This is a genomic window from Lysinibacillus sp. AR18-8 (genome assembly GCF_001705465.1).
In the GTDB taxonomy this organism is placed as follows: Bacteria; Bacillota; Bacilli; order Bacillales_A; family Planococcaceae; genus Lysinibacillus; species Lysinibacillus capsici.
Window position 1 is genome coordinate 1 of sequence record NZ_MDGU01000015.1, and the last position, 57671, is coordinate 57671.

Consider the following 57671-nt stretch of genomic DNA (forward strand, 5'->3'; position numbering starts at 1 on the left):
GTTGAAAACTTCTGTATAGAATTTTACACAATAATTAGGACTTGACTCCAAAGGTAGAGGGAACCCGCTCTTAAAGAGGAGAGAGTCGCTCTAAAGTAGAGGAAATCCGCTCCTAAAGAGGAGAGAGTCGCTCCAAAGTAGAGGGAACCTGCTCTTAAAAGTGTGAGAGCCGCTCCAAAGTAGAGGGAACCCGCTCATAAAGAGGAGAGAGCCGCTCCAAAGTAGAGGGAATCCGCTCCTAAAAGAGTGAGAGCCGCTCAAAGATGGAGGGAACCCGCTCCTAAAAGAGTGAGAGCCGCTCAAAGATGGAGGGAACCCGCTCATAAAAAGGTAAGCTCCGCTCTAAAGTAGTGAGAACCCGCTCAAATAGGGGAAAACTCGCTCCTAATCAGGTGAAAAAATTTTAAAGCAGAAAGACCTATGTTCGAGAAAAGCGAACATAGGTCTTTTTTGATCACTTGGTAGGTAAAAGGGGAGATTTGTAAATATATAATGTTTTATTTTGGTAAATTTGTTATGGTTAAATTAGGGAAGTTATCACATGATACATAGTATTCAAGGAGAAATTGTAATGAAAAAAAGAAGGCGTATGTTATTTTTAATCGCACCCATAATGATGTTAGCTTCTTGTAGTAGTGAGGGTGAGAGTGTTACTGCTAATGAGAAAATGTATATTTCATCGGTTCAAAAAAAGGAAGTTTATGAAATTCAACAGCCTGCAAAAGTCAATATTGCTAGAGGTTTAATCGTCAAAAAAATGAACAATGCTCTAAATATCAATGAAATCGAGAGAGGACTCATGGATTTGTCAGTGAGTCATTTTTCAACAGACAAGTTTTATATGCAGGAAGGTCAGTATTTGGATGAAAATACGATTACCCAATGGTTAAGCAGAAAAAAAGATGAAGGTATTGGTTTAAACCCAGCTATTGAAAAGAGAAGTGGCAATGTGCTGGAGGATGAAAAAAAGTATCCTTTGATTCTCTCTCATGTATTAGAACAAAACTTTATTAATAAAGAGAATAACAAAGTTGAGGGCATATCGATCGCGATCTCGTTAAATGAATTTTATGACATACGAGTTTCCGATGAAAATGGCTTAATTTACACGGGCCAAGTGAAAGTAGACCAAAATGATGATGAAATCAATGATGTTGAAAAATACGGTAAAGAAGTAGCTAAAAAGATTGTTGAGGATATAAGAAAAAATGAAAAGTATCCGAGAGTTCCTATTTATTTAACTTTATATCAAGAATCTAATATAAACGATATTATACCAGGCATATTTTTAGCTGAAACCTTTATTTCGAAAGATACAGATACCATCTCAAAATGGTCTAAGGTTAATAAAAAGTATTATACATTCCCTTCAGATGCCTTATATAGTTTAGACCAAAATATGTATAATAAAATATTAATTTTTAAAGAGGATATTCAAGCTGGATTTAAACATTTAAACCCTAAAATTATAGGGAAACTGCGTTATGAGGATGGCAAACTAACAGATATTAACATGGATTTACATATTCCTCTGATAAATGATGTAGAATTGATTGGCTTGCTACAGTTAACTAGTACCAAGTTAAATACAATTTTATTTGATTATATTCCCATTACAGTTCGAGTAATCGACCACAATGGGGATGTAGGAATTGTCCTTTGGGACCCAATAGAAAAACAAATTTTTGCATCGCCTATTTAAGTCGTAAATGGAAATCTAAAGGGGTCAGCTCCTATTTCAAATTTCGTAGCTTGTGTCTATATCTACTGAAATTGAAGAACCATCACTATTATCAAATTTCATGAACCATTCACCTGCTAGGCTCGCATCCACCTTGTAATTTGTCGTAAATGATTGCCCAGGCTTAATGATCTCTCCTTCTATCCAAGCCGTTCCATTAGGTGCAGTTAATATAAACCTAATAGATTGTGTGCTGTTATTTTTCACATAAATTCGAATTGCATCAGTGCTATTACTAGTTGCTTGATAATTAAAGCTCATTGAACCCTGACCTGTTGGAAAGGTAGTAGATGTTGAAAGAAGAATGGGCGAACCGTCACCCATTTCATCACTTTGTTCAGCTATGATAGTAGAATGAGGTTCTTCAGCAGTAGCAGCTAGAGTCGGCAGACGAGATGAACTGTGTGTATGATTAGCTATATAAGATGCTCCACCAAGTGGAAATATAAAAAGAGTCACTGTTAATAAAAAGGCAAATTTTCTCATGGTTCCTCCGCTTAAATATATTTTGAAATCATCTTAATAATACCTTTATTTAACTGTATAGTAAATATTAGTTTAGGTGCTCATTAAAACGGAGCACCTATTTTTATAGGTGAAGGCGTTCTAAAACATAAAAGTATTTCTTTGCAATCTTTGAAATGAATGTTTATTATGAAAATGATAATCATTTTCAATTATTGAAAGGGGAGTAACAATGAAAAGACATCTTATTATTGGGATGCATTTAGCTGTTCACGGTAATCATGGCAAGCAAGGTGCGTTGATAGATGAACATATTGCATTTGCGCAGCGTGCTGAGGCAGCAAAATTGGATTTTGTATTTAAGGCTGATTATTTAATAGCTCATCCAGAATTAATGGCTAAAATGAAAGGAACGGTTGGCTTAGATCCTAGCTTTTTAATGGCGATGGTGGCAAGAGAAACCAAACAGATTGGCTTAGTGACAACGATCTCCACATCATTTACGCCACCTTATCTGATTGCGCGTCAATTGCAATCCTTAAATTGGATTAGTGATGGGCGAGTTGGATGGAATATTGTGACCTCCATAGATGGTGCCCATAATTTCAGCAATGAATCTATGCCTTCTTCAGAAGAGCGTTATGCTAAAGCTACAGAATGTACAGAGGTGGTCAAGCAGCTGTGGCATAGTCAACCCTACGAAACATTAGAAACGGATGGGAATATAGAAAAAATAAAAGAGCTTGTCAAGCCAATTGAACATGAGGGCGAGTTTTTCCATATTAAAGGTCCCCTAAATCTCCCTATGCATCCAGCAGGAGAGATTCCGCTCTTCCAAGCAGGCGCGTCGGATGTTGGGCGACAATTTGCAGCTACTGTTTCCAATGCTATTTTCGCAGCTACACCAGCTATGGAGGTGGGCATTGAGATGCGTAATGATTTGCGTCAACGTGCCATTGAAGTAGGTCGTTCTGCTGACGATATTCGCTTATTACCTGGGCTGTTTTTCTTTATAGGTGATACATATGAAGAAGCACTCGAAATGCACCGACAAGCGCATGCACATTTAACGCTTGAACGACGCTACAGTGCTTTAGAATCTGTGATTGGTATGGATGTTCGTCATTTGTCAATTGAAGATCAGGTGACCGTTGATATGTTGCCACCAAAAGATCAAAAAGTACGTAGTAAAACACATGCAGATTTGGTGCGTCGTTATATTATAGAAAATGAACCAACTGTTGAGGTATTGTTAGCACGCCCCGAGGTAATTGGCTCAGCCCATCTTGTAGCAATCGGCACACCACAGGATATTGTCGATCAAATCGTTACTTTTTATGAGGAGGGCGCATTGGATGGCTTTATTGCTGTACCAGGTGGCCCTGTGAAATCTTTAGATTTATTCTTTAGCGACGTTATTCCCATGTTAGTAGAGCGGGGGTTATTCCGAGCTGAATATGAAGGTAGCACATTACGTTCCCATTTAGGCTTAGATGTGCGATCTCCAATTAATAGCTGAAAAAGGGCAAGCCATAAGCTTTGCCCTTTTATTGCTAGAAACTCATTCGAATATTAATCGGATAAAGATAAGGTGATTCGGGTTGTTCGATTGTCACCCAATCATCAATATGGATAACAGGTAAGCTTGCACCCTCATATGTTGTTTGACTAATTGTACCGACCACTTCAATCCATGTATCTTCTGTGAGTGTTGGAGCGTCTGGAAACTCTGTCAGAAAGCCGACGATACTGGCATCGGCGACACAATGCGTAATAAGAAATCTTGAAATAACTAGTTGCTTTTCTGTAAAGCTTTCTTCTTTTAAAACAAAGCCCTTCAACTGTATTTTCTTCCCCAAATAGTTTTCTAAATTTTGATTAATTTCCTCGTAATAGATCGTATAGTCCTCATCGGTCATTTTCAGCATCGATTGTTGGGATAACTGTTGCTTTAATTGGTCATATTGCTTTTTTGTCATTTCCTGTTTTTCTTCCATCAGTCGCGGATCAGCATCATGCTCATCATAGATGTTTTCATCAATCGTTTCATTTGAAGTGAGATAATCCTCTATTTTAGATGATTGCCTTTGCTGGGTGAGAATAAAGGCACCACCTTTTTTATCAGCGATGGCAGCATCTAAAATTTTAGCTGGCACGAAAAAGCCTGTCATTATCGGTGTCATGATAATGAGGTAGGCAATCATTTTTTTTCGTGTAAAGGCTGAGTGACCATGGTCGTGATGGGAACAGCAAGCTTGTCCAATAGGATCACATGAGTGGGGAGCCTTTGAAAATGATATAACTCTAGTCAATTGAACAAGAAATAGTATAAAAAATAAGATGGCGGCTGTTTTACTCAGGCTTTCATATTTAGGGTTGATGAATTTTGTTAGTTCTCCGGTCCAATGCAAGTTGGCTATCATAGCCGAAAAGGCAAGTAACATTAAGGCTCTTAACGCTTGTTGAACGTTAAATTTCATGGTTTTCCCCCTTAGAGATACGCTGAAAGAATCCATATACTAATGTAGACAACTGTAGCCACTAAGGCGATTAACCAAAAGACAAATTTTAAGCGAAATATGCTCATCAACATAATGGTATTTTTCAAATCGATCATAGGGCCAAAAATAAGAAAGGCCAGAATGGATGGAGTGGAGAAAATAGCACTAAAGGATGCGCCAATAAAGGCATCTGCCTCAGAGCAAAGTGACAGAATGAAGGCTAAGCTCATCATAACTAGAATGGAGGAGGATTCACCGTCTCCAATTGCTACGAGTGTTTTGGTTGATACATAGGTTTGTACAAAGGCAGCTAAAAATGCCCCGATAATTAAGTATTTGCCCATATCAAAAAATTCATCGATGGCATGCTTGACCATATTTAATAGTTTTGTGACGAAAGATGTTTGTTGACTAGTGGTTGTCAATGAGTAGGGCTGTAAAGAGCTCTTAAATTGTGAGCCTTTAAAAAATAAGCTGATGAGTAATGCTACGACAATGGCGATGACAAAGCCAACAAGCATTCGAAGGCTCGCTATTCTTAAATCATTGCCAAATGCCATATAGGTAGAAAGAATAACAACGGGATTAATAAGTGGACCAGTTAACATAAAGCCTATAGCTGCATGTATAGGTACGCCTTTGGCAATTAATCTTCTAACAATCGGAACAATTCCACATTCGCAGGCTGGAAATAATGCACCTACAAGACAACTCATGATAACGGCCATCACAGGGTTTCGAGGAATCCACCTTTGGATATGTTCCTCTGTTATAAATATCTGAATAAAGCCAGCAATCAGTATTCCAATTAAGACAAATGGTAATGCTTCAATTAAAATACTTAAAAATATCGTATTTAAATTGAGTAGAGAGGAACTAAGGTCGTTTAGTGCTGAGACGTTGAATAACAGTAGTGGTAGCATGCCTATGAATAAAATGAAGAGGAACCAAAAATTCAATACATATTTAGAAAAATGGAGACGTTCCACATAGACCTCCTTAAAGTGTAATGGTTACGTTTTAATGTAAGATATGACATAGATGATATTGTTATTACTTCAAAAAAGGAAAGAGAAAGTAAAAATTGGTTCCTACCATCTTTTTACTTTCCCTCTCTATCGAATTATTTAGGAGAATACTTAGTTCTATATTGTTTAGGGGTGATACCCGTAAATTTTTTGAAAACTTTAATGAAATAGCTTTGATCTGTGAAATTAAGTAATGAACCGATGTCTAGAATTGGATAGTTGGTAAATGTTAAGAGTTTTTTCGCCTCATCAATCCTTTGCTGCTGAATATATTCACTAAAGGAAATCCCTACTTCCTTTTTAAATAAGGAGGAAAGATAGTTGGGGCTTAGGTGGCAAATAGCTGAAAGTTGGTCGAGTGTTAGATCCCCATATAATTGATTTTCAATAAAATGGATACAGGTAGTAATGGGTGCTGAATATTTCCTTGTATTAGCTTGCGATACACGGCTTGTAAAGTCGTAAATAGCTTCCTCCATTAACGAAAGAATATCGATTAAACTGGTTTGATCCTCTAGCTTTTGAATGTAAAAATCATTTAATGTAAAGGCTGTTTCTTCATTTAAACCACCCTCAATCGCTGCACGGCAAATTAGGGCAATTCCTGTAATCATCAAATATTGAACACTTCTTACATTATTGCGTTTTGAAAGTATTCCCAGTTCTTCCTGCTCGACAATGGAATAATTCAAAACTTCATTTAATTTCTCCATACGTCCATTTTTCACATTGTCTAACAATATTTTTTCATAATAAAGATTTGTATGAACAATATCATTTCTTCTAGCGTATGAGAGCTCAAGCGCAGTATTTTCCTCATGACGAATTAGAGGTCTTAATGCTTGGTTATGATAAATGACAGCAGTTTTATTTAATTTCTTTTGATAGATCGAGTAATAAACAAACAAACTAATGGCCAAACACTGCTGATAATGAAGAATAGGAATTAGCTCTTGATTAACATTTGTCTTAATGTCTCCCACTTCTGGAGAAAGGGAAGGACCAACTACAATCGCCCCTAAATATTGATCCTCTAACTGCACGTTGATATAGAAGAAATTAAATTCAGCATAAGAGAAAAAAATCGGATAATCATTTGTATCCTTATGATAAGGATATGTTTTCAATTGTTCCTTTAAAGAAATGTAAGATGGATTATTGGTTGATGAATAGTCAAAAATTATGTCTCCCAACGAATTAATATAAGTGACTGGAAGATGATGTGTTTCGTATATTAATTGACTTATGTATTGAAGGTCGATCGTGGTAATTTTCATGTTCCTACACTCCAGTTCGTAATGATGCTTTCAAAATGAAAGCAGTTACAATTTTTATTGTATAGACATTGAGAAAGTACTATTTTGTGTAGAATAATACAATAAATGATGGGGAAGTAGCAATAAAATAGACAGTGACTTCAAAATGTTAGGGAGGAATAGAAGATGGATCTTTTGAATAAAATTGCAGTTGTAACGGGCGCAGGAAGCGGTATTGGAAGAGCCAGCAGTTTGAAACTTGCTAGCAATGGTGCAAAAGTGGTAGTTGTGGATTTCAACAAAGAAACAGGGGAAGAAACAGTAAGCTTGATTAAAGAGCAAGGTGGAGAAGGTATCTTCGTTCAGGCTGACGTTTCAAAAAGTGAAGACGTTCAGAAATATGTCAATACGGCTGTTGATACGTATGGACGCATTGATGTATTTTTCAATAATGCTGGAGTTATTCAAAAAATCTCTCCATTAACAGAGATTGAAGATGCAGAATATGAGCGCATTATGTCGATCAATGTGAAGGGTGTATTCCTTGGCTTAAAACATGTTTTAAAAGTAATGGAAGGACAAGGAAGCGGCTCTATTATTAATACAGCTTCTACAGCGGGTGTTCGCAGTGAGCACAGTATGGCTGTCTATTCTGCAAGTAAGCATGCAGTAGTTGGTTTAACAAAATCTGCTTCTTTGGAGTATGTAAAAAAAGGTATCCGTATCAATGGTATTTGTCCAGGTGGAGTAGAAACGGCATTAACAAACAGTGTAACTGCCATGTTTGAAACAGGTGGCTATGTGCCAGAGGAAATTCCAAACATGAGAATGGGTCGCTATGCGAAACCAGAAGAATTAGCAGAAATGGTTGTGTTCCTAGCATCGGACAAAGCAAGCTATATGACAGGCTCCATCGTGTTAGTTGATGGTGGCTTAACTTTATAATGAAAGAAGAAATCCAGTGAATCATTTCACTGGATTTCTTACGGTAATGAACCGAATCGCTATAGGGTGAATTTTTTGAGCTCATTCATCAACGTATCAGTCATAGCTTGAAGTTCGTCTATTTTAGCACTAATTTTTTGGAAGGATAGTAGCTGTTCTTGCGTTGATGCAGATATTTCTTCTGTACCGGCAGCCGTTTCTTCCGTAATAGCAGAAATATTTTCAATGGTACTATTTACTTGCTGGCTCATTTCATTGGTTTGCACCATTTCTTTTGTGAGGTTTTGTAAATCGCGATGGATAGCTGTTATATGCATGGTAATAACGGCAAATGATTGTTCCGTTTCAACCATGGATTGTGATTGCTCATTTGATAGCTGATAACCTCGTTCAGCCGTAGTAAGGATGTGCGTAATGCCATCTTGAATATGCGTAACCATAGAAGTGATTAAATTCGTTGCATTCTCCGTTTCTGAAGAGAGCTTTTTAACCTCCTCGGCAACAATGGCAAACCCTTTACCTGCTTCTCCCGCTCGTGCAGCCTCGATGGCAGCATTTAAGGCTAATAAATTGGTTTGGCTGGCAATCGTGTGGACAGCATTGGCTGCTCCTTCAATCTCTGAAGTAAATTGAGAGAATTGGGTAACAGCCTCTTTAATATCAAGTGATGTGGTTGAAATATCCTGCGCAATGGCCGATTGTTTTTCCAATGAATACTGACCATTTTGAACAGCCTCCAGAGCCTGTTTACCAGTGTCAGCCGATTGCTCACTTGTACGCATTACAGCCTTAAATTGATCTGCCATATTATTCATTTGGAGTGCCACTGATTGAATGTCTTCAGACATCGTATAGCTGCCTTTTGCTAATTCGTCGGTAGAAGTAGCGACTTGATTGCTACTTTCATGAATAGTATTCATATGGCTCGTCACTTCTTGTGTAAACAAATTAACGTCCTTTCCAATATAATCGATGGATTGTACGGTACTTTTTAAATTATTCATCATCTCTGAAAAGCTTTTTGTTAATTGATCAATCTCATATCGACTGTTTGCCTGATAGGAAAGGGTAGAGGTATCAATGGTTAGGTTTCCTGTTGCTGCGGCTTGTGCGCAATCTACAATCTGATTAATTGGTTTGGTAATTCTTTTCGCAGCTACATAGGAATAAAGTATCGTAGCAATAATTAATAGCACACTACCTATGATGGTAGAGGTTGTAATGAAACCTATTTTTTGCTTCGTTACTTGTATCATTTCTTGATACCATTCGTTCGTTTCTTTTTTGAGCAAATACATATCGTTTAAAATCCCTTTAATTCTGATGGACTGCTTTTTAATTTCAGAGCGATTGTTTTCTTGAAACCCGCTTTCAGTCGCTTTTTCTAGATTTTCAAATTTACTAGCTATTTTTTCGACGATTGTCTGATGCTCAGGTATTCTCGTTAGAGAGGCTAATGCCCCTAAATTACTTTTTGTTTCTTGTAAAATAGCGAGCGCTTCGTTTTTATTGGCTTCACTATCTAAGTAGGTAAAATTATTTAAAGATTGACTGGCAACAACTAAACTTTGCTCTAGTTCTTTCACTGCAAGTAAAAGTTTCGTATCATCCTGTGCTGTGGTCTGGATCGTGAATGTTTGAATGATAATAAAGCCAATCATCGCCATAGCCAGTACGATTGGAATCAGTGTGTTCATAAATAATTTCTTACGTAGTGTCACTGGCCATTCCCCTTTTCTGCAGTAACTTTTATCGTTCCTGAAATAATGGCTTCTTGGGCTTTTTCGATGGCAGTTTGTTGCTCAGCTGTTAGTTGTATTACACGAATATCTGCTAGTCCCACGCCTTGATCCGCCAAACCTAATGCAAACGATTTTTCAGTAATTTTCCCATCTTCTACTAATGCTTTAGCAAGTTGATAGACAGCTAGGTCAACATTTTTCAGCATGGATGTGACAACTGTTTTTTCGGCAACAAAAAACTGATCGATATCAACACCTGCTGCATAGATCCCCATTTCCTCTGCCTTTTTTATCGCCCCAAAGCCAGTAAAGCCTGCTGCATGGTAAATAAAATCAACGTTATTTTTGATATACTTTTCTGCTATTGCTGCACCAGCCTGGGTATCGTCAAAGGTACCAGCATAGTCACTCATAATTTCAATCGATGGCTGTACATAACGTGCCCCTTCGATAAAACCATTTTCAAAGTGATGGATAACAGGAGCATCTGCTCCACCAATAAAGCCAACTTTTCCTGTTTTACTTGTCATAGCGGCAATCATGCCAACTAAAAAGCTACCTTCTTGTTCTTTAAAGGTAATCGAAATGATGTTGTTAATATCAGATTGCCCGTCAATCAGTATAAATTGCTGAGAGGGATTTTGTTTTGCAGTCTTTTCTAGTGCTTCTTGTACAGAGAACCCGAGACCAATGATGATATCATATTTTTCTGCTACAAGTTCATTCAGCTTTTCCTCGTATTTACCATCAGGAGCCTCTTTGTAATCAAACAAAATGCCTAGCTCATCGCGCGCTTTTTCTAAGCCTTTAAAAGCGGAATCATTAAATGATTCATCGCCTAGTCCTGCATCTGATAGTAAAATTCCTATCTTATATCCTTCAGTTGATGTTTCTGTCGGTGCTGAGGAACAGCCTGCTATCAACAGAGTGATCAAAAGAAAACTAGTGAATAATTTCTTCAAATTTTGTGTACCTCCTGTTGTGTATAAAATATATATCGGCAAAAACTTAATATTTTTAGTCTGATGTCAGACATCCGTGCAAAAAATTTTTAGGATGTCTAAGAATAATGAATCATTTCTATATACATAATAAGTTAATAATATAAAGCTAGATTACTAATAAAGTAATTGATTTATAAAGGTTTTCGTAGCACTTCTTGTATGTATAGCACTATAAAAGCCTAACGCAAATAGCGTCAGGCTTTATATGTTCTAAACAGCGCCGAATAATTTTAATAAATTAATAATAATAATGCCGATTACCCCAAAGTCTGAATCACCGAAGGTTGTGCCCTCATAGCCAATGTCTCCCATAAAGATAAGGAGTATGGCTGGAATAAAGCTAATTAATAAACCATTGGCAAAGGCTCCGGACATCGCACCAATTCTACCGCCAGTAGCATTTCCAAAGACACCCGCCGCAGCACCTGTGAAGAAATGTGGAACAAGACCTGGCACAATGACTTTTAGTCCGATGAAGGGGAGTATAAACATGGAAACCAGCCCTGCTATAAAACTAAAAATGAAACCAATAATAACGGCATTTGGTGCAAAAGGAAAGATGGTTGGACAATCAAGTGCTGGTTTTGTGTTTGGTACAAGCTTATCTGCTATGCCTTTGAAGGCTGGAATAATTTCAGCAATTAACATCCGTACACCTGCTAAAATAATATAAACACCCGCTGCGAATGTAATCGCTTGCATAATAGCGAAAATAATAAAATTTGAGCCAGCTGATAATTGTGACTCAATATAGGAAGGGCCAGCAAAAAGGGCAACAATTACAAAGAACACACTCATTGTTAAAGAAATAGCAACTGAGGTATCTCGTAAAAAGCCTAATGCTTTCGGAACCTGTATATCTTCTGTGGATTTCATTTTATTACCGAAGAGCTTACCAATCTTTGCAGAAACATAATAGCCAACACTGCCAAAGTGACCAACAGCAAAGTCATCACTCCCTGTTATTTGTCGAACTGTCGGCTGTAAAATGGCAGGGAACACGACCATACAAAGTCCAAGAATGATAGACCCAACAAGAATAAGAGGTGTACCACTCATCCCTCCAACTGATAATGAAGCGGCGATTAAACAAGCCATAAATAATGTATGATGTCCAGTTAAAAAGATATATTTTAATGGCGTAAATCGCGCAAATAGTAGATTCATAATCATACCAAATACCATGATTAGTGCAGTAGCTGTACCAAAATTAGTCTGAGCAGCTGCCACGATGGCCTCATTGTTGGGAATGACTCCCTGTACTTGAAAGGCATGATCGAACATTTTACTAAAATGATCTAAAGAGCCAATTAAGACAGTGGCACCAGCTCCGAGGATGACAAAGCCCATTATCGTTTTTAATGTACCTGACAGAACAGTGGAACTTGATTTTTTTTGAATAAGTAAACCAATAAAAGCGAATAGGCCGACTAATATAGCTGGTGTTCCTAAAATGTCATGCATGATAACATCTAACATACCAACACCTCATCCTATCCAAATTTTTGATGCTTAAAGCAAAGGTTCAAGCTTTTCTTTTATTTCTGCAATACTCATCATATTAACAATGCTCACAATGATTCCTTTGTCTTTCGCTAATTCATTCACGATATCTGCTGCCCCTAAATAAATATCTGCTTTATCCGCCTTGGCAGACGCTAAATCTGTATGCGTTACCTCTGCATCTTTCCCCAATACTTCTAATGCTTTTTTAACATTCAATTCTAAAATAAAGCTACTTCCTAAACCGCTCCCACACACGACTAAAATTTTCATTCTGTTGACTCCTTTGTCGTATATTGTTTGATTTTCTCCCATATCATGTCCGCATGTTGACAGGCGATTAGGTCATCAATCTGATCGGGTTCTTGTAAGACTAATGCCAAATCAGCCAACACCTGTAGATGTGAAGCATTGTCAATGGCAGCTAGCACAATTAGTAGGTAGACAGGCTGATTAGGGCTAAAAAAAACAGGCTTTTGTAATCGTAGCAAGCTTATGGCTAGTTCAAGAACCCCATCAGATGGCCGTGCATGAGGAATGGCTACTTTGGGTGTGATGACAACGTAAGGACCATAGTGTTCAATAGATCGAATCATGGCTTCGACATAGCGCTGTTCAATTTTGTGTTGTTGTACTAATGGGCTAGCCGCTAAATGAATTGCTTCTTGCCATGATCGGACAAAGTTTGCAAGCTGTATACAATCTTTTGTCAACAGCTTGGTTAGCAAGGACAACCCTCCTTTCATAAAAATATCTTCCCATTCCATGTTATTACGACTGTATGTGGAATTATGTCATCGTAGAAGACATTTTTAATTGCTTTGCTATTTCATAAACCGACATTTTGACAAATTCATCCATTTTATGATCTAAGCGCGTTTTCGGATAAATCAATTGAATTTTTCTATTTAGTGTTACATCATGTAGATCTTTCTTGAGCAGTACACCTGATTTTAATTCTTTTTCTATTAAGGAAACAGATAGAAACGCCAAGTTTTTGCCAAAGGTCAGCATCTTTTTAATCGTGCTCACAGAATCCAGCTCAATTGTGTAAATAGAAGGCTGAAATGGGTCCATCCACTTTTCAATGAAGTGATTCGTGGAGCTAGAGGATGTATGCAACAATAGCTTGTACTTAAGAATATCTTCTTTGGTGATGTCTTTTTGTGCTGCTAGCTCGTGTGATGGGCTGAATGCCAATACAAGTGCATCTTCACCGATTGTTTCGTAATGAAGTAAAGGATTTTCCTGCTTAGTCTCCATGATGAGCCCGAAATCTAATTCTTGTAGTGCTACCTTTTTTTCAATTTCAGGTGCTGTTTTTACTTCTAATGAAATGCGAATCTCAGGATAGGTCGTTGAAACTTGATGAATTAAATCTGGCATAAAAATATGGGCAGGTAAGCCACTCGCCCCAAGTCGTAATGAACCGATATGGCCTGCTAAAAGATTTTCAATAAAACGATCCATATCCTTTTGAAGTTGAACCATTTGACGAGCGAAATGATACACACCTTCGCCCGCTTCTGTTAAACGGTATCCTCCAGCATTTGTTCGAAATAAATGAATACCATATTCCTCCTCTATAGAGCGAATATGAAATGATACGGTGGGGGCTGTAATGCCAAGTGCTTTGGCGACAGGTGCTAATTTTTTTAATTCTACAAGTAAGCAAAATGCCTGTAATTTACTATTGTTCACTTTATCCTCCTAAAGGAAATTAGAAAAAATCTTGTATTTGCTTTAGTTTATTAGATTTTTTTTAACGTGTTATTAATAGTAGATTAATATTTTCTAAATATCTGGAATTTATAGTTGTAAGTAACGAGGAGGATACTTATGAAAATCTCATTAAAAAATATCGAGAAAAAATATGGGCAGTCTCAAGCATTGTGGCCGATTGATGTGGAGTTAGATCAGCAATTTATTACGATTCTCGGACAATCAGGCTGTGGCAAAACAACCTTATTAAAGTTGATAGCTGGCCTTGAACAGCCATCAAAAGGAGAAATACGATTTGATGACACCGTCATTTATTCTTCGGCGTCTCGTAAAAATGTCAAACCAAATAAGCGTAATATTGCTATGGTTTTTCAAGATTTTGCTCTATGGCCACATATGACCATCTTCCAAAATATTGCCTTTGGCTTAAAGGGCATTATTCCGAAATCAGCTATTCCTGAACGAGTCGAGCATGTGATGCGATTGGTAAAAATGCAAGGCTATGAGAAACGAAAGCCAGGTGAATTATCGGGTGGACAACAGCAGCGAGTGGCATTAGCTAGAGCTTTAGCGACCAAACCGCAATTAATTTTATTTGATGAACCTTTATCCGCTCTCGATGCTGTTTTAAGAGAGCAAATGCAAGATGAAATCATGCACCTCATTCATGAGCTTAATTGCCAAGCCATTTTCGTAACACATGATCAAACAGAGGCCATGACAATGTCTGATCAAATTATCGTTATGGAGGCAGGGAGGATTGCTCAAATTGGCTCGCCTGAGGAAATTTATCGTGCACCAGCAACGCCCTATGTGGCAGATTTTATTGGCAAAGTGAATTGGCTTCACAATCGACAATCAATTGTGCGACCTGAGGGTGTTTCGAGAATATCGCGTCCTGGTACGATTGCCAAACAAGCGCAGATTGTGAAAAGTACATTTGTTGGCGATCGTTATCTAGTACAAGCACAGGTAGAAGGACAGTATTGGAACTTTTATGAGAAGCAGCCATTAGAGCATGGAAAAAGGTTGCAAGTTTTTATTGATGAAAAACAAATCTATCAATTGGAGGGTTTACATTGAAGAAACGACATTTTAAATTTTGGGCAACTGCTGGCATTTTATTGGCCTTAGCATTAGCTGGCTGTGGTAATAAAGAGGCAAAAGAGACGAATGAAGCAAGTGCAAAGACACAGGAGGAGAAAGTTCTGACAGTGTATTCTGCTGGGCCAGATGGTTTAGCTGCAAATATTCAGCAAGCATTTGAAGAAAAAACAGGGATTAAAGTGGAAATGTTTCAAGGAACTACGGGTAAAATTCTCTCTCGTTTAGAAGCGGAAAAAAATAATCCTGTAGCTGACATTGTTGTACTTGCCTCTGTTGCCTCAATGGATGGGTTAAAAGCAACAGATCAATTGCAAAGCTACGAAGCGGCTAAAAACAAGGACAAAATTAACAGTGATTGGTCGGATCAAGATGGATATTTTTATGGCTACAGTGCCTCTGCTTTAGGTATTGCCTATAATACGAAAAATACGACACAGGCGCCTACGGATTGGTCTGATTTAGCAAAAGCTGATTGGCAAAATAAAATGAATATACCAGATCCAAGTCTGTCAGGCTCTGCTGTTGATTTCTTATTTGGCTACACAGCAGCAGAAAAAACAGCTTGGAGTACGATTGATAGTTGGAAGAAAAATGGCTTACAAGTCAATGGTGCGAATAAAGAAGCCTTGGATGCGGTTATAACAGGCGAGAAAAATGCCACGATTGCAGGTGTAGATTATATGGCTTATAAAGCAAAAGCAGACGGTGAGCCAGTGGAAATTATCTATCCGACGAGTGGGACAGTAGTTAGTCCAAGAGCAGTAGGTATTTTAAAGGATGCACAACATGTAGAATCTGCACAAGCCTATGTTGATTTTTTATTGTCAGATGAAGGGCAAAAGCTAGTAGCAGATGCTTACTTATTACCAGGGAATAAAGATATTGCTGTGAAAAATCGTGCAGCATTAGATGAAATTCCACAGTTAACAGTTGATTGGATGGGTGCGGAAGCGAAACAGCTGGAAGTACTAACAAAATTTACGGATTTATTTCGCTAAATAAAGGGAGGTTGATATACCTCCTTCTAGTTTTCATAGAGAAGGGTTGACATGCCATGATAATGGAAGGAAGACGAGCTTTTGGATTTTTACTGACAATTGTCATCATATTTGCTATCGCACCGTTGATGGCCATTTTATTTTATACCTTTATAAAAGAGGGACATGTTGATATATCACAATTTAGTCGAATGTTTGCACACGATAGAATATGGAAAACGCTTGGGAATTCGGTGGTTTTAGGGGTTTTTGTGATTATTGGGACAACAATTATCGCATTACCTATGGCTTTCATTCGCACGAAAACAAGTTTATATCAATATGAATGGCTCGATATAGTGTTAACGATTCCATTTATGACACCTCCCTATATTGGTTCAATGGGCTGGATTTTGTTTATGCAGCACAATGGTTTTTTACAGCAGCTTATTCCAAGTGCTGCTTGGATGACAGATTCCTTCTTTTCCTTATTTGGCATGGTAGTGATCATGAGCCTACACCTGTTTCCGTTTTTGTATTTAATGCTGAAAAATACATTGCTTCGCATAAATGGCTCATTTTTAGATGCAGCGCTGATTTTTGGGCGAAGTTCTTTGCAAAATTGGCTAAAAGTTGTGTTACCTCTTTTACTTTCGAGCTATGTTTTGGGAAGTCTCCTTATTTTTATTAAGACGCTTGCTGAATTTGGAACGCCAGCTACATTCGGCAGTCGGATTGGATTTCAAGTGTTTACAACCGAAATTCATTCCTATTTATCAAGATGGCCAGTTGATATTCGCATGGCAACCTCGCTATCCTTATTCTTATTGTCTGTTTGCTTAGTCATTTGGTATTTCCAAAATCTCATTGGACGCAAATATACATATGGTGTGCTATCAGGAAAAACACCTGCTAGACGTGAGCTCAAGGACAAGTGGTATATAAAAACAGCTTCGTGGACTTTTGTAGGGCTTGTTCTATTGCTATCTATCGGCATTCCTTATTTCTCTATTATTGTGACCTCTTTGCAAAAGGTAAGAGGAGATGGGTTACAGGCAGGGAATTTCAGTTTGGCTTCTTATCAAGAGGTCTTCACTAGTGGAAGTGCAGGATTGACAGCATTTTTAAATAGCATTGTTTTTTCTATCATGACGGCCTTGATAACCGCCATAATAGGTTTATTCATCGCTCTTTATATTAAAAAGGGAGAAACCAGAAAGCAGCAAATATTAGACTTCTTTAGTTTAATGCCTAATATTATTCCGGGGATTGTCTTTGTTGTAGGTTTAATTATGTTTTGGAATGCTCCTTGGCTTCCCGCAACAATTTATAACACAAAGGCAATGGTAATAGTCACATACTGTGTACTGTTTTTACCTTATTCGGTGCAGTATATAAAGTCTTCTTTTTCACAATTGGATGCCTCTATTTTTCAATCAGCTGCTATTTTTGGACGTAGTAACATTGCGGTTTATCGTCGCATCATCCTACCACTTTTGATGCAGGGTATTTTAACAGGAATGATGATGACTTTTATTATTTCAATGCGAGAGCTTGTAGCTGGCCTTTTAATTTTGCCACCATCCGTAGAGACAGGGGCAACCTTTATCTATAGCCAATTTGAGCAAGGTAATGTAGGGGTTGGAATGGCAGTAGCTGTTATAACCGTCCTTATGACTGTTATTTTTATGTTCCTATTGGGTTGGCTGCAAAAACGAGGAGGGCAGGCCAATGCTTAGTGTTGAAATTTTAGGTGGTGTAGGCGAATATGGGCGCAATTGTTTTTATATAGAAAATCAGAGGCAGGCCATTTTATTGGATTGTGGCATTATGAAAAATACACAAAAAACGCCACCAAATATTACATTTAATCATATTGAAAAGCTAGCTGCTGTCTTTATTTCTCATTCGCATATTGATCATGTAGGGGCATTGCCAATACTACAGAACATGGGCTATACGGGACCGATACTAATGAGTCATACAACTGCTCAGCAGCTTCCACTGCTTATCCCACAAGTCAGAACTTTCTATCCAGATACGATTGGAAAATGGATAGAGGTCAATGAATATCTTGCCTTTCAATGGGGATATAGTGGGCATTTAATTGGAAGCGTGTGGTACAAAATTCGTTTTTTTGATGAAATGATTTTTTTCTCTGGTGATTATGTAGTCGATTCGTATTTATTAAAGGCGACCTTGCCAGAGGAGGATGGAACGGTTTATGATGTAGCGTTTATTGATAGTGGACATGCGGAAAAATGCATTCGAAATCTTGAGGTGTTACAGCAGATGGCTATGTATGTAAAGGCTCATCCCAATCATTCATTTATATTCCCCTCCTCTTTTTCGGGCAAAACAGTCGATATTATGACGTATCTTTCCGAACATACAACTCGAGCGATTAGGGTAGATGCCAAGCTACAACCTTTATTGGGGCATTATGATGAAGAACATGAAAATATTTGGCCGAATAAAGTGATGCTTTTAGAACGACTCAAGCAAAAACTGGACAGTGACCATGTACTGTATTTTGTCTCAGAGCAGGATGAGGCTCAAGTGGAGGAGCTTGCAAAGGTTTATCCGACTGCAATTTTTGTTCATACAGGCTATTCTCGTCATGCTTCCAATCCAGCTAGCTTAAAGCATATCTCTGAGGAGTTCTTCTATAAAACACATCCAGACTATTGGGATTTAGTGGAACTGTCACAGAGACTTCGTGCACGACAAACGATCTATTTTCACAGTACACATACAAATTTAACAACAACATTTCCGAAGGAGGAATTAAAGCGTGACTAAACTAAAAAAATGGGCATTTTATCTGTGTGTCTTGGGCTTAATAGTGATTAGTATGATGGGTGTGAATACAACACAAGCGAAAGCAGCCATTGAGCCAGGACATGAAATTAAATTCAATATTAAACCTGAGATTTTTAATGAATCAACTATTGTCCAGGCTTTTCAAGCAACTAAAAAGGATGACGTAAAAGTTTATTTTTATGATACGCTTGACCAATTGTTTCTACGTCATGACTATATACACCGCTTACGTGTATATAAGGGTAGTAATAAAATGGATATAACCTACAAAAAGCGTTTTTTAAACACACCTTTAAGTGAAGCAATGGCAGAAACAATGAATCATGGTTTTACTGGTTCTGAGTCAAATTATAAGTTTGAGCTAGATATTAAGGAAGATCATCGTACATTTACGATAAGCCGAAAGGAATCTTTGAAGACTTCTGCTGAAGTCTCTTATGATTCAGTTGCTACAAATGTTGCGAAAAAACTCATTCTTGAAAATGCGCCAAAGAAAATTGTAAATTGGAACTCCGAAGCATGGTATAAAAATACGTTGTCTCAAGTTGTCGTATATGGGCCTGCTAATGCTACGAACTATAAAGGAAGCTTTTTAGGACATGAAGCGGATATAGAGGTATGGCAGTACAAAGGCGATATTATGGTTGAACTTTCTACGAAGGTAGATGATGCGGCTCAAGCAGCTACTATAGAAAAGCAATGGTATGAGCAACTATTATCCACTGGCTATCTAAGCGGGGATCAACGTGGTAAAACGGCATTTGTTATGGATAAATGAATAGGACGATAATGATTTCGCCTCATATAGAAATGAGGCGAAATTTTTCCTTGGCAACAGAGAGATTAAAAAAGTAGGTCCATGTTTGTTCTAACTTTGATAATTTCGCTTACACTTACTATAGGACGAACTTTGGGTGATATGAGGGGGAAATAACATAGCGAAAAAAATGGGCATTGTTACACTACTACTTTTCGGTGTTTACGTGCTTTGTATGTACTGGTATATTTTCCACAGCGGTGGTGGTAAAATACCAAGTGCCTTACAAGGAACGGCGGCAGATCCAGTGATGTTTATGTCTGGCAAGGAGCTTTTTTTAAGTGGTGAATATTCAAAAATACGGAACTTTGTATTCTTTGTAGCCACACCTTTAGAATGGCTTATTTACTTCTTGATTTTACTATTGGGTGTATCTCGTTATTTCGAAAATGTGACGACCTCCCAAACGAAGTGGAAGCTATTGCAAAATGCGGGTTACTTATTCCTATTATCTTTATTGCTCTATATTGTGCTATTCCCACTTGATTATTATCGCTATCATCTAAGCAAAAGCTATGGCATCAGTACACAAGCATTTGCATCTTGGATGAAGGATGGTGTCATTGATTTTTGGGTGAATTTTGGCACTAGCTTGATTATTGTTACGGTGATTTATTGGCTCATTAAAAAGAGCGAAAAAAGATGGTGGCTCTATGCTTGGCTTTTAACTATCCCCTTTACAATCTTTGTGATGTTCATTCAGCCAGTTGTCATTGATCCTTTGTACAATGATTTTTATCCACTAAAAAATAAAGAACTGGAAACAAAGATACTTTCACTTGCTACACAGGCCAATATTCCGGCAGAGCATGTTTATGAGGTCAACATGGCAGAAAAGACAAATGCTTTAAATGCTTATGTGACAGGAATTGGGAGCAATTCGAGAATTGTGCTATGGGATACTACATTAAATAGACTAACGGACAATGAAATTTTATTTATCATGGCACATGAAATGGGACATTATGTTGAAAAGCATATTTATTTTGGCATTGCAGGCTATTTATTCTTAATGTTAATAGGGCTATGGCTAACAGCGAAAATTATGCGTCGCTTGATTTCACGATATGGACAGGTTTTAAAAATTAATAAAATCAGTAGCATTCGTTCCTATCCATTATTTTTACTCATTACTTCTATTTTACTATTTGCTTCCAATCCAGTATCCAATTTTATATCGAGATATCAAGAAACGAGAGCCGATCAATATGCTATTAACCTTATGAATGATCGAGAAGCGGCTGTAACAGCATTTCAAAAGCTAACGATTTCAGGCTTAAGTGAAGTGAACCCGCCACTCTTAGTGAAGTGGTTCCGATATACACATCCACCGATGCTTGAGCGAATCTATAAAGTTGCGGATACTGGGGAACATAAACAAAATATGCCTTTAAAGGAAGAACAGAAGAAAAAGTAAGAGGATAGGTTTTTCAGGAGAGTAAATTGGGTAGTCTATGACAAAGATGTATCAAAAATTGGTCGTTGATTGATAGGGGATAGCATTATGCGAAATGTGATTATAATTACACTTTCTTCCATTTTAGTGGCCTTTGCCTATAATTATTTATTGATTCCCCATGAAATCTTGAGTGGTGGGTTGAGTGGTATTGCCATCATGCTTGGGATTATTACCCCTTTAAATACAGGCGTGTTAAATTTACTGCTTAACCTGCCTTTACTGATTTTAGGTGTGATGAAGCTCGGCAAGCGATTTATTAGCTACACCATTCTTTCGGTGGCTGTATTGTCAGTGAGTTTATATATTATTCCAATACACAAAGCGACACAAGAGCCAATCCTCGCGTCCTTATTTGGTGGTGTTATTGTAGGGTTTGCAATGGGCATGATTTTCCGAGCAGCTGGCTCCTCAGGGGGCTTTGATATAATTGCTATGCTACTTAGCCGGAAACGTGATTTTCCGCTCGGTACGTTAATTGCCGCTATGAATGGAATCGTAGTGGCTGCTTCTGGCTTTGTCTTTAGCTGGGATGAGGCGTTGTTAACCCTTGTGTCCATTTATGCAACTGGAAAAGTAGTGGATACAATTCATACAAGCCATATTAAATTAACGCTGATGATTATTACGAGTAAAGGGGACGAGGTCAAACAGCAACTATTAGAAAAGCTACATCGTGGAGTAACGATTATCGATGCAAAGGGAGCGTATTCAGGCGAGGGTCGGAAAGTATTAATTACTGTTATTACGCGTTACCAACTAGCTGATGTGAAAAGCACGATTAAGGAGACTGATCCAAAGTCGTTTGTGAATATTTTACAGACGACGGAAGTAATCGGAATGTTTGACCGTGGTACAACTAAATAATGCTATTCTCTACACACGTTTTAGGTTATACTTACCATAATCGAACGTGTGTTTTTATTTGAGGGGACGGGGATGGTAAAGATGGAAAAAGAAATAATTCATGCTTACTGTATACAGCTTCATGGAACAACGTATGACTATCAAGAGGAGTGGCAAGCAGATCGCTATCATATCGGTGGAAAAATGTATGCCATGCTTGGAGGAAATAGAACAGGTAAGCCTGTTCTTACATTGAAATGTGAGCCTTCTCGAGCGGAGGAATTACGAGAAGCCTATGCAAGCATTATACCTGGTTACTATATGAATAAAACCCATTGGAATTCCATTTATATGGATGCTGAGGATGTCCCGATGGATTTAGTAGAGAATCTTATTAAGCATTCGTATGAACTTGTTTTCAATAAACTAACGAAGAAAGCACAGCAGGAAATTCAATTGATTGGCAACCCTTCAAACAAGTAATGAATAGCGCATTTACCTTTTTGGCAAATGCGCTAATGACTAATTATAACCATGCTCACCATAAGGCTTTAGTGTCTCAAGCCATTTTTGCTCCAGCTTTTCGAGCTCTTTTTTTTCATCGAAATAGCCTTCTTCTTTTTTCTTTAAATACTCAACGATTTCCACCTCAAAAGCTTCTTGACCATATAAATTGTAATCTGCCTGAAGCACCTTGTTCGTATGTGTATTGGTTTTGAGCATAAACTGAAAACCATTTAAACGCTTCAAATTATTAAAGCTACCGACAAATACTTTATTTGTTTGTGTATTCGTCATTGTAAAAACGCCCGCTTCAATTTTCATGTCCTTATACATTTCTTTTAACTCTTTTTTATGATCCATTTTTATTAACCTACTTTCTTATTTTTTTACCCAATAGGCACTGCCATCTGCTTTCCGGTCAAGAAAACCGTATTCAATTAAGTAACGACGTATGTGAACATAGTCTTCATACATCGGTTTAATCACTTCATTTAATTCTTTTTCAGTATAATGCTTTTCTTGGTCAAAAAGATTTGCAATTGCACGTAGCACTACAATTTTCTGTTTTTCGCGCTTTGGAAAGCGAACCAGTTCCTTGCCAACACCGTTTGGAAATAGCTTCTCTAATAATTGCTGTTCTTCCGTGAGGGTAACGTTATAGCGATCGTCGACCATAGTAGCTGTTTTATGAATAGGCACAAATGGTTCCTCCTTCTGATCTTGTTCTTTTAGTAACTCCATCATCACCATCAATGTTTTGGCTTGGCGTTCCTTTTCTTTTAAAGCAAAACGGTGATGGCGAATCGTGGTGGCACTGCCAATCTCTAATTCTTCTTTTATCTCCTGATCTGATTTTCCCTCATAAAATAAGCGTAAAATATGACTTTGATGTTCTGTTAAGCCTGTCATTTTTTTATTGAGACCGTTTAAATAATGAAAAACAGAATGGTGAGCCAATGTAATATGGTGTCGCATCATTTTCTCTGCTTCATATAATAAGCCCTCTTGAGGATAAATAATGCCTTTTTCTACTTTTTCACCGCATAGTAGGCACGTGAAGTGTGTCGCTTGATCGATATATCCCTTTTTTAGATCATCGATAGGAGCTTGCCAAAATAATTCATTTACATCCATTGCAATCCCTCCTTGATAAAACAAACGAATTATAAATTTGTTTGTTATTTAATATTTAAAATAACAAAATGTTTGTATTAAAGCAATAAAAAACACATCGTATTCTAAACGATGTGTAAAAAGGTTGGCTCATATTTAGTTATATTTTCTCTTAAATAAGATCATAGATGCTAGAGAAAGAACTACAATTGTACAGACAATCACAATTAGACTTGTTGTGGAGCTAAGTATATGTCCATTTAGTTCATAAACAATGCCATAATTCATTTTATAATCTTCCACATAAGAAACGGGCACACCATCAAAAACATTTGCAATAGAGCTCTCCATAAATGCATTGCGTAATAATAGTGTTGTATGGCTAATTGGAAAGTACATGATTATATGTTGTGCAAAGCTTGGTAGAGCTCCAAGAGGTACATAAACACCACATAAAAATCCAAGTAATGTACCAACAATTGTGCCGAGTGTTGAGAAAGCATTTTGGGTCGAAACAAATAACGAAAGAAATAAATTAAAAACACTCGCAAGCAAGACAGATAAAAACAGTATGCTCAATACCTGAATAAAATCCCCAAAACTTAGAAGCTTACCTCCCGTTGTGACAATAAAGATTTCACAGCCAAGGAGCGCAATAAAGGAAAAAATACAGCCGATAATAAATGCATTGAGCACATAGCTCAACTGAATAGTTGCACGAGAAAGGGGAGCTGTTAAAAAGTCGGCTTGTACTTTGGATTCTTGGTCTTTAACAGCGATACCATAGGCACCAAGTGTAGTCGAAACAGCAATCATGGACAGTAAACCTGCTACTAGCCACTCATTGACCATGGTGATCAATTCAGGTGTAGCTTCTGTTAGTTGTTCAATGGCATCTACCTGCATTTTTTGGAGAAAGACAGCGTACAACACAATGACAATAATGACTGACAGTAGGGAGAAGAACACCTGTGTTTTATCCCGTCTAAATATTTTGTTATTACGCAGAACTAGACTAATTAATGCTTCCACTACGCAACCTCCTCCTCTGCCATAATATGAAGAAAGACATCATCCATTGATCCTTTAATGACTTCGAAGGAGGCGATAAGTGGCTCAGCTTTTTTTAAAAGGGGAAGTGCTTGTAAGGTAGACGTTAAACGGATGGTGTATATCCCTTGATTCTCTGTGTAGGAGATCGCATTTTCCTCAAGAAACTTCACACCCTCCTGTGCATTTTGAAAAACGAGAGCCATTGAATCATAGGCATATTTTGTTTTTAGTGCATCGGGCGTTCCCTGTGCGACAATTTTACCTTGCTTTAAGACAGTGACTTGGTGAGCGACTGCCGCTTCCTCCATATAATGGGTCGTTAAAAAAACAGTCATATTGGTTTCCCGTTGTAGCTGCTTAATCGCCTGCCAAACAAATTGACGTGTTTGTGGATCTAAACCCGTTGTAGGTTCATCCAGAAATAAAATACTTGGACGATGAATCAGTGCACGAGCAATATCTGCTCGCCTTTTTTGTCCCCCTGATAATGTTCCATATTTTTTCATTTCAATATCCTCTAAATGCAAATAGGTGGAAACAAATTGATAGTTATCGGTAAGCTGTGCTTTCGATAAACCATATGTTTTACCTCGATGGAGGATATTTTCACGTACAGTTAATCGCTCATCTAATAGACTTTGCTGGAAAACGACACCAATAGATTTACGGATATCCCCATTACCATTGCTTGCGTCGAGTGTGAAACCATTAATAGTTACTTGACCACTCGATTTTTTTAGTAAAGTACAAAGTATTTCAATCGTTGTAGATTTACCTGCACCGTTTTCACCTAAAAAAGCGAATAGGGTGCCTTGTTCGACTGTAAAAGAAATACCTTTGACAGCTTGCTGTTCTCCATACTGTTTACATAAATTTTCAACTTTTATCGCAAACGTCATAAGTGGTTAATCCCTTCTCTTTTGAATTTCTTTATTGATTTTTTCAATATCATTTAATTGAAGAACATATAGAATACACCAAACAAACAAGTAAATAATGGCTTCAGCAATAAGTACATACCATACACCTGAATCAAACCAACTACCAAAATAGCCTGCGGTTAGTACACATGCTGTCACCGCTACTAAATGGAGAAGAAGCTGAACTGTAAAAGGCAATTGCTCCATATCAAAAATGACGGATAGCAAACCAATGGCAATGCCAAGGATGGCCGCGATAACAATTTGCTCCAATAATTCTGTTCCTGAGGCCACCGCATTATTTGATAGGACGCTAAGTGTCACTAAGACATAAGAGGAGCTAAGGGAAATGAGTAGACCGATAATCATCATGCGTAAATACTTCATGCTATGAATCCCTCCCAATACCTAAGTGTCTCTTTAATTCTTTTAAATATTTTCGGCTGACATGAATGGCTACGTCATTTTCAAGTAATAGCTGTGTAGTGCCGATTTTGCCCATTTGAATAGAGGATATTTTATGGATATTGACGAGTGTAGACTTACTCACGCGTACAAAATCTTTGGCTAGCTGAGCCTCAAGCTCATATAATTTTCGCTTGGACTCAAACTCTTGCTCATCTGTCTGTAAAAATACTTTGGCATCCTCTGCGTAAATGGAATAAATATCGGAAATTTTTAAGAGATGAATTTCTTGTTGGTCATACCCATCTAGCATCGTAGTTTGGGATGCTTGAAGCTGTCTCATCAATCTTTCAATTTGCTCATTATATTCCTTGGCATGAATATGAACCTCAGTTTCCTCGAGCTCATGATTGATGGTTAAATGAATTTTCATAGGAGGCCTCCTTTAAAAACGCTGAATCAGGTATTACTAATGTAGCATAGAAAATTTTAGCAAGGATAAATTGTTCGATAAGAGGTTTTATTTGTTGGATAACAGGTTCTTTTTCAACGATAGCAAACAGCTCAAAAGTCGGTCCAGTAGAAAAAGCGGTTTATAAAGGTCATAATAGGCTTATCGAGTTGAAGGGGCTGCTACCATGTTTATTTTTGATAAGCATATGTTCATCACATTATGCATTGGTTTAATAGGTGCTGTAGTTTTTCAATTTTTCCATATACCGATGCCTTGGCTGTTAGGAGCGATTACAGCGGTGCTCATCGTGCAGCTATCCACCAACGTCCAATTAAAATGGCATCATTCTTTCCGCAATTTTGGTTTAGTCGTAGCAGGTTATTCTATCGGCTATGCCTTTACACCAGAAGCTGTACAGGACATCAAGCTTTTTTTAGGAAGCATGGTCGTGTTAAATATCATATTTATTTTGTTGTTTTTTGCGGTAAGTTTCCTTGTTGCCAAGCGGACAGATTTAGATTTTGCGACTGCCTTAACGTGTTGTGTTCCTGGGGGCATGTCGCAGGTTGTGGCATTTGCGGAAGAGCAACAAGAGATGGATATGGTGGTCATCACATTCTTTCAAATCCTTCGCGTTCTTTTAATCGTTGGCTTTGTTCCTTTAATGGTGGCAGGGGCAGGTGGCAATAGTTCTATGATTGATGGAACATACACATGGAACCTTGTTGGCATACTTGTGGTATGTGGTGGCGCAGGGTGGCTAGCACAAAAGCTAAAAATTCCAACAGGCTATATGCTAGGCCCAGTGTTTTTACTAATGGGCGTTAATATGGCAGGGATAGAAGTGCCAAAATTACCATTATCGCTTCTGCATATTGCCCAACTCATGCTAGGAATTTATATTGGATTATTATTGAAAAAAGAGGATTTACATTTATCGAAGAAGCATATCTTTTATGCGTTTGTTTCGGCGGGCATTTTTATTGGGGCAGCCTATGGTTTAACATTTGTGATGGCAGCGTTGTACAGCCTTGATTTTAGGACAAGCTTTTTAAGTATTGTTCCTGGTGGTCTTGATCAAATGGGGATTATTGCCGCTTCGGTCCATGCAAATGTCACGATTGTCACGGCCTTTCAGCTTTTTCGTGTACTAGTTGTCTCGATTTTTCTGGTGCCTGTGGTAAAAGTATTTGTAAGAAAAGTGAAAACATGATGGGGCTATGAATCAACCTCTCATGTTTTTCTTTGTGCGAATTTCGCTCAAATAGAACTTTTGAATAATGATAAATGAACGTTAAATTTTCCCTTTCCAAATAATCCGAATAATGTTATGATAGCCATAACTACTATGAACGGAGGTGAGAAGGAATGAATAAAAACGCTACGAAAACATGTGTAAAAGTGGATACGGCTATGTATTTTGCACGTGTGATTACTTTCGATTTTGCGAACAACGGGATAGGTCTGTCCATTTTTAAGCAAAATCAAATAACAAACGTAGCGAATTAACCATTCTTTTTCACACATTTAATTGAGAAGAGGACTGCTTGTTAATGAGCAGTCTTTTTTGTGTTCTAAAGATGTTTTCGCACGTTTCATTGGAGGAAAAAACGATGCAAATGAAAGCTGAACAAATTCAAAAAATTATGGGTGGCAATATATTATTCGAGAACCTACAGCTAGAGGTAAATAGTGGTGAACATGTGGCGATTGTTGGTGTAAATGGCAGTGGAAAAACGACTTTATTACAACTGCTTGCAGGGGTAGAGATACCTGACAAGGGACGAATAATTAAAAGTAAAGAAGCGACGATTGGCTATTTACATCAGATTCCACATTATCCACTCCATGCTGTGAAAGAAGTGCTGGAGGAAGCATTTGCGGATATTTATGCAATAAAGGCAAAAATGACAGCACTTGAGCAAGAGATGCAGTCGACGGTCACGGATAAAATATTACTGCAATATGGGCAATTGCAGGAGCAATTTATGCTATTAGGGGGCTATGAAGTAGATGCACAGCTAGCAATGATTGCAAATGGACTAGGTATTTCAGATATGCTAGAGCAGCCATTTAGTAGTTTAAGTGGTGGTGAAAAAACAAAGGTTATGCTTGGACAAATTTTATTGAAAAAGCCCTCTATTTTGTTATTGGATGAACCAACGAACCATCTGGATATGCAAGCTATTGAGTGGCTTGAACATTATGTGCGAAACTTTGAGGGGATTGTCATTGTCGTATCCCATGATCGTCAATTCATGAATCAAGTAGCCCAGAAGATTATTGAAATTGAGGATGGAGAGGCTTTTACGTATAACGGCCATTATGATGTCTTTATAGCACAAAAAGAAGCAAAAATTGAACAACAGTTTGCAAACTATGAAGAGCAGCAAAAGAAAATTAAAAAGATGCAAGAAACGATAAAACGATTAAAGCAGTGGGCGAATGAGGCGAATCCACCAAACGCCTCGATGCATCGACGTGCAAAAAGTATGGAAAAAGCATTAGCACGTATCGAGCGAGTAAAGAAGCCCCTCACTAAAAAGAAAATGAATTTAGCGTTAACGATGGCTGAACGCAGTGGTAAAGAGGTCGTGCTTTTGCAAGCCATTGATCATGGCTTTGATAAGCCTTTATTGAAGGAAAGCAATCTAGCTATTTATTTTGGCGAAAGATTAGCGATTGTTGGGAGCAATGGTAGTGGAAAATCAACATTATTAAAAATGATGTTAGGGGAAATCATTCCTAATCAGGGAGTGTGTCAGATTGGAAGTAATGTGAAATTTGGATACCTTTCCCAACAATTTGAACATCAAAATCCTGCTATTCGATTAATTGATGCCTTTCGTGAAAGTGTCGCCGTGTCAGAGGCGGAAGCTCGCCATATACTCGCACGATTTTTGTTCTATGGCTATGATGTCTTTAAAAAAGTGAAGGACTTAAGTGGTGGAGAAAAAATGCGTCTTCGTTTAGCACAATTAATGCATGAGGATATCAATGTCTTAATCTTAGATGAGCCAACGAATCATTTAGATATTGAAGCAAGAGAAGTATTGGAAGAGACACTAGAATCCTTTGAAGGCACGATTATTGGGGTGTCACATGACCGCTATTTCTTACAGAAAATTTTTACGAAAACGGCGTGGATTGAAAACCAGACTATTCAAGTTTTTGAGGGAGATTATGAGTGGGCTAGAGAAAAGCGACAGGAACTTGCAATGAAAATGGTTGAAAAACAACCAGTAAATAAAACGCAGCCACCTAAAAAAGAATTACCGATTGAACAGCAAATTGAAAAAATAGAGACAAAACTACAACAACCATCGCTTGCTAAAGAACAACGGCTGAAGCTTGAACTTCAATTAGAAAATTTATATGAAAGATGGTTAGAAGGGGGCACAGAGCATGTTTAATTTAGAACGCATTATGCAGCTTGATATAGAGTATGTGAAGAGTTTCAGTGAAGTGGAGGTTTGTAAGGAGGGGGTCTTATTTTACAATCAGGCTATCCCAACCTATTACGATGCAAATCATGCACAGATTTGGAGAAAGATTGAACAACCTGATTTATTTTTACAAGACATCAAAGATTTCTACCAATCAAAATCTCTGATCCCGCGTATTTATTTATATAATCTAGAACAAAATCAGCTATGTATAGAGGCATTAGAGATGCATGGCTTTCAATATGAGCATTTTGTTAATGAAATTCAGTACTGGAACGGTGAATATGCGATACTTCCATCTAATCCTGCCATTCAAATTGAGCGTGTAACGGATGCAAATATGGAGGAAGCATTAGCAGTAGAAATGAGCATTTCTGCATTTGGGGAGCCTTCATTAATAAAAAAGGCATTTGAACAAACCTATCATTCTTCACATTTTACGTATTATCTACTAAGAATAGATGGGGTGGCGTGCTGCTCAGCAAATATTTTTGTGTCAGAAAATCAAGGTAGGATTGAAAGTGTTGCAACAACTGAAAGCTATCGTGGTCGTGGTTTAATCGGCTATATGCTGCAGCATATCCAACAGCAATCAGTCAAGCTGGGATTGGACGATCTTTGGATATTACCGATCAGTGAACAGGTTGCCAAAGTCTATGAGAAGGCGAATTTTAAATCGATGGGCTCCATTGCATCGATTCATGCGTTTACTGAAGGAAAGAGCATTCAAGATATCCGCCAACAGGCTTAAATAGCTACACATAAAAATCGCCAAATTCCTGTAGTGCTTACAAGGAATTTGGCGATTTTTTAGAACTGTACTTGTCAATTTTGATTACAGGTTGTTTTAATGAAGGGATGCTTTAAAATATAATCAGCAAAAATTATTTCCTGCTCCTGTAGAACGATAGCTGCTCATTACGACATCGAATTCCTCAGGCCTCAGTTAACAGCATTGTTTTTATCCATTGTCTGATATGAATTTGCGAGATGCAACCATACACGGGTTAGTGGAGCAGGTGGAAAGGTGTTAAAGGATAAGTAGGAATAAATGAAAACTAGTAAAATCCTGAATAGTATCGACTATTCGGGATTTTTGTTTTATTGTTAAAAAGAAGGATTTTCAATTATTAAAAGTTTTTTACTTGAAAAAATGTTGTATTCGATTTATTGTCTTTAGAGATACTTGTTTAATGGACTTGGAGGATATGAAATGCACGGAATTTATATACGCTATAATGTCTCAGATGAAACCCAAGCAGCACAATGGCCCAAAAAAATGGATGCATTTGCGTATGTTCAACGAGAAAAACCACAACAAGACAATGATAACTTGCTGTCAAAAGAAGAGCTAAAAAACCATGCCATTCGCTATATTAAAAGCTTGAAAGACAATGCAAGTGTCCATTTAGTAGAGCAGCGCAACGGTGAAATTGAACATTTTGATCGACGCTACATGGAGTCATTAAAGTTAAAGGAAAGCATCGATTCCCAACTTATTAATCTAGAAGAAATACGCTTATTATTGCAATTAATGAATGTCTTGAATTTATCCCATGCTTTTGGAGAAAATGCTGGCAAGCTACTTCGTCAAATAACGCCATATGCCAAAGAGGTAGAACATCCAACATTCCAAACAACACGCGTTGAGCGCCATTTTTATTCGGAGCTAATTGAACAAATTGAAATGGTTTACGCACGAATTATGCGTCAGCACAACCCATCGACAACGGAAATGCAGCAATCAGAAAAGCTCTGGACAACTGTCTGTGAGCAAGCAATAGAAAAAGTAGAAGCACGAATCGAACGTTTATCATCTATTAAATTAAAGCATGAGAAAAATTTACTAGAGTTTAGTCACTTAAAACAGCAAAATATCGAAGCGAAGGAACGCTTAGATCTAGCTGTCCATGAACTGGATGCCATTTTAAATGTATTAGAATCATAAGAAAAGCATGTCTCTGTCAAAATCAGAGACATGCTTTTTATGTTGTCGTCGGATAGAGGGACAAAAGTGACGGTAAGCAGTGCGAAAGTGGTGGATAGCTTCGTAAGATTGACGGATAGCTGTGCTTTACTTCGCTTTCTCCTCTGTTTGATCCCGCTTAGTTTGGCGTGAAAGGCGGATTAAATCCAATCCAAGAAGCACAACAATGATATAGAATAGAGGACTTGTGAACGATAGGCCAATTTGTGATTGACCGCCAAGTAATGTTAAAACAATCCATAATCCAACTGTATACAATGTTAATCCGATATAAGCCTTTTTTGATAATCTTTTATATCTACCCTTGTCAAAGGCTAGCTGAATGATGACAAGCCCAACTAATATAAGCAATATTATTTTTTTAGTCAGCATCGCAGCAATAGCTGTATCAGGGAAGAAATCATTAACGAATAATAACGTGAAAAATACTAGAATTATAAAATTTAAGATTGTCGAAAGCTTCATGCCATTTCTCCTTAGTTGTCAGAATACTTTTCTATTGTAACATGGTTCTAATGAAAGCAAAAAATAATACTTTAAAGAAGAGTTTGAAAAATTTTGAAACTTTTCCTGAGGTACATCCGTATAGTAGGTAATATGATGAAAAGGGGTGAGCAACTTGACGCTATTTGGCTATTCACTCGAGCAGATCTTTTTGGTGGTTTTGATTTTCGCTGGCCTTGCCACAGTATTGGTTATGTTTTTTGGTGATGCAGTCGAAGGTATTGGGGAAGGACTACCCATTTTTAATCCGAGTGTCATTCTATCTTTCATTACGTTGATGTCAGCAGCAGGTTTTATTTTAGAAAAACTAGCCTGGTTCTCTAGCGTTTGGAACATCATTGCTGCATGTATCATCGGTGCTATTTTAAGTTCCATCTTTTATTTATTTGTTCTCGTTCCGCTACGTTCCGCTGATGTTTCTTTAGCTTATACAGAGGAATCGCTAGGCGGGCAATTAGGAAGAGTTATTGTGCCAATTCCAGTAGATGGTTTTGGCGAGGTTGTTATCGAAACGACAAGTGGCATGATTTCAAAACGCGCAACGGGCTATGATAATGAAGCCATTGACTATGATGAAACCGTACTTGTTGTGGATGTGAAGGACGGAACACTTTTTGTTAGAACGTACGAGAAAAAATTTGTTTAAAGGAGAGATATGTCTATGTCAACCGATATCTTAATTGTTTTAGGAATTGTAGCATTTGTATTAATTGCCCTAGTCGGCTTATATGTGACAAAGTATCGTACGGCGGGTCCTGATGAAGCACTGATTGTGACAGGTAGCTATCTCGGCTCTAAAAATGTACATAAGGATGAGTCGGGGAATCGCATTAAAATCATTCGTGGGGGCGGTACATTTGTATTCCCTATTTTCCAACAAGCACAGCCGTTAAGCTTACTTTCTAGTAAACTAGAAGTGACAACGCCTGAGGTGTATACAGAGCAAGGTGTTCCTGTTATGGCAGATGGTACAGCCATTATTAAAATTGGCGGTTCCATTTCAGAAATTGCGACAGCAGCAGAGCAGTTTTTAGGCAAGCAAAAAGCAGAGCGCGAAGGGGAAGCACGTGAAGTATTAGAAGGTCATTTACGTTCCATTTTAGGATCTATGACGGTTGAAGAAATCTACAAAAACCGCGATAAATTCTCACAGGAAGTTCAACGTGTTGCTTCACAAGATTTAGCAAAGATGGGTCTTGTCATTGTATCCTTCACGATCAAGGATGTACGAGATAAAAATGGCTATTTAGACTCACTAGGGAAACCGAGAATCGCACAGGTAAAGCGAGATGCTGATATTGCGACAGCAGATGCAGAAAAAGAAACACGTATTAAACGTGCAGAAGCGTCTAAGGAAGCACAAAAGGCAGAACTAGAGCGTGCGACGGAAATTGCAGAAGCAGAAAAAGAAAATCAATTAAAAGTAGCTGAGTTCCGACGTGAGCAGGATATTGCCAAAGCGCGTGCTGACCAAGCGTATGAGCTTGAAACTGCTCGTGCTAAGCAGGAAGTAACGGAGCAAGAAATGCAAATTCGCATTATCGAGCGTCAAAAGCAAATTGAATTAGAAGAAAAAGAGATTTTACGTAGAGAAAAGCAATATGACTCTGAGGTTAAAAAGAAAGCAGATGCAGATCGCTATGCAGTGGAGCAAAATGCTGCAGCTGAAAAAATGCGTGAGCTTGCACAGGCTGATGCGGAAAAATATCGTATTGAATCATTAGCAAAAGCAGAGGCAGAGAAAATTCGTTTGGATGGTCTTGCCAAAGCTGATGCAGAGCGAGCACAAGGGGAGACGGAGGCTGATATCATTCGTCTACGTGGTCTGGCTGAAGCTGAAGCTAAACGTAAGATTGCCGAAGCCTTTGAATACTATGGTCAAGCAGCTGTACTGGATATGGTTGTACGCATGATGCCAGAGTATGCAAAAGAGCTTGCAAGTCCACTTGGCAATATCGATAAGATTACAGTGGTCGATACTGGTGGTGGAGAGGGAAGTGGTGCGAATAAGGTTACATCTTACGCAACCAATTTAATGTCTACACTTCAAGAAACATTAAAAGAAACTTCTGGTCTCGATGTAAAAGAGCTGATCGAGAGCTATGCTGGGAAGCACACATTGCGTCCAGAATTAGAGCAGATTGCTTTAGGACTTGAAAAAAAGCAAGCACCTGAAGAAACGAAAGAAGCGGTAGAACAATCCTAACAAAAAACGACCTGATGATCTCATCAGGTCGTTTTTTTATAGTTGTTGCTGCCATTCACTTACAAGCATGCCATAAATAACGTGATTTACATAATGATCGTAGAGCCATTCTGCAGCTCGAATGGTTCCTTCTTGCATGAATCCAAGACGTTCTGGGATTGCGCGACTTTTGTGATTGGCTTCAGCAACACGAATTTCAACTTTATGAAGCTTCAATGTTTCAAAGGCATATTGCAATAAAGCTTTTACCGTTTTCGTCATGATGCCATGTCCTTGTGCTCCTTCGCTCAACCAATAGCCAATAGTGCCGATTTTATTGCTCGGGTTAATCGCGTTAAAGCCTGCAATGCCAACAATTTCATTTTTAAAGAGAATGACTAGGAAGAGGCTACTGTTCGCTTCATGGCCCTTAATACAGCCCTCAATATAGGCTTTTGTATCCGCCAGTTCTTTTGTGAAATCTAGCCATGGTAGCCATTCTTTCAGATATTCCCTCGAGGCATCCGTTAATGCAAAAACCTTCTCTGCATCTTCAGGTGCGATCATCCGTAAAGCTAAATCTTGGTTTATGGTAATTTGCATTATTGTTCACCTCATTATTATTTTAACGCATTGTGCATAAAGCCTTTCATTTCTCGGCTAAGTAAAGTTAATTCTTCTATAATTTCGCTGAAATCCTGTACGAGCTGTGCTTGCTCATTTGTTGCATCATTGATTTGTCCCATATTTTGCTTTAGATTATCTAGATTTCTATTGATATTCCGTAATGATGATTCTATATTTTCGGTAGCACTAGACGTCTCAAAGGACAGTTTTCGAACTTCCTGTGCCACAATATTAAAGCCAGCGCCGTGCTGTCCAGCACGTGCAGCCTCGATGGATGCGTTTAAACCTAGTAAATTAGTTTGGCGAGATATACTTTTAATTAAATCTGTCACGGCATTTGTTTTTTCAGAGTCCTCTAGGGCATGCTGTGCCTGCTTATTAATTTCCTCACTAGTGGCTGCTAATTCCTCAGAATGGGAAGCGATTGTATGTACTTTATCCTGTAGACTGTTGACGATCTTATCCATCGTAGCCATATAATCTTCAAGTTTGAGCTCATTATCTATTGGTAAGCCAAAAGCTAATGCACCTACTACTTGACCATTTTCACGAATGGGGAATGAAAAAGCATTGATTGCTACACCGTAAACATCCTCTGGTATCACCACATCTGCATTTTGTCCATTAAAGGCGATGAAAACATTTTGGTCATTGGCGTTAACTTTTTGTCCATCATGGTAGCCGGAATCCACACGTTTACCTGCTAAGTATTTAACGACTGTTTCATTTTCCTTTTCAACAACAGCCACAATGGCTTCTTGTTTTAATGCTAGATGAATATAAGGTGTTGCGAGGGCTAAAGCTTCAATAATTTTCATAAAAATTCCTCCAAGTCTCGTCAATGAAAATGGTTGTGTCATCTGTCTTCATTGTGACAATGGTTCTAGATGATTACTTTTACTGTAGCACAATATTTGCCAAGTCAAAATAGCTATTTATTTTTTATTAAAAGACGTTTATATAAATTTGATATGCTTTTATTTGTCAATTATTTTTTGTGATTCATAGGTGGAAAAGTAGGTTTTTTTGTCTAAAATTTGACAAGGAGACGTGTGTTTTGCGAAATATTGTATTAGAATAATAGTAGCATGTGGAAGAAGTTAAGGAGAGAGTTTCATGGACTATATACAAAAGGGTACGAGGGCGTTTCATAAAGCGAATTGGGCCTTATTTTTAGCAGGCTTTATTACGTTTGCTAACCTATATGTAACGCAGCCATTACTACCAACATTTTCAGAAGCATTTCACGTCTCACCAGCTGTAGCAAGTTTATCTCTTTCAGTAACTACCTTTGCATTAGCGGTGAGTTTAATAATTGTCAGTTCGTTATCAGAAGCATGGGGAAGAAAATCATTGATGACGATTTCTATTTTTGCAGCTTCTGTCCTGACACTAGCTCTTGCATTTTCACCTAACTTTGAAACAATTTTAGTTTTACGTGTTGTACAAGGCATCGTTTTTGCAGGTTTACCAGCAATCGCTATGGCTTATTTGGGAGAAGAGATGGAACCAGGAAGCTTAGGGGTTGCCATGGGCTTATATATTAGCGGTAATTCAGTAGGGGGACTTAGTGGACGAGTTATTATTGGTACCTTAACGGACCATTATAACTGGCATACAGGCATGATGGTACTAGGAGGAATCAGCCTGCTAGTTAGTTTATTGTTTGTCTGGATGTTACCAAGCTCCAAACATTTCAGCGCGCGACCTTTACAATTAAAAGCATTGACCAAAACCCTACTGCAACATTTAAGAGATCCTTCTATGCTGTGTCTTTATGGGATGGGGTTTCTTTTAATGGGAAGCTTTGTCACACTTTATAATTATATTGGCTTTAAACTAATGGCACCTCCCTATAATTTAAGTGCCACAATTGTAGGTTGGATATTTGTCATTTATTTAGTTGGGACATTTAGCTCGGCATGGTTTGGCAGTTTAGCCGATCGTTATGGTCGCCAACGAATGCTCTTACTGGCCATTGCCATTATGTTAGCTGGAGCTATAGTAACGCTCAATGGGCTACTTACTTTAAAGATTATAGGGATAACCGTTTTTACCTTTGGCTTTTTTGCAGCTCATTCAATCGCAAGTGGCTGGGTGAGCAAACGAGCATCCCACGATAAAGCACAAGCATCTTCTCTCTATTTATTTTTCTATTATTTTGGTTCAAGTGTTGGAGGAACAGTAGGAGGCGTTTTTTGGATGAAATATGGGTGGATGGGTGTTATAGTGATGATTGCTCTGTTTTTATTCATTGCTTGTGTCCTATCATTTTTATTAAAAAGATTCATTGTTAGACAACGTATCACAACATGATGTGAGGTGTCATTTTGCAGGAATTACTTTTCTATTTTTTCATTATCCTAGCAGCTTCTATTTTACAAACCAGTACAGGTTTTGGTTTTTCCGTTATGGCTACGCCTTTTTTACTGTTGCTTTTTACACCACAAGAGGCGATGCAAATAAATATAATACTGTCCCTTGTTATTTCGTTTTCTCTCATATGGAAGGTGAGACATGATATTGATGTAGCGTTGCTTAAAAAGGTGATGATCGGTAGTGTTGCAGGTGCTCCTTTTGGTAGTATACTATTTGCCTTAGTCGATGTGACGACATTTAAGCTGCTCATCGCTATCCTTCTTATAGGGCTTACGATTCTATTGATTAAAAATCTCTCTATTCAACAAACAAGGAGTAGAGATTATGGCGTTGGTTTTATATCAGGTATGTTCACAACAAGTATTGGGATGGCTGGACCACCACTGTTGCTCTATTTTGCGAGCACACATAGAAATAAAGAAACCATTAGAGCTGTTTCACTAGCCTACTATATATTTATCTATCTAATTAGCTTACTTTCTCAAGTCATTTTTGAGGGTACAAGTAAAATGGTTTGGATATATAGTATGTATGCTTTGCCAATTGTTTTCTTAGGACTTATTTTTGGACAAATGCTATTTACTCGATTAAATCAAAAATTGTTTAAAATCTTAATTTATTTTCTATTAGTAGCAGCAGGCTTAATTTTGTTGATCCAAAGTTTATGGACAATGCTATAAACAACAAAAAGAAGTATGGAAGGATAATACATCCTCCCATACTTCTTTATTGTTAACCCATAATATTGTAGCCAGCGTCGATGTAGATCGTCTCACCAGTCACACCACGTGATAGGTGAGATAGCATAACAATCGTCATATCTGCTACTTCGTCTTGTTGAACATTACGTTTTAAAGGAGCTGTTTCTTCAATTTTGTGTAAGATTGTGTTAAAAGAAGGAACACCTTTTGCAGCGAGTGTACGAATAGCACCAGCTGAGATAGCATTGACGCGAATATTATCTTGGCCAATATCAGCAGCAAGATAGCGCATAGAAGCCTCTAATGCAGCTTTTGCAACGCCCATCACATTGTAGCCATCAAGTACTCGTTCTGCACCTAAGTAACTCATTGTAACGATAGAGCCACCCTCTGTCATGTATGGATGAGCTGCTTTTGCAGTGGAAATAAGTGAATAGGCACTTGTATCTTGTGCGAATGCATAGCCTTCTCGAGTTGTTTCAAGGAAGCGGTTGTGTAAATCTTCTGCATGCGCAAAAGCCACTGAATGTACAATCCCATGAATAACACCAACCTTTGAGCCGATTTCTTCAAAAGCTGCTTTTGTGCTGTCGTCACTATTCACATCACATTGAACAACAAGAGAATCGGATTGTCCGATATTTTCTAATTGTTTTTGTAATTTTTTTAATGAACGTTCTTGACGATACGTGAAGATGACATTTGCACCAACGTCAAATAAACGTTTAGCAATGCCCCAAGCAATACTGCGATCATTTGCTACGCCCATGACAACAATGTTCTTATCTTTTAATTGTAATAAATTATCCATCATTATGAAGAACTCCTTTGTGAGATAATATCTGTTATTAGTACCAACTACTAAAATCTTATCATACATAAAATAACGTTGCAATAACAAGATGAAAAGAGAAGTAGTTTAGAGAGCAAAAAAAATTCATCTCTTTACAGTAGAGACGAATTAAAAAGTGTGCTATTTTATTTTGTTACATAATGATCATACATATCTACTGCTCGATTAACAGCACTACTGACAGTGATTCTAAAGCAATTTTGTGACCGAATGACCTGTGCCAATATTTTGATTGCTCTTGTTTGATTTTTATGGAATAAAGCATTGTCTGTTTGAAAATCATCGTCTAAAAAGGCAAGATAATAAGGTATTCGATTTTGTGGTTTTAACAAATCAGATTCTGCACTTTTTTCAAGTGTATCGTACACCCATAAATCGATGGCATTTCCTAAGTGGAAGGCCGCAAAATACTGAAAATCATCATTCTCACATTCTTTTACTTTTTGAATTATTTGAATTTTTTGGAGCTCATCTAATAAGAATGTATTGATAGAATAATAGATGGCTTTAGAAGGATTTAGAATGAGCTCATCGGTCTGCTGCGATTTTAAGAAAACCCAGTTATTTAACACGTTTGCCCATGCGTCCACAGTATTCAAACATTTCGCACAAACATCTGGAAATATTGATTGCCACTTTGCAGCAAGATTTTTAAATCTATTCATATGGTCTTGATCAATATAAAATAAACTATGCTCAACTTGTAACTGCTCAAACATTCACATTCCTCCAATAGATTGGTATGTATAGCAATGGACCATATGCCTATTATCTTGATGCAAAAGATAGCCAATATTTTAATCAATAAGAAGGCATCCCCTGAAGGATGCCTTTTAAGATATACATCAACGGAAGACTATTCAAATTTTAATGAGTCACCATCGAATGTTTCATCTGCTACTTTGATAGAGTCTGTTGGACAACCTTCAAAAGCGTCTTGCATATCTTCCAATAGATCCTCTGGAACTTCAGCAGTTCCCATGTTATCATCTAAAATAACGAAGGCAATGCCTTCATCATCATAATCATAAATGTCTGGCGCTGCGGCTCCACATGCGCCACAAGCGATGCATGTATCTTTATCAACTATTGTGTATTTAGCCATTTTATTCTCTCCTTTAACGATGTTCCTACAAAGCTTCATACTCATTTTAAAGATGTTTATCTTACATTTCAACTTAAATACTATTAAATTGGAGGAATTTGCGTCAATGTTTCATCAAATTTTATTGCAAATCTTTCAAAAACTCAATAAAGAGCGGACGATTTCGGCTGCCTATCATGTCCTAAGAGGGAAGCGTTCAGGCCAGACAATTCAAGATATTGGTCTTTTTCAACTGCATCAATATTTTGGCCTCTTGCCAAAACTATCTCGTATTACATTTGATGAGGCTGTAAACTTATTTATGCAGAATAGTTGGTTAACTGTGCAGGAATCTGGTCATTTTTACATGGAAACGCTAGGATTACAACGTGCACAACAAACGCCAACCTTTTTCTTTGATGGTTGGCACTATCGGGGAAATGAGCATGTGTTTTTTGCGAGGCTCTCTCTCATTGTACAAAGTTTGTCACATCAAGCCGCAGCCGTTCGTACCTTTTCACCGATTAGTAGAGATACAATGATTCAAGCGTGGGTGCGAACTTTTTTACAGGCACATCATTATAAGGAAGGTCATTTACAGCAGCAATTATTGACAGAATGTAATCATGTGCTAACTATTCTCCCTGTGTCAGATGCAAGCAAACAGCTTGTTCTGTATCGTTTAAGTGGTTATCAATTACCAGGATGGACGTGGCAACAACTTGCAGATGAACGGAAGGAAACTGTACTGGATAGTCAATTAGCTTTTATTGAAACCCTACATATATTATTAAATGAAGTGCATCAAAAAATAGATGATTACCCATTACTAGGGCATGTGGCAGAAGGATTAAAAGTTAAAATATTGCTAACAGATTCTGCACAACAAACCGCACAATTATATGAACAAGGTTATTCGATGGAGCAAATTGTTCAAATGAGAAAACTAAAACAAAGTACAATTGAGGATCATTTTGTGGAATTAGCTATGTATGAACCGAACTTTTCTATTGGCCCATTCGTCTCCTATGATGAAGCTCAAAAAGTGTGGCAGGCATCGAAGCAGTATCAAACAAAAAAATTGAAAATATTACATGAAGCTTTAAACGATATGAGTTATTTTCAATTAAGGCTTGTCCTTGCGAAAGGAGAAGTATAAATGGAACTTGAACAATTATTGCATAAGCATTTTGGTTATTCATCATTTCGGCCAGGACAGAAAGAAGTTATTGAGGCATTACTACAAGAACAAGATGTTATTGCCTTATTGCCAACAGGAATGGGAAAATCACTCTGCTACCAGCTACCAGCCTATACATTAGAGAAACCTGTACTAATTGTTTCACCATTACTGTCATTAATGCAGGATCAAGTAGAAGAGCTGAAGCGTTTTGGGGAAAAGAGGGTGGTAGCTTTAAATTCCTTTTTATCACTAACAGAGAAACGTTATGTATTACATTATTTAGAGCAATATCGTTTTATTTTTACTTCCCCAGAGATGCTGCTCCAGCAACAGGTACAAGAGAAACTGGCGCAGATGAAGCTAGGTTTAATCGTAGTAGATGAGGCACATTGTATCTCACAATGGGGCTTTGATTTTCGACCAGATTATTTACGAATAGGTGACTGGCTAACGAGAGGAAATCGTCCGCCGATTTTGGCATTATCTGCTACGGCAACAAAGAAGGTTGTTCGAGATATACGGGAAACTTTATCTCTCAAAGCTCCATTCGAGTTTATGTATAATGTTGACCGCCCGAATATTCATTTAGGCCGTGTAGTAGTGGAGGATAAGGCTGATAAAGCTAGATGGCTCATGCACCATATTACGGAAACAGCAGGACCTGGTATTTTATATGTTTCCTCACGTAAACGTGCGCAACAATATAGCGAAGCCTTATTACAAGAGGGCGTTCGTGTTGCTGCATATCATGCGGGCTATGGGGTGGAGGACCGTCAATTTATTCAACAGCAATTTATAGCTGGTGAACTTGATTGGATTGTTGCAACAAACGCTTTTGGTATGGGCATTAATAAGCTTGATATACGGCAGGTCATTCATGAATCAATGCCTGCCAATATAGCGAATTATATGCAGGAGATCGGACGTGCAGGGCGGGATGGTCACTCTGCACTTGCTATATTACTATATGCTGAAGGTGATGAGGAGCTGGCTAAATTTGTTGTGACAGGCGATTTACCAACTTTACATCATGTTGACCGCTATCAGGAGCTGCTATCTCAGCAAATACAGCCCATCCAAATGCTGAAAAATGGGGAGTTAAGTGAGACAGCCTTCCGTGTGTTAGACTATTGGCTGCAACGAGAGTCTTCGGAACAAGTGAAGGTCCGATTAAATCATTTAGCACTAGAGAAATACAATGCAGTGAATGAAATGCTTCAAATCATACAGACAAAAGACTGTATTCGTGAACATTTAGTCGGGTATTTTGGGCAAAAATTGCAGAAAAAGCCGGAAAACTGTTGTGAAAATTGTGGAATCCATTATGATGTAATCAAGAAAGTACGCTTAAAAGAGAAAAAGAAAGTAGAAATGGCAACGTGGAAAAGTCGATTGCAACAACTATTAATGGGTAATTAGACTAAAACTGACGGTCATTTACTTTTTTCGTAAAATTCGTCATAATAGAGATGATAGAAAGCGTAGTAAGGTTGGGGGAAAGGCGAATGAATAAAGAAGATTATCGCGATAAAATAGAAGAGCATCGTCAATCGTTTGAAGATGAGCAAAAAGAACAGCAATCCTTATCAAGAGTTTCCAGAATGAATAAAAACGGTAATAAAAACAAAAAGCCAAAAAATTCGAAACGTAAGACACCGTTAATGACGATTCTGTTTGTTATTTTTATCTTGATACCATTAACAATTCTTATTTATTTTTGGAAATTTTATGAACCAGGAAAAACGATTGAACAAGCCGAAAAGGATACAGCTGAACAGGTTGTCGAATTAGATCCTTCAGAAGCATCTGCGTCAGATAAAGATAAGGAAAAAGATGATAAGGGTCAAGACGCTCAGGGAGATAAGAAGGCTCAAGAGCAATCTCAAAAAGATGCTGATAAGTTAGCAGCGGAGCAAAAAGCTGCTGAAGAAGCGAAAAAGGCTCAAGAAGCGAAAAAGGCAGAGGAAGCAAAAAAAGCCGAAGAAGCTCGAAAAGCTGAAGAAGCAAGAATAGCTCAACAACAAGCAGAGGCAGCAAGAAAAGCAGAAGAGGCTAGAAAAGCGGAAGAAGCAAAACAAAATGCTAAAGCAACGACACATACTGTAAAAGCAAATGAGAACTTATACCGAATTGCATTAAATCACTATGGCGATGGCAGTGAAGCGACTTTAGCTAAAATTCGTGCTGCTAATGGGATGTCCTCTAATACTGTAATGGTTGGGCAAGTCATTAAGTTACCTTAATAGAATTTTTTTTATCGTTATATAGGTTTTCTAGTATAAAATTACAGACAAACGTTCACACCAAAACGTACGTCTGATTTAGCAAAAAGGCGATTCGTTTTTTAAGAAGAATCGCCTTTTTGCTGTCGTAAGGAGAAGTGAGAAAATGCTATATTTAGGGCTATTTCTTTTGGTAGTCATCGCCCCTCCACTTTATATGTGGAAGGTGGCACATGAAAATAATGTATTGTCTCACCAGCTTTCATTACAGGGTGAACAGGAGAAGGTACGATTATTTTTTATTTCAGATGTTCATTTACGTAAAATAAGTAAGAAAATGATTGCACAGTTACAGGGACATCATTTTGATGCAGTAATTATTGGCGGTGATTTTGCGGATAGCCGTACACCGATTGATCGTATTCATGAAAATTTATCATTATTAACGTCCCTTGGACCAACCTATTTTATTTGGGGCAATAATGACAGAGAAATTGGGGAAGAAAGACTGAAGGACATTTTACAGGCATACCATGTTCAAATTATTGTCAATGATGCCGTACAGCTTCCGCTTAAAAATAGCTTTTGGTTAAGTGCTATTGAGGATACAACCGTTAAAGAATATAGTTTTGAAAAAGCTTTTGCAAAGATAGGAGAGCAGGATTTAGTTGTTTTCATCGCCCATAATCCAGAGGTTTTTGCGAAAGTTCGGGCTAAGTTCCGTGCGGATTTAATGATGGGGGGACATTTACACGGAGGGCAAATCAGATTCGGTCCATATGGTGTTCATCCAAATGGTTCCTATCGTCGGCGTGATGGTGTCATGACTTTAGTAAGCAATGGCTATGGGACGACATTAGTACCTTTTCGATTTGGTGCAAAGCCCCAATGTCATATAATTGACATTGATATTTCGAGTAAATAAACAACCAAATCGTGTGAGAAGGCGTATAATAAAAAGGTATCGTCTATTCTATGATAATGTGAAAGCATGGAGCAGCAATTTTTGCTGTTCAAATTCGATTGGAGTGTCAAGAAATGCAGCAAGCAGATGCAATTATTGTTGGAGGAGGCCCATGCGGCTTAGCAGCAGCAATAGCTTTGCAAAATATTGGTTTACAACCTATTGTGATTGAAAAAGGAAATATCGTCAATGCCATCTATCATTACCCTACACATCAAACATTTTTTAGTACGAGTGAACGGTTAGCTATTGGTGATGTACCATTTATTATTGAAGGACGTAAGCCGAAACGCAATCAAGCCCTTGTCTACTATCGAGAGGTCGTCCGTTTAAAAAATATACAAGTTAATCGCTTCGAAAAAGTACAAAGTGTTGTAAAAAATAATGATTTGTTCACGGTTACCTCCGATAAGGAAATATATGAAACGCCCTATGTTGTCATTGCAACAGGTTATTATGATCATCCGAATTATTTAAATATCCATGGTGAGCAGTTACCCAAAGTTTTCCATTATTTTAAAGAGGGCCATGAATTTTTTGATACGGATGTTCTAGTTATAGGCGGCAAAAATTCAGCGATAGATGCCGCGTTAGAATTAAATAAAGCCGGTGCTCGTGTAACCGTAGCCTATCGTGGCAGCGAATACTCTCCAAGCATCAAGCCATGGGTATTGCCCGAATTTGAAGGGGTAGTCAAAACTGGAGAAGTTGACATGCTTTTTAATACAAATGTATTGGAAATACGTGAGCACGAAGTTGTTTTAGAAGTAGAGGGCCAAGAGAAAATAGTAAAAAATGATTTCGTTTTTGCTATGACTGGCTATCATCCTGATCACTCCTTTATTAAAGCGATGGGAGTGGACATAGAGCAAGAAACGGGTCGTCCTTATGTTACGCCTGAAACGATGGAAACCAATGTTGAAGGACTATTCATTGCAGGTGTTATTGCAGCAGGAAATAATGCCAATGAAATTTTTATTGAAAATGGTCGTTTCCATGGCGAATGTATCGCTCGAACTATTGAGCAGAGAAAAAAATAACGATCGAGGCTGTATAGGCATGTAGCTTATACAGCCTTTTTAGCAAGGAGGCAGCTCAATGATTGGCTTGTATTGGCTCTTGAGTTATTTAATAGGAAACATCTTGACGGCTTATATCGTTGGTAAGATATACGGTGTCAATTTGCAGGAAGAGCGTAGTAAAAATTTAGGCGCGCGTAATGCGGGAAGTGTGATTGGGAAAACAGCGTTTATTTTGACTCTTCTTGGCGATTCATTAAAAGGTGTACTTGTTGTCGGATTAGGACGCATGTGGCAATTGGATGAATGGGTCCTTATTGGCGGAGCTGCATGGGTGATAATTGGCCATCTATTTCCGATTTGGCTGAAATGGAATGGAGGGAAAGGTGTAGCTACTTTTATTGGTGTGGGTCTCGCCTTATCGCCAAGTCTTTTTTTATGGATGATTATTGGTACAGCACTTATATCTGCATTTACTAGAAGTCTGACACTTGGCATGGTTGGGGGCTTTGCTTTTTATATAGCCGCAATTATACAAGCAGGGAAATTAGAGCCATATGGACTTTTAATCATGGCAATCGTGTGTATGCTTATTAAGCATATGTCTAATATTCAGGAATCATTGAAAAGAGGGAAGTGAAGGAAATGTATTGGTGTAAAATTGCCAAGACAAATGAAGAATTTGAGGCGATTGCTCGATTGAATTATGAAACATTTGTAGAAGAAATTCCTCAGCATGAGGTAAATGCATCGCGAAAAAAAGTAGATCGATTTCATCAGGAGAATACCTATGTCGTTGTTTATAAGCAAACAGAATTAATTGGCATGGTGGCGTTTAGAGATCAACGACCATTTTCTATTGATGAAAAGATTGGTAAGGTCGAGCAGTATTTATCGAAGGAAAATTGTGAGAAGCTTTGTGAAATTCGTTTGCTTTCCGTGAAGAAAGGTTATCGAACGGGTCGAGTTCTATTGAAGCTTACTCAGGCCTTAACTACATTTGCCTACGAAAAAGGCTATTCTGCTGCAGTGATTTCAGGTACAACGAGAGAGGAAAAACTATATAAGCAGATGGGTTTTAAGCAGTTTGCACCAGCTGTCGGGGAAGAGGGTGCGATGTTTTTACCGATGGTGCTCACTAGACATGAATTTGAACAATCATTACAACATAGACTAACGACGGAACCCTCTACATTTTATCCTGGGCCGGTGAAGCAATTAGAGACAATTGCTCATTCAGATTTATCACATCGTTCATTACCTTTTTATGCGCTTTATGAACGAGTGCAGAAGAAGTTGCTGCATTTATCAAAGTCCAATCATGTTGGTGTAATCGTAGGGACGGGAACGCTAGCAAATGAAGTAATGCTTGCACAACTAAAGGCACAGCAATTAGGAAAAGGGCTTATTCTCACAAATGGAGAATTCGGTGAACGTTTACAGAAGCAAGCCGCTCGTTGGTCATTACATTATGATGTGGTAGAAAAAGAATGGGGAACAGTATTTGATGACAAAGAACTGGCTTCACAGCTTGAGACGGGGTCTTATCAGTGGATGTTGGCAGTACATGGTGAGACTTCCACGGGAACTTGTAATAACTTAGATATTCTTAAAAAGCTTGCTAAACAATACAATGTAAAGTTATGTATAGATTGTATTAGTTCGTTCGGTGCCATGCCGTTCTCTTTACAGGACTGCTATTTAGCTACGGCTGTGAGTGGTAAGGCCATTGGTGCGTTAAGTGGGCTAGCATTTGTATTTTCGCAATCACTTGCACCCCCATCTGCCGATCTACCCGCTTATCTTGATTTAGCAAATTATCAGCAAGGTGTCATACCATTTACATTACCTGCTGTATTACTGAGCAATGTGGAGATGGCATTGCAAGCCTATCCAGCACGTTATGAGCAGCTACAGCAACGCTTTCAATCACTGCTGCAGCTACCAATCATGCAATTTCAATATCCAACTACTCAATATCCGATGTTGATAACTGTTCAATTGCCTAATAATTATGCCAACCTACTTATTGATTTAGCATTAAACGGGCTATTCGTTCATGGTGAAAGCCAGTATTTACGCCAAAAGAATTTCATTCAATTTTCTGTGATACAGCCAGATTTTGATGAAGCTTTGGCTCGACTTAGCGAAATACTGGGCTATTATGAACAGGTGATCGAGACTTTAGCGTTACAAGAAAAAGTCCTTTAAATTTAAAGGCGAGCCAGTTGTGTTAAGGCCTATTAATAATTTTAAGCGTGCCTTTTGACCATTAATACCTGTGGCGAATATGGCGCCTAAGTCTTCTAGCATTTTACCGCCGCCCATATAGCCATAAACACCTTCTGCAATTCCATTAAAGCAGCGGGAAACAAGTACAACTGGGATGTCTCGCTGTATAAGGCTTTCAATTCCCTTTACAACAGATGGCGGGACATTCCCTTGACCTAGTCCTTCTAGCACAACACCATCATATTTACATGCAAGCACGACATCCAATAAATCTTCTTCCATTCCAGCGTACACTTTTAGCATTGCGACACGCTTAGTTAAATTGTTAACATCTACATATTGTCGACGAATTGGTGCGTGATGGAATAAGATTCTGGATTTTGTAATAAGGCCAATCGGTCCATATTGTGGAGATTGGAAAGTATTTACAGAACTTGTGCTTGTTTTTGTTGTATTTACAGCAAGATGAACCTCATCATTCATCACAACAAGCACACCTTTATCACGTGCTTCTTCATCAACAGCTACTCGGACTGCCTCTACTAAATTATAAATCCCATCTGCTCCAAGTTCGTTAGATGAACGCATTGCACCTGTTAGCACAATCGGAATGGCTAAGTTCGTAGTTAGCTCTAAGAAATAGGCGGTTTCTTCCAATGTATCCGTACCGTGTGTGATGACCACACCGTCAATTGGCTGTGCGTCAATTTGTTCCAAAATCAAGTTACGCAATAAAAGCATCTCTTTCGGTGTAATATGTGGAGAAGGAAGGTTAAAAGCTTCTATTTCGATAATGCTTGCTAGTGAAGCCAGTTTATTACTTTCCTTCATTAGAGGATTTTCCTTATTAGGCATGACCGCTCCTTCAGCACTCATCGCCATGGAGATTGTGCCGCCAGTATGAATTAATAAAATTGTTTTTTTCATAAAAAATAAATCTCCTTTTAAAAAGTTTTTTTGTCATTACATGGTATAATAATAGCAGTCTATTGTTGAAAGGAGCCGGCATCATGATCATTTTATTATCTGCTGCCATTGCTCCCGGTCTAGCGCTTTTTAGTTATTTCTATTTGCGCAATCAGATGGCTACGGAGCCAAGAAGAACTTTACTACAAACGTTTTTATACGGCGCATTTTTAACGTTCCCAATCATGTTTTTACAGTATGTATTAACAGAGGAAGGGGTTTTTCGATATCTTTATCTTCAAGACGTACTATTTTCGAGTGTCATTGAAGAATTTTTTAAATGGTTTGTGCTATTAATTGCCATCTATAATCATATAGAATTTGATGACCCTTACGATGGTATATTGTACGGGGCAAGCATTTCACTTGGCTTTGCTACGATTGAAAATGTTCTTTATTTACTTTCATTTGGCTTAGACACGGCATTTATGCGAGCCTTATTACCAGTATCGAGTCATGCTTTGTTCGGTGTCGTAATGGGCTATTATTATGGACGGGCTAAGTTTTCGAAACTTGTTAAGACAAAAGAGATGATTGCTATGGCGCTTTGTGCACCAGTCGTACTTCACATTCTATACAATACAATATTATCATTCAAAGGTCACTGGGTTTATTTAATGATTCCTTTTATGTTGTTTTTATGGTGGTTTGGCTTACGTAAAGTGAAGCTTGCACATTATCATCTGGTGCAGCATCTTCATATGCAAAAGAAAATATAAAGCGTAGAAATCGTCAAAGATTTCTACGCTTTATTTCATTTTTATCATGTATAAATTACTCCTTTTGTTTCAAGCTATAAAAAAAAGGAGTGATAAAAGTGCGTTTAGTAAGCATACTTTTTGCTTTAATATTAGGAATTAGTATAATTGCGATTCCTCAAAATGATGCGAATGCATTTAGCGATCAGCAAATTACTCGGGGTGCCTATGGAGATGATGTCGTTGAATTGCAAGCGAGGCTACAATACTTAGGTTTTTATAAGAGTAAAATTGATGGCAAATTTGGCTACAACACATACTGGGCTTTACGTAATTTCCAAGAAAATTATGGGTTACCAGTAGACGGAATTGCAGGCGCTAAGACAAAGAAAGCGTTAACGGGCAATTCAGATTATGACGAAAAATGGGTGAAAGCTCAATTAAATGCAGGAAATCAATTTACTTATTATGGTGGGCAGCCACTTGATCAGCAAGTGAAAAAGAATACTAGTGGTGGCAGTAGCAATAGTAGTGGAAGTAGTAATAATAATGGAACACAGACACAAGTTCCTCCCAAATATACAGAGCGTGATTTACAGCTAATGGCGAATGCGGTATATGGAGAGGCAAGGGGAGAACCATATGAAGGACAAGTAGCGGTTGCCGCAGTTATTTTAAATCGTTTGGAAAGCCCAGATTTCCCGAATACTATTTCAGGTATCATTTTCCAACCGTTAGCATTTACGGCCGTTGCAGATGGGCAAATTTGGCTTGAGCCAAATGAGCGAGCAAAAGAGGCAGTTATTGATGCAATGAACGGCTGGGACCCTTCTGAAAATGCATTGTATTATTTCAATCCAAAAACTGCAACGAGCAAATGGATTTGGTCACGTCCACAAATTAAACAAATTGGAGAGCATATTTTCTGTTCATAGAAAGGAGGAACCTAGATGAAAACTTGGCTCGTGGTCTTAACGATTGCCGTTATTGGGTTAGGGGCATACAGTATTGATTTACATGGAGATAAAGAAGATTTACAACGTACCGTACTAGCACAATATACAGATAAGTTAACGGATGCATCTGAAAAACTTTCCCATCTTCAACGCTCAGTATCACAATCCCTGTTGTTTCAAGATGAGCAGGCGATTCACAATGAACTAGATTCGGTTTGGCGTTTAAGCTCAGAAGTTCGTTCTTCAATTGCGAATATTCCAATAGGACAAGAACTATCAAGTGAATGGATGAACTATCTAGGTCGACTTGGCGATGAAGCAAAAAGGACAGCGAAAACAGGGGATTATGAAGCTTGGCGTGAAAAAATGCCCCAGGTTTCAACGAATTTACAATCTCTTTCCGATGAATGGACAGCTGCAACCGTCGATTTCTATAAGCATGATGGGAAAATGGATGTTTGGCTACAACAAGTAGATAATAAAAATCCAAATAGCCAATTTGATACTGTAAAGGATACATTAAAGGGCTACGGCGAAAAGGATTTCCCGTTAACTTTATCTGAATCTGATTGGCAGAAAAAAATTGAGTTAAAGGCATTACAGGATGCAGTTATTACCGAAAAAGAAGCACTAGAGAAAGTGAAATACTTATTCCCAGTCATTAAAGATGCTACATTTACAGTTACAAAAAGTAGTGATACAGCACCATATCCTTTTTATCATATCCAATTCCACCAAGGGATTCGATTAGGCTATGTTGATTTAACAGAAAAGGGTGGACATTTATTATCCTATTTAGTAGAACGTCCTGTGGATGAAGCCAAGTTATCACAAGAGGAAATCATGAAAAAAGCGCAGGAATATGTGAAGAAATTAGGCATGAAAGATGTAGCTTATGTGGAATCACGAGAAAATCATCAAGCTTGGCATGTGACATTTGCTCGTGTCCATCCTGGAGATAATGCGTTAATCTACGCTGATGGTGTTCAATTGAAAGTGGCGAAAGATACAGGTGAGCTGTTAGGTGCAAATGCAATGGAATATATTCAAGAAGAAAATATTAAAAAGCAAACAGCTAAGCCGATTGATTGGAAAACGTTCTTCCAAGACGATATCCAAGTACAAGAGGTAAAAAATATCTACACAGATAATGGACAATTTGAGCAACGTCTTTGCTATGAGGTCATTGCATTGCGTGATGGTAATACGCAGGAAACATTTAGAATTGTTATTGATGCGGAAAACCATAATGTATTAAAAGTGGAATATCTAACTTAATCAATGATGCTTCCGCTCTGTATCAACTTGACATGAAAATACTACCAATTTTTATAGCCAAAATAAGCTTCTCATGAGATAATTAAACTATATTTTTCGCACGGGGAGATGCTCATGGAAATAAAAATTGGTACACAATTACAACTTGAACCAACTTATACAGAGCGTTTGGAGAAATTCCGCTGTAAAGTTGTAGAGCAAAAAGATAATATTCTATATATTGATTATCCGGTTAATATGGTAACAAAGAAAACGGCATTTTTAATAGATGGCTCAGAATTTAGAGCAACTTTTCGTACTGAGGATAAGCAATCCTTTGCCTTTAATACAGAGGTAGTTGGCCGTAAAGCAGGTAATATACCAATGATTATGTTGCATTGTCCAACACCAGAGGAGTTTATAAAAATTCAGCGACGAGAATACGTTCGTGTGGAGACACAAGTAGACGTTGCCATTCAGTTGAAAGACTATAAATATCAGCTTGTGACTGTGGATATTAGTGCAGGAGGCCTAGCAGTCATGTTGAAAGGTCAAGTAGCTTTCACTGAGGGTGATGAAGTAAAACTAACCATTGTATTGCCATTTGCCAATGGAGATGTCAAGTATGTCATTACGGAAGCGCTGATCGTACGTATTTTTGAAAAAGAGGATAAACGCATTGCAACAATCCAACTAACAGATACAGATGACGTCGATCAACAGCATATTGTCCGTTTTTGCTTTGAACGTCAATTAGTCAATCGACGTAAAGAAATGAACCCTTTTAATGTTTAAAATCCTTTATGAATATTTTGATGAAGCCCTCTCCTAGTAGAGGGCTTTTTTGAGGTTATATGATACAATAAGAGGTGCAGAAAGTAGGGAAGAATATGAAGAAAAACATTCAAATTGCGATAGACGGGCCTGCTGGTGCTGGCAAAAGTACAATCGCGAAAATTGTTGCTGAAGCACTTGGCTTTACTTACATTGACACAGGGGCAATGTATCGAGCAGTTACGTATAAAGCGATGCAACAAAACATACATTTAGATGATGAAGCAAAATTAGCAGAGATGCTTGAAGTAAGCACAATTGAATTAAAACCATCACCTCAGGGACAGCTTGTTTTTTTAGATGGTCACAATGTGTCAGCGGAAATACGCTCTAATGAGGTCACTTCATCAGTCTCACAAGTAGCTGCCCATGCGAAGGTTCGTGAGCTATTAGTTGCTCAACAGCAAAAACTTGCAGCTAATGGCGGTGTTGTCATGGATGGCCGCGATATTGCGACACATGTCTTAAAGGATGCAGAACTAAAGGTTTTCATGTCTGCAACAGTAGAGGAGCGTGCTAGACGACGCTTGATTGATAATCAAAAAAGAGGAATTGAGTCCTCTCTTGAAAAACTTCAGGAAGAAATAGCGCTACGTGATAAAAAGGATAGTGAGCGTGAAGCATCGCCACTGATTCAAGCTGAAGATGCGGTTTTTTTAGATACAACAGCATTGTCCATTGATGATGCAGCACAAGCTATTTTAAAATTAGCAGAAGAAAAAATGCTATAAATCCTAAAATTTCAGACATTTTTAGAATTTAAAGGATTTATTTTTGTCTTTGTCTTCAATATCGAATAAAATAGTAAGGGAAGATGCGAAGGAGGGTTACATATGTCTGAAGAAATGAACTATGCAGAACAAACGTTTAACGAGGGTGATATCGTCAAAGGCATTGCCGCGCAAGTTGATGAAAAGGCAGTATCTGTATCAATTCCAGGTGCTCCGTTTGATGGTATTGTACCGATTAGTGAATTATCTAGCTTACACATTGAGAAAGCGTCTGATGTCATCTCAGTTGGAGATGAATTAGAATTGATGATTACAAAGGTTGAAGAAGAAAACTTTGTCCTATCAAAACGTAAAGTGGATGCTCTAAAAGCATGGGATACACTGGAGCAGCAATTTGCCGCTGAGGAAATCTTTGAAGCGGAAGTAAAGGATATTGTTAAAGGTGGTCTTGTCGTAGATTTAGGTGTACGTGGCTTTGTACCAGCATCGCTTGTAGAGGACTATTTTGTTGATGATTTTGAAGGTTATAAAGGGCAAACATTAAGCTTTAAAATTGTTGAGCTTGATAAGGATAAGAATCGCCTTATTTTATCTCACCGAGCAGTGGTTGAAGCAGAGAAAGCTTCACAAAAGAAAAATGTGATTAATCAAATAAAAGCTGGCGATGTATTGGATGGTAAAGTACAGCGTCTCGCGTCATTTGGTGCATTTATCGACCTAGGTGGTATTGATGGTCTTGTACACATCTCGCAAGTATCACATGAGCATGTGAGTGATGTGAGTGAGGTTTTAGCTGAAGGACAAGATATAAAAGTAAAAGTTCTATCAGTGGACCCAGAAAATGAACGTATTTCTTTATCTATTAAGGAAACAATTCCTGGACCATGGTCTAATATTGAAGAACGTGCCGCTAAAGGCACTATTTTAGACGGTAGAGTGAAGCGACTTACTTCATTTGGCGCATTTGTGGAAGTATTCCCAGGCGTTGAAGGTTTAGTGCATATATCGCAAATTGCGCATAAGCACATTAACACACCTCATGAAGCACTAAAAGAGGGACAAGAAGTACAGGTAAAGGTTCTTGATGTCAACGCTGACGAAGGCCGTCTAGCCCTTAGTATTAAAGAATTATTAGAAAATCCTGAAGCAGAAGAAGTAATCGACTATGAATTACCTGAAGAGAATACAGGCTTCTCATTCGGTGATGTGATTGGCGATAAACTAAAAAACTTTAAATAATGTATAAAGCGAGGATGCATAAATGTATCCTCGCTATTTTTATGGTTGATAGGATTTTGAAAGTGAAGAATAGCGATTGAAGAGTGGATAAAATCTTTGAATTGAAGGATAAAACTCTAAAAGTAGCGGATAAGATTCTCAAAATAAAGGATAGGAATTAAAAAGGCGATAGAACCTTTATAACATCTGATAGAGCGCTTAAAAAAATGAGGTAACACCTTTTATCACCATACATAGCGTTCTACATTATGGATATGATATGATATAATGGCATTTTTCGTGTATAATAGCGAAAGACAAGAAGTTGGAAGGATGAAGTACAGATGACGAAACCAGTAGTAGCCATCGTAGGTCGTCCGAACGTAGGTAAGTCGACGATTTTTAATCGTATCGTTGGAGAACGTGTTTCGATTGTGGAGGATATCCCAGGCGTAACACGTGACCGTATTTATAGTTCGGCAGAGTGGTTAACACACGATTTTAATATTATTGATACAGGTGGCATTGAAATTGGAGACGAGCCGTTTTTAGAACAAATTCGTCAACAAGCTGAAATCGCTATTGATGAAGCAGACGTTATTATTTTCATGACAAATGGTCGTGAAGGGGTAACGGCAGCAGATGAGCAAGTTGCTAAAATTCTATACAAAACAAAAAAACCAGTCGTATTAGCGGTCAATAAAATTGATAATCCTGATATGCGTGAAATGATTTATGATTTTTATGCACTTGGCTTCGGTGAACCTTGGCCTATTTCAGGTTCCCACGGTTTAGGTTTAGGGGATTTATTGGACGAATGTGCGAAACATTTCCCGAAAGAAGATGAAGAACAATACGGTGATGATGTCATTAAATTCTCTTTAATTGGTCGCCCGAATGTTGGGAAATCCTCTTTAGTGAATGCTTTCCTAGGGCAGGAACGTGTTATTGTTAGTAATATTGCAGGGACAACACGTGATGCGATTGATACACCTTATGCATATGATGGACAGGAATATGTCATTATTGATACGGCTGGAATGCGTAAAAAAGGAAAGATTTATGAAACAACCGAGAAATATTCTGTGTTACGTGCGCTACGTGCTATTGAACGCTCAGACGTTGTTTTAGTAGTGCTGAATGCAGAAGAAGGTATTCAGGAGCAAGATAAAAAAATCGCTGGCTATGCACATGAGGCTGGAAAAGCTGTGATCATTGTTGTGAATAAATGGGATGCCATTGAAAAAGATGAAAAAACAATGAATGTCTTTACACAGCAAATTCGTGAGCATTTCCTATTTTTAGATTATGCCCCAATTATTTTTGTATCGGCGAATACAAAACAGCGTGTGCATCAAATTTTACCGATTATCCAACGTGTCAGCGAGAATCATGCGATGCGTATTCAGTCCTCTATTTTAAATGAAGTGATTGAGGACTCAGTGGCTCGTAATCCAGCACCGACAGATAAAGGTCGTCGTTTACGTATTTACTATGCTACTCAGGTAGCGATTAAGCCACCAACATTCGTTATTTTTGTGAATGAACCTGAGCTTATGCATTTCTCATACGAACGCTTCTTAGAAAATCGCATCCGCGAAACATTTGACTTTGAAGGGACGCCAATTCGTTTAATTACACGTGCGCGTGCTTAAGGCAATAGCTATAGACATACAATACGCCAACCCGACATTATTGTTGGGTGGCGTCTTTTTACAAGAAAGAACTTACTTAATAGACAACCCAACAAAGGGAGGATTTTGTTATGGAAAAAGTTTGTGTGTTAGGGGCAGGCTCATGGGGTACTGCACTGGCAATGGTACTAGCGGAAAATGGACATGATACGCTTGTATGGACACATAGAGCTGAGCAGGCAGAAGAAATCAATCAACTGCATACGAATAAAAAATATTTACCAGAAACCATTCTACCTGTAAATTTACATGCGACGAGTGATATGGCACAGGTAGCTACTCATGCAGAAACCATTGTTGTGGCTGTTCCAACAAAAGCGATTCGTGAAGTATGCGAGAAACTAACGGCTGAATTAACAAAAAAAGCGTTGTTTGTCCATGTTTCGAAAGGAATTGAGCCTGACTCATTAAAACGAATATCTGAGATTTTAGCAGAAAGCTTACCAGCAATGTATGTGGAAGAAATTGTTGTTCTTTCTGGGCCAAGTCATGCAGAAGAAGTGGTACTGCATCATCCTACAACGGTTACTGCAGCTTGTGCTAATATTGATGCTGCTGAAAAGGTACAGGATTTATTTATGAATCAGTTCTTCCGCGTCTATACAAATGAAGATATCATTGGTGTAGAAATAGGAGGAGCGTTGAAAAATGTTATCGCTTTAGCGGCAGGTATTACTGATGGCTTAAATTATGGAGACAATGCAAAAGCGGCACTTATTACGCGAGGTCTTGCAGAAATTTCACGGTTAGGTGTAAAAATGGGTGGTAATCCATTTACGTTCTCAGGGCTTACAGGTATGGGGGACTTAATTGTAACCTGTACAAGTGTCCACTCGCGAAACTGGCGTGCAGGTAATATGTTAGGGCAAGGTATGAAGCTACAAGAAGTGCTGGATCAAATGGGCATGGTCGTAGAAGGTGTCCGTACCACGAAGGCAGCCTATCAATTAGCAGAGAAATATGATGTCGCCATGCCGATTTCCACAGAGCTCTATAGTGTGCTATTTAATGATGTTGAACCAAAAGTGGCAGTAGATGCCTTAATGATGCGTATGAAAAAACGAGAAATAGACGATATGAAGCATTAATATTAATTTTTTGATTAGACTTGTCATTAAATGGACATAAATAAGGTGTCTCAACGAATCTGTTGAGACGCCTTATTGTGTGCCACTAGTTGAATAGAAATACATGCTAAAAGAGTTGTCCATTTCTTGATAGTTATGGGACAACTATTTCTTTTTAGCAAAAGCACATAGTATAATATACTTTGATTGTGTCTTGACATTCAAAGAAAGGTGGTTTTTTGAAATGGGCCCGTTAGCTCATATGCCTGCGCTTGATGTAATGTGGGTGTCGTTTTATTGCATCGCATTTATGATTATATCAGTCGGCTTAATTTATTTAGCGCGAAATAAGATTTCAAATGTATTTTTACGAACAGTCGTAAATTTATGTGCATACATACTGTTTGGACTCGGCACATTTTTAATGGTACTTGTAGTTGCCACTTGGCCAGCATAAATAATAATGAGGTGTCAGTAACATG

60 protein-coding genes (1 of these 60 running past the window's edge) are annotated in these 57671 nt (G+C 38.1%); 37 read left to right on the forward strand and 23 right to left on the reverse strand.

Features of this window, described 5'->3' with window-relative positions; translation table 11 throughout:
- Positions 1 to 571: 571 nt before the first annotated feature.
- Complete coding sequence (locus BFM98_RS12835; RefSeq protein WP_083225373.1) at positions 572 to 1702, forward strand: CamS family sex pheromone protein; 1131 nt, start codon at positions 572 to 574, stop codon at positions 1700 to 1702.
- A 36-nt stretch (positions 1703 to 1738) separates the two neighbouring features.
- Here the strand turns inward: BFM98_RS12835 and BFM98_RS12840 are convergent, their stop codons facing one another.
- On the reverse strand, positions 1739 to 2227 hold the full coding sequence (locus tag BFM98_RS12840) for a cupredoxin domain-containing protein (RefSeq protein WP_066037577.1): 489 nt from the start codon (positions 2225 to 2227) through the stop codon (positions 1739 to 1741).
- A gap of 235 nt (positions 2228 to 2462) precedes the next feature.
- On the opposite strand from BFM98_RS12840, the gene BFM98_RS12845 reads away from it, so the two are divergent.
- Positions 2463 to 3725: an NtaA/DmoA family FMN-dependent monooxygenase gene (locus tag BFM98_RS12845; RefSeq protein WP_254660041.1), complete on the forward strand. Its 1263-nt coding sequence runs from the start codon at positions 2463 to 2465 to the stop codon at positions 3723 to 3725.
- Positions 3726 to 3759: 34 nt separating this feature from the next.
- Here the strand turns inward: BFM98_RS12845 and BFM98_RS12850 are convergent, their stop codons facing one another.
- From BFM98_RS12850 to BFM98_RS12860, 3 genes are all read right to left on the reverse strand, one after another.
- Positions 3760 to 4686, reverse strand: coding sequence for a TIGR03943 family putative permease subunit (locus BFM98_RS12850; protein ID WP_066037579.1), 927 nt, complete (start codon positions 4684 to 4686; stop codon positions 3760 to 3762).
- Positions 4687 to 4697: 11 nt separating this feature from the next.
- Positions 4698 to 5696, reverse strand: coding sequence for a permease (locus tag BFM98_RS12855; RefSeq protein ID WP_066037580.1), 999 nt, complete (start codon positions 5694 to 5696; stop codon positions 4698 to 4700).
- A gap of 134 nt (positions 5697 to 5830) precedes the next feature.
- Positions 5831 to 7012 (reverse strand): AraC family transcriptional regulator, encoded by a 1182-nt coding sequence (locus BFM98_RS12860; RefSeq protein WP_066037581.1) that lies wholly within the window; start codon positions 7010 to 7012, stop codon positions 5831 to 5833.
- 165 nt (positions 7013 to 7177) lie between these two features.
- Between BFM98_RS12860 and BFM98_RS12865 the strand changes: the two genes are divergently transcribed.
- Positions 7178 to 7936, forward strand: coding sequence for an SDR family NAD(P)-dependent oxidoreductase (locus BFM98_RS12865; protein WP_066037582.1), 759 nt, complete (start codon positions 7178 to 7180; stop codon positions 7934 to 7936).
- Positions 7937 to 7995: 59 nt separating this feature from the next.
- Here BFM98_RS12865 and BFM98_RS12870 read toward each other — a convergent pair whose 3' ends face one another.
- From BFM98_RS12870 to BFM98_RS12895, 6 genes are all read right to left on the reverse strand, one after another.
- Positions 7996 to 9657 carry a methyl-accepting chemotaxis protein gene (locus BFM98_RS12870; protein ID WP_066037583.1) on the reverse strand — a complete coding sequence of 554 codons (1662 nt, stop codon included), beginning with the start codon at positions 9655 to 9657 and terminating at the stop codon, positions 7996 to 7998.
- Entirely contained in the window at positions 9654 to 10640 is a 987-nt protein-coding gene (locus BFM98_RS12875; RefSeq protein WP_066037584.1) for a BMP family lipoprotein, read from the reverse strand. Before BFM98_RS12875 ends, BFM98_RS12870 begins: the two co-directional genes overlap by 4 nt.
- A 252-nt stretch (positions 10641 to 10892) precedes the next feature.
- A complete protein-coding gene (locus tag BFM98_RS12880; RefSeq protein ID WP_066037585.1) occupies positions 10893 to 12161 on the reverse strand; it encodes a PTS ascorbate transporter subunit IIC in 1269 nt (422 codons plus the stop codon).
- Positions 12162 to 12194: 33 nt separating this feature from the next.
- Positions 12195 to 12458, reverse strand: coding sequence for a PTS sugar transporter subunit IIB (locus BFM98_RS12885; RefSeq protein WP_066037586.1), 264 nt, complete (start codon positions 12456 to 12458; stop codon positions 12195 to 12197).
- On the reverse strand, positions 12455 to 12913 hold the full coding sequence (locus tag BFM98_RS12890) for a PTS sugar transporter subunit IIA (RefSeq protein ID WP_054550682.1): 459 nt from the start codon (positions 12911 to 12913) through the stop codon (positions 12455 to 12457). The genes BFM98_RS12885 and BFM98_RS12890 overlap by 4 nt, the downstream gene beginning before the upstream one ends.
- 61 nt (positions 12914 to 12974) lie before the next feature.
- Complete coding sequence (locus BFM98_RS12895) at positions 12975 to 13886, reverse strand: LysR family transcriptional regulator (RefSeq protein ID WP_066037587.1); 912 nt, start codon at positions 13884 to 13886, stop codon at positions 12975 to 12977.
- A 138-nt stretch (positions 13887 to 14024) separates the two neighbouring features.
- On the opposite strand from BFM98_RS12895, the gene BFM98_RS12900 reads away from it, so the two are divergent.
- The 8 genes from BFM98_RS12900 (at position 14025) to BFM98_RS12935 (ending at position 22416) form a co-directional block, all read left to right on the forward strand.
- Entirely contained in the window at positions 14025 to 14990 is a 966-nt protein-coding gene (locus tag BFM98_RS12900; RefSeq protein WP_066037588.1) for an ABC transporter ATP-binding protein, read from the forward strand.
- A complete protein-coding gene (locus BFM98_RS12905) occupies positions 14987 to 16012 on the forward strand; it encodes an ABC transporter substrate-binding protein (protein WP_066037589.1) in 1026 nt (341 codons plus the stop codon). Before BFM98_RS12900 ends, BFM98_RS12905 begins: the two co-directional genes overlap by 4 nt.
- A 56-nt stretch (positions 16013 to 16068) precedes the next feature.
- On the forward strand, positions 16069 to 17730 hold the full coding sequence (locus tag BFM98_RS12910) for an ABC transporter permease (protein WP_066037590.1): 1662 nt from the start codon (positions 16069 to 16071) through the stop codon (positions 17728 to 17730).
- A complete protein-coding gene (locus BFM98_RS12915; RefSeq protein WP_066037591.1) occupies positions 17723 to 18793 on the forward strand; it encodes an MBL fold metallo-hydrolase in 1071 nt (356 codons plus the stop codon). The genes BFM98_RS12910 and BFM98_RS12915 overlap by 8 nt, the downstream gene beginning before the upstream one ends.
- A complete protein-coding gene (locus BFM98_RS12920; protein WP_066037592.1) occupies positions 18786 to 19592 on the forward strand; it encodes a hypothetical protein in 807 nt (268 codons plus the stop codon). Before BFM98_RS12915 ends, BFM98_RS12920 begins: the two co-directional genes overlap by 8 nt.
- A gap of 157 nt (positions 19593 to 19749) precedes the next feature.
- Entirely contained in the window at positions 19750 to 21048 is a 1299-nt protein-coding gene (locus BFM98_RS12925; protein ID WP_048389701.1) for a M48 family metallopeptidase, read from the forward strand.
- An 87-nt stretch (positions 21049 to 21135) separates the two neighbouring features.
- Positions 21136 to 21954 carry a YitT family protein gene (locus tag BFM98_RS12930; protein ID WP_066037593.1) on the forward strand — a complete coding sequence of 273 codons (819 nt, stop codon included), beginning with the start codon at positions 21136 to 21138 and terminating at the stop codon, positions 21952 to 21954.
- An 81-nt stretch (positions 21955 to 22035) separates the two neighbouring features.
- Entirely contained in the window at positions 22036 to 22416 is a 381-nt protein-coding gene (locus BFM98_RS12935) for an MmcQ/YjbR family DNA-binding protein (protein ID WP_048389704.1), read from the forward strand.
- 39 nt (positions 22417 to 22455) lie between these two features.
- Here BFM98_RS12935 and BFM98_RS12940 read toward each other — a convergent pair whose 3' ends face one another.
- The 6 genes from BFM98_RS12940 to BFM98_RS12965 form a co-directional block, all read right to left on the reverse strand.
- Positions 22456 to 22797 (reverse strand): GIY-YIG nuclease family protein, encoded by a 342-nt coding sequence (locus tag BFM98_RS12940; protein WP_066037594.1) that lies wholly within the window; start codon positions 22795 to 22797, stop codon positions 22456 to 22458.
- An 18-nt stretch (positions 22798 to 22815) separates the two neighbouring features.
- Positions 22816 to 23571 carry a DUF2087 domain-containing protein gene (locus tag BFM98_RS12945; RefSeq protein ID WP_066037595.1) on the reverse strand — a complete coding sequence of 252 codons (756 nt, stop codon included), beginning with the start codon at positions 23569 to 23571 and terminating at the stop codon, positions 22816 to 22818.
- Between the two features lie 135 nt (positions 23572 to 23706).
- A complete protein-coding gene (locus BFM98_RS12950; RefSeq protein ID WP_066037596.1) occupies positions 23707 to 24582 on the reverse strand; it encodes an ABC transporter permease in 876 nt (291 codons plus the stop codon).
- Positions 24582 to 25502, reverse strand: a complete 921-nt coding sequence (locus BFM98_RS12955; RefSeq protein WP_066037597.1) for an ABC transporter ATP-binding protein — start codon at positions 25500 to 25502, stop codon at positions 24582 to 24584. The genes BFM98_RS12950 and BFM98_RS12955 overlap by 1 nt, the downstream gene beginning before the upstream one ends.
- Positions 25503 to 25508: 6 nt before the next feature.
- Positions 25509 to 25910: a DUF3021 domain-containing protein gene (locus BFM98_RS12960; protein WP_066037598.1), complete on the reverse strand. Its 402-nt coding sequence runs from the start codon at positions 25908 to 25910 to the stop codon at positions 25509 to 25511.
- 1 nt (position 25911) lies between these two features.
- A complete protein-coding gene (locus tag BFM98_RS12965; RefSeq protein ID WP_048389715.1) occupies positions 25912 to 26361 on the reverse strand; it encodes a LytTR family DNA-binding domain-containing protein in 450 nt (149 codons plus the stop codon).
- A gap of 205 nt (positions 26362 to 26566) precedes the next feature.
- Here BFM98_RS12965 and BFM98_RS12970 point away from each other — a divergent pair, with 205 nt between their 5' ends.
- From BFM98_RS12970 to BFM98_RS12985, 5 genes are all read left to right on the forward strand, one after another.
- Positions 26567 to 27595, forward strand: coding sequence for an AbrB family transcriptional regulator (locus BFM98_RS12970; RefSeq protein WP_048389717.1), 1029 nt, complete (start codon positions 26567 to 26569; stop codon positions 27593 to 27595).
- Between the two features lie 155 nt (positions 27596 to 27750).
- The gene (locus BFM98_RS24005) at positions 27751 to 27891 is read left to right on the forward strand and encodes an RAxF-45 family protein (protein ID WP_004232534.1); all 141 of its coding nucleotides are present in this window, start codon (positions 27751 to 27753) and stop codon (positions 27889 to 27891) included.
- Between the two features lie 104 nt (positions 27892 to 27995).
- Entirely contained in the window at positions 27996 to 29795 is a 1800-nt protein-coding gene (gene abc-f / locus BFM98_RS12975) for a ribosomal protection-like ABC-F family protein (RefSeq protein WP_066037599.1), read from the forward strand.
- Positions 29788 to 30579, forward strand: a complete 792-nt coding sequence (locus tag BFM98_RS12980) for a GNAT family N-acetyltransferase (RefSeq protein WP_066037600.1) — start codon at positions 29788 to 29790, stop codon at positions 30577 to 30579. Before abc-f ends, BFM98_RS12980 begins: the two co-directional genes overlap by 8 nt.
- Positions 30580 to 31041: 462 nt before the next feature.
- On the forward strand, positions 31042 to 31776 hold the full coding sequence (locus BFM98_RS12985) for a hypothetical protein (protein ID WP_048389726.1): 735 nt from the start codon (positions 31042 to 31044) through the stop codon (positions 31774 to 31776).
- 126 nt (positions 31777 to 31902) lie between these two features.
- Here BFM98_RS12985 and BFM98_RS12990 read toward each other — a convergent pair whose 3' ends face one another.
- The gene (locus tag BFM98_RS12990; protein WP_066037601.1) at positions 31903 to 32280 is read right to left on the reverse strand and encodes a hypothetical protein; all 378 of its coding nucleotides are present in this window, start codon (positions 32278 to 32280) and stop codon (positions 31903 to 31905) included.
- Positions 32281 to 32434: 154 nt separating this feature from the next.
- On the opposite strand from BFM98_RS12990, the gene BFM98_RS12995 reads away from it, so the two are divergent.
- Positions 32435 to 32965, forward strand: coding sequence for an NfeD family membrane protein (locus tag BFM98_RS12995; protein WP_004232545.1), 531 nt, complete (start codon positions 32435 to 32437; stop codon positions 32963 to 32965).
- 15 nt (positions 32966 to 32980) lie between these two features.
- Positions 32981 to 34525, forward strand: a complete 1545-nt coding sequence (locus BFM98_RS13000; protein ID WP_004232547.1) for a flotillin lipid rafts scaffold protein FloT — start codon at positions 32981 to 32983, stop codon at positions 34523 to 34525.
- A 36-nt stretch (positions 34526 to 34561) separates the two neighbouring features.
- On the opposite strand, the gene BFM98_RS13005 is transcribed toward BFM98_RS13000, so the two are convergent.
- Both BFM98_RS13005 and BFM98_RS13010 read right to left on the reverse strand, forming a co-directional pair.
- Positions 34562 to 35107: a GNAT family N-acetyltransferase gene (locus tag BFM98_RS13005; protein WP_066037602.1), complete on the reverse strand. Its 546-nt coding sequence runs from the start codon at positions 35105 to 35107 to the stop codon at positions 34562 to 34564.
- 17 nt (positions 35108 to 35124) lie between these two features.
- Entirely contained in the window at positions 35125 to 35949 is an 825-nt protein-coding gene (locus tag BFM98_RS13010; RefSeq protein ID WP_048389774.1) for a methyl-accepting chemotaxis protein, read from the reverse strand.
- Between the two features lie 298 nt (positions 35950 to 36247).
- Between BFM98_RS13010 and BFM98_RS13015 the strand changes: the two genes are divergently transcribed.
- Both BFM98_RS13015 and BFM98_RS13020 read left to right on the forward strand, forming a co-directional pair.
- Complete coding sequence (locus BFM98_RS13015) at positions 36248 to 37447, forward strand: MFS transporter (RefSeq protein WP_066037603.1); 1200 nt, start codon at positions 36248 to 36250, stop codon at positions 37445 to 37447.
- A 14-nt stretch (positions 37448 to 37461) separates the two neighbouring features.
- Positions 37462 to 38190, forward strand: coding sequence for a sulfite exporter TauE/SafE family protein (locus tag BFM98_RS13020; protein ID WP_066037604.1), 729 nt, complete (start codon positions 37462 to 37464; stop codon positions 38188 to 38190).
- A gap of 52 nt (positions 38191 to 38242) precedes the next feature.
- On the opposite strand, the gene BFM98_RS13025 is transcribed toward BFM98_RS13020, so the two are convergent.
- From BFM98_RS13025 to BFM98_RS13035, 3 genes are all read right to left on the reverse strand, one after another.
- On the reverse strand, positions 38243 to 39025 hold the full coding sequence (locus BFM98_RS13025; protein ID WP_004232559.1) for an enoyl-ACP reductase FabI: 783 nt from the start codon (positions 39023 to 39025) through the stop codon (positions 38243 to 38245).
- 164 nt (positions 39026 to 39189) lie between these two features.
- Complete coding sequence (locus BFM98_RS13030) at positions 39190 to 39783, reverse strand: hypothetical protein (RefSeq protein ID WP_048389781.1); 594 nt, start codon at positions 39781 to 39783, stop codon at positions 39190 to 39192.
- A gap of 137 nt (positions 39784 to 39920) precedes the next feature.
- The gene (locus tag BFM98_RS13035; RefSeq protein ID WP_004232564.1) at positions 39921 to 40169 is read right to left on the reverse strand and encodes a ferredoxin; all 249 of its coding nucleotides are present in this window, start codon (positions 40167 to 40169) and stop codon (positions 39921 to 39923) included.
- Positions 40170 to 40275: 106 nt separating this feature from the next.
- On the opposite strand from BFM98_RS13035, the gene BFM98_RS13040 reads away from it, so the two are divergent.
- The 7 genes from BFM98_RS13040 to BFM98_RS13070 all read left to right on the forward strand — a co-directional run bounded on the left by BFM98_RS13040 (position 40276) and on the right by BFM98_RS13070 (position 47747).
- The gene (locus BFM98_RS13040) at positions 40276 to 41307 is read left to right on the forward strand and encodes a YpbB family protein (protein ID WP_066037605.1); all 1032 of its coding nucleotides are present in this window, start codon (positions 40276 to 40278) and stop codon (positions 41305 to 41307) included.
- Positions 41308 to 42750: a RecQ family ATP-dependent DNA helicase gene (locus tag BFM98_RS13045; RefSeq protein ID WP_066037606.1), complete on the forward strand. Its 1443-nt coding sequence runs from the start codon at positions 41308 to 41310 to the stop codon at positions 42748 to 42750.
- Positions 42751 to 42836: 86 nt separating this feature from the next.
- Complete coding sequence (locus tag BFM98_RS13050) at positions 42837 to 43574, forward strand: LysM peptidoglycan-binding domain-containing protein (protein WP_054550700.1); 738 nt, start codon at positions 42837 to 42839, stop codon at positions 43572 to 43574.
- Between the two features lie 145 nt (positions 43575 to 43719).
- Positions 43720 to 44478, forward strand: coding sequence for a metallophosphoesterase (locus BFM98_RS13055; protein WP_066037607.1), 759 nt, complete (start codon positions 43720 to 43722; stop codon positions 44476 to 44478).
- 113 nt (positions 44479 to 44591) lie between these two features.
- Positions 44592 to 45557 carry a YpdA family putative bacillithiol disulfide reductase gene (locus tag BFM98_RS13060; RefSeq protein ID WP_066037608.1) on the forward strand — a complete coding sequence of 322 codons (966 nt, stop codon included), beginning with the start codon at positions 44592 to 44594 and terminating at the stop codon, positions 45555 to 45557.
- A 58-nt stretch (positions 45558 to 45615) separates the two neighbouring features.
- Positions 45616 to 46176: a glycerol-3-phosphate acyltransferase gene (locus BFM98_RS13065; protein ID WP_066037609.1), complete on the forward strand. Its 561-nt coding sequence runs from the start codon at positions 45616 to 45618 to the stop codon at positions 46174 to 46176.
- A 5-nt stretch (positions 46177 to 46181) separates the two neighbouring features.
- The gene (locus BFM98_RS13070; RefSeq protein ID WP_066037610.1) at positions 46182 to 47747 is read left to right on the forward strand and encodes an aminotransferase class V-fold PLP-dependent enzyme; all 1566 of its coding nucleotides are present in this window, start codon (positions 46182 to 46184) and stop codon (positions 47745 to 47747) included.
- On the opposite strand, the gene BFM98_RS13075 is transcribed toward BFM98_RS13070, so the two are convergent.
- The gene (locus BFM98_RS13075; protein ID WP_066037611.1) at positions 47727 to 48695 is read right to left on the reverse strand and encodes an asparaginase; all 969 of its coding nucleotides are present in this window, start codon (positions 48693 to 48695) and stop codon (positions 47727 to 47729) included. The genes BFM98_RS13070 and BFM98_RS13075 overlap by 21 nt on opposite strands.
- A gap of 83 nt (positions 48696 to 48778) precedes the next feature.
- Here BFM98_RS13075 and prsW point away from each other — a divergent pair, with 83 nt between their 5' ends.
- The 10 genes from prsW to BFM98_RS13125 form a co-directional block, all read left to right on the forward strand.
- Positions 48779 to 49453: a glutamic-type intramembrane protease PrsW gene (gene prsW / locus BFM98_RS13080; protein WP_004232588.1), complete on the forward strand. Its 675-nt coding sequence runs from the start codon at positions 48779 to 48781 to the stop codon at positions 49451 to 49453.
- A gap of 98 nt (positions 49454 to 49551) precedes the next feature.
- The gene (gene sleB / locus BFM98_RS13085) at positions 49552 to 50367 is read left to right on the forward strand and encodes a spore cortex-lytic enzyme (protein WP_048389795.1); all 816 of its coding nucleotides are present in this window, start codon (positions 49552 to 49554) and stop codon (positions 50365 to 50367) included.
- Positions 50368 to 50382: 15 nt separating this feature from the next.
- Positions 50383 to 51666, forward strand: coding sequence for a PepSY1/2 domain-containing protein (locus BFM98_RS13090; RefSeq protein ID WP_048389800.1), 1284 nt, complete (start codon positions 50383 to 50385; stop codon positions 51664 to 51666).
- 114 nt (positions 51667 to 51780) lie between these two features.
- Positions 51781 to 52440, forward strand: a complete 660-nt coding sequence (locus BFM98_RS13095; RefSeq protein ID WP_066037612.1) for a flagellar brake protein — start codon at positions 51781 to 51783, stop codon at positions 52438 to 52440.
- Between the two features lie 95 nt (positions 52441 to 52535).
- The gene (gene cmk / locus BFM98_RS13100) at positions 52536 to 53210 is read left to right on the forward strand and encodes a (d)CMP kinase (protein ID WP_066037613.1); all 675 of its coding nucleotides are present in this window, start codon (positions 52536 to 52538) and stop codon (positions 53208 to 53210) included.
- A 102-nt stretch (positions 53211 to 53312) separates the two neighbouring features.
- Positions 53313 to 54449, forward strand: a complete 1137-nt coding sequence (gene rpsA, locus BFM98_RS13105; protein ID WP_066037614.1) for a 30S ribosomal protein S1 — start codon at positions 53313 to 53315, stop codon at positions 54447 to 54449.
- A 323-nt stretch (positions 54450 to 54772) separates the two neighbouring features.
- Positions 54773 to 56083 (forward strand): ribosome biogenesis GTPase Der, encoded by a 1311-nt coding sequence (gene der, locus BFM98_RS13110; RefSeq protein WP_004232601.1) that lies wholly within the window; start codon positions 54773 to 54775, stop codon positions 56081 to 56083.
- A gap of 110 nt (positions 56084 to 56193) precedes the next feature.
- A complete protein-coding gene (locus tag BFM98_RS13115) occupies positions 56194 to 57210 on the forward strand; it encodes an NAD(P)H-dependent glycerol-3-phosphate dehydrogenase (protein WP_066037615.1) in 1017 nt (338 codons plus the stop codon).
- A 223-nt stretch (positions 57211 to 57433) separates the two neighbouring features.
- Positions 57434 to 57646, forward strand: coding sequence for a DUF2768 domain-containing protein (locus BFM98_RS13120; RefSeq protein WP_004232605.1), 213 nt, complete (start codon positions 57434 to 57436; stop codon positions 57644 to 57646).
- A 22-nt stretch (positions 57647 to 57668) separates the two neighbouring features.
- Positions 57669 to 57671, forward strand: partial view of a hypothetical protein gene (locus tag BFM98_RS13125; RefSeq protein ID WP_054550706.1) — the 5' end (the start) only. The gene runs 780 nt beyond the window's last position; only the first 3 of its 783 coding nucleotides appear in the window; its start codon is at positions 57669 to 57671; its stop codon lies beyond the right edge, outside the window.

Bases quoted from the DNA above. Each gene is read 5' to 3' on its own strand.
- prsW (WP_004232588.1), top strand. From the start codon at position 48,779: ATGATCATTTTATTATCTGCTGCCATTGCTCCCGGTCTAGCGCTTTTT.
- BFM98_RS12845 (WP_254660041.1), top strand. From the start codon at position 2,463: ATGCATTTAGCTGTTCACGGTAATCATGGCAAGCAAGGTGCGTTGATA.
- BFM98_RS13000 (WP_004232547.1), top strand. From the start codon at position 32,981: ATGTCAACCGATATCTTAATTGTTTTAGGAATTGTAGCATTTGTATTA.
- BFM98_RS12880 (WP_066037585.1), bottom strand. From the start codon at position 12,161: ATGTTAGATGTTATCATGCATGACATTTTAGGAACACCAGCTATATTA.
- BFM98_RS13055 (WP_066037607.1), top strand. From the start codon at position 43,720: ATGCTATATTTAGGGCTATTTCTTTTGGTAGTCATCGCCCCTCCACTT.
- der (WP_004232601.1), top strand. From the start codon at position 54,773: ATGACGAAACCAGTAGTAGCCATCGTAGGTCGTCCGAACGTAGGTAAG.
- BFM98_RS13075 (WP_066037611.1), bottom strand. From the start codon at position 48,695: ATGAAAAAAACAATTTTATTAATTCATACTGGCGGCACAATCTCCATG.
- BFM98_RS24005 (WP_004232534.1), top strand. From the start codon at position 27,751: ATGAATAAAAACGCTACGAAAACATGTGTAAAAGTGGATACGGCTATG.
- BFM98_RS12935 (WP_048389704.1), top strand. From the start codon at position 22,036: ATGGAAAAAGAAATAATTCATGCTTACTGTATACAGCTTCATGGAACA.
- BFM98_RS12965 (WP_048389715.1), bottom strand. From the start codon at position 26,361: ATGAAAATTCATTTAACCATCAATCATGAGCTCGAGGAAACTGAGGTT.
- BFM98_RS12945 (WP_066037595.1), bottom strand. From the start codon at position 23,571: ATGGATGTAAATGAATTATTTTGGCAAGCTCCTATCGATGATCTAAAA.
- BFM98_RS12865 (WP_066037582.1), top strand. From the start codon at position 7,178: ATGGATCTTTTGAATAAAATTGCAGTTGTAACGGGCGCAGGAAGCGGT.
- BFM98_RS13010 (WP_048389774.1), bottom strand. From the start codon at position 35,949: ATGAAAATTATTGAAGCTTTAGCCCTCGCAACACCTTATATTCATCTA.
- BFM98_RS12930 (WP_066037593.1), top strand. From the start codon at position 21,136: ATGCGAAATGTGATTATAATTACACTTTCTTCCATTTTAGTGGCCTTT.
- BFM98_RS12940 (WP_066037594.1), bottom strand. From the start codon at position 22,797: ATGGATCATAAAAAAGAGTTAAAAGAAATGTATAAGGACATGAAAATT.
- BFM98_RS12885 (WP_066037586.1), bottom strand. From the start codon at position 12,458: ATGAAAATTTTAGTCGTGTGTGGGAGCGGTTTAGGAAGTAGCTTTATT.
- BFM98_RS12850 (WP_066037579.1), bottom strand. From the start codon at position 4,686: ATGAAATTTAACGTTCAACAAGCGTTAAGAGCCTTAATGTTACTTGCC.
- BFM98_RS12840 (WP_066037577.1), bottom strand. From the start codon at position 2,227: ATGAGAAAATTTGCCTTTTTATTAACAGTGACTCTTTTTATATTTCCA.
- BFM98_RS13095 (WP_066037612.1), top strand. From the start codon at position 51,781: ATGGAAATAAAAATTGGTACACAATTACAACTTGAACCAACTTATACA.
- BFM98_RS13115 (WP_066037615.1), top strand. From the start codon at position 56,194: ATGGAAAAAGTTTGTGTGTTAGGGGCAGGCTCATGGGGTACTGCACTG.
- BFM98_RS12960 (WP_066037598.1), bottom strand. From the start codon at position 25,910: ATGAAGTATTTACGCATGATGATTATCGGTCTACTCATTTCCCTTAGC.
- BFM98_RS12970 (WP_048389717.1), top strand. From the start codon at position 26,567: ATGTTTATTTTTGATAAGCATATGTTCATCACATTATGCATTGGTTTA.
- BFM98_RS12985 (WP_048389726.1), top strand. From the start codon at position 31,042: ATGCACGGAATTTATATACGCTATAATGTCTCAGATGAAACCCAAGCA.
- BFM98_RS13005 (WP_066037602.1), bottom strand. From the start codon at position 35,107: ATGCAAATTACCATAAACCAAGATTTAGCTTTACGGATGATCGCACCT.
- BFM98_RS13040 (WP_066037605.1), top strand. From the start codon at position 40,276: ATGTTTCATCAAATTTTATTGCAAATCTTTCAAAAACTCAATAAAGAG.
- BFM98_RS12915 (WP_066037591.1), top strand. From the start codon at position 17,723: ATGCTTAGTGTTGAAATTTTAGGTGGTGTAGGCGAATATGGGCGCAAT.
- BFM98_RS12835 (WP_083225373.1), top strand. From the start codon at position 572: ATGAAAAAAAGAAGGCGTATGTTATTTTTAATCGCACCCATAATGATG.
- BFM98_RS12910 (WP_066037590.1), top strand. From the start codon at position 16,069: ATGATAATGGAAGGAAGACGAGCTTTTGGATTTTTACTGACAATTGTC.
- BFM98_RS13025 (WP_004232559.1), bottom strand. From the start codon at position 39,025: ATGATGGATAATTTATTACAATTAAAAGATAAGAACATTGTTGTCATG.
- BFM98_RS12980 (WP_066037600.1), top strand. From the start codon at position 29,788: ATGTTTAATTTAGAACGCATTATGCAGCTTGATATAGAGTATGTGAAG.
- BFM98_RS13050 (WP_054550700.1), top strand. From the start codon at position 42,837: ATGAATAAAGAAGATTATCGCGATAAAATAGAAGAGCATCGTCAATCG.
- abc-f (WP_066037599.1), top strand. From the start codon at position 27,996: ATGCAAATGAAAGCTGAACAAATTCAAAAAATTATGGGTGGCAATATA.
- BFM98_RS13070 (WP_066037610.1), top strand. From the start codon at position 46,182: ATGTATTGGTGTAAAATTGCCAAGACAAATGAAGAATTTGAGGCGATT.
- BFM98_RS12955 (WP_066037597.1), bottom strand. From the start codon at position 25,502: ATGACGTTTGCGATAAAAGTTGAAAATTTATGTAAACAGTATGGAGAA.
- BFM98_RS12900 (WP_066037588.1), top strand. From the start codon at position 14,025: ATGAAAATCTCATTAAAAAATATCGAGAAAAAATATGGGCAGTCTCAA.
- rpsA (WP_066037614.1), top strand. From the start codon at position 53,313: ATGTCTGAAGAAATGAACTATGCAGAACAAACGTTTAACGAGGGTGAT.
- BFM98_RS13045 (WP_066037606.1), top strand. From the start codon at position 41,308: ATGGAACTTGAACAATTATTGCATAAGCATTTTGGTTATTCATCATTT.
- cmk (WP_066037613.1), top strand. From the start codon at position 52,536: ATGAAGAAAAACATTCAAATTGCGATAGACGGGCCTGCTGGTGCTGGC.
- BFM98_RS13060 (WP_066037608.1), top strand. From the start codon at position 44,592: ATGCAGCAAGCAGATGCAATTATTGTTGGAGGAGGCCCATGCGGCTTA.
- BFM98_RS13015 (WP_066037603.1), top strand. From the start codon at position 36,248: ATGGACTATATACAAAAGGGTACGAGGGCGTTTCATAAAGCGAATTGG.
- BFM98_RS13030 (WP_048389781.1), bottom strand. From the start codon at position 39,783: ATGTTTGAGCAGTTACAAGTTGAGCATAGTTTATTTTATATTGATCAA.
- BFM98_RS13120 (WP_004232605.1), top strand. From the start codon at position 57,434: ATGGGCCCGTTAGCTCATATGCCTGCGCTTGATGTAATGTGGGTGTCG.
- BFM98_RS12990 (WP_066037601.1), bottom strand. From the start codon at position 32,280: ATGAAGCTTTCGACAATCTTAAATTTTATAATTCTAGTATTTTTCACG.
- BFM98_RS13035 (WP_004232564.1), bottom strand. From the start codon at position 40,169: ATGGCTAAATACACAATAGTTGATAAAGATACATGCATCGCTTGTGGC.
- BFM98_RS13090 (WP_048389800.1), top strand. From the start codon at position 50,383: ATGAAAACTTGGCTCGTGGTCTTAACGATTGCCGTTATTGGGTTAGGG.
- BFM98_RS12860 (WP_066037581.1), bottom strand. From the start codon at position 7,012: ATGAAAATTACCACGATCGACCTTCAATACATAAGTCAATTAATATAC.
- BFM98_RS13065 (WP_066037609.1), top strand. From the start codon at position 45,616: ATGATTGGCTTGTATTGGCTCTTGAGTTATTTAATAGGAAACATCTTG.